Genomic DNA, 55459 nt, shown 5'->3' on the forward strand with positions numbered 1-55459 from the left:
CAATCGTAAATAACTCATCCCATTCCCATACTTGAGTTCCGATAATCGCTTTCATCTTTAATCGATAAGTTCCAGGTTCAATTGGATTATTATTTAAATCGATTGCATAATCAAAATTTGAGTTAGGTGCCATGCTCATCTCAGTTTTTTTGGAACTATATAAAACTTTATTGGAACCTTTTTTAAAGATTTGCGCATCTATACTCATATCCTTCACAATGGAGGATTCGCTATTTTGAATTGTCGCAGCAATTGTTGTACGATAATTTACTAGTTTAGGTTTAATATCAAGTAAATGTAGATCCGGCTCGACTTCCTTCGAGTTTTCCGATAATTTTATTCCAACCACATATGCGTATTCATTTTTTATTTTAATGCTCTCACTTTTAGAACTTTTTTCAGTGTCATCGATCTTTTTCTTAAAATGGGCTGCTCCTAAAATAACTCCATTATATTCATCTTTAGGCATTGTAATCGAAAAAGACACTACCTTTGATTTACCTGGTGGAATAACAACTTCTTTTTGAGGTTCTTTTATTAAGCTAGTTAATGGATACTTTAAAGATTGATCTGCATCTTTACTATTCGATTCAGAGTAATCAATCAGTCCATTATCATTAGTCGTTGCAAAAGTAACATTTGCCTGGATTGTTTCTTCTTTTTTACTATTATTAAAGACCTCGATTTTAAGATCCTGTTTTTGTCCTGGACTCATTTTTAAATCAAAATAAGATTTCAGATGATCAATTTGATTTGTTGGAATGATTGCTTTTACAGAAAAGTCGATATTATTCTCTGCTTTTACAGATAGAGGGATGAACGATAAAGTTAACAGAATAGCAGAAAAAATTAACAATAATTTTTGACGTTTAAAATCCACTTTTTTATTCCCCCTTCAGAATAGAGACTTTATATCATTTTCACTATAAGACATTTAATAAAGTTTTATCTAATAGAATTCAAAATAATATAAAGTCCAATCGATTAATAGTTATTTTTCAAATTAACTACTATAATCCCGGAGCATCTGTTAATGTCCACGTAATAGTTGCCTCATGATTACCAATCGTAGCTGAGCCTGCCGGTATCGTCAAAGTGACATTATCATTTAATGCCCCATCATTCACTTCTGGATTTGGCCCAAGCCAACGAGTTACCCATGTACCAAAACCATTACCTGGTGATGCGGAAACAACAGGTGATGCTGTACTTCCGTCTGTATTTAAAGCAATTGTTTCAGTTGGTACCGGAGACCCACTTGTACTTAAAGAAATAACTGAACCATTTTTAAATGTAATGATTGCACCAGGTAGAGAATCCGTTGTTCCATTTGTAAATTTACTTGCTTTAGCAGTTACTGACCAACCTGCCCCTGTACCACGGCGATCTGACACTTGAATAAATGGCTTTTTAGATTTAGCCGAATAGACTTCTGTTTTATTTGAAATCTCATTTACTCCGAAGTCAACTGATGAAACATAATCTAATGTTAATGAACCAGCATTCCCTGTTGGCGGATCTGTTGGATCAGTAGGACCTGATGGTTCTAATGGTTCAATTGGATTTGTAGGATCAACAGGTGTAACTGGACCTGTTCCAGCAACAAATGTTATGGATGATTTTGAATTCCCTACAGATGATACTTCCGCAAAAGTTGAGTGAGCTGCTCCAACTAATGATGACATCCCGATTACACTAACAAGCGCGACTTTTGTAAATTTCATTTCACTTTACTCCTTAAAAATTATTTTTTTGTTTCAACGATGTCATTATATCGTTGTAGTAAAGTGATTCCCATGATGTTTTTTACCTTTGATTTAGGTAAAAATAATATCTTATCTTCAATAAAATTTCACATTTAACTCTAAAAATCGCATTAAAAGGTGTTTCTCAATAGATGAAATAAACTTTCACTGAATTAAGACGGAACATTTGAAGCAATAATAGTAATAAATTGGACAAAATTTATGGAGATATTGAATGGATAAATCAACTAAACGGAAATTACAAATAATTAATATTTTAAGTAAACAGGATAAGTGGTTTAAAACAGGAGAATTAGCAAGTGAGTTATTATGTACTGAAAAAACAATTCGAAATGATTTACAGGCAATTAATTCGAACTTACCTAAAGGATGGCAAATTGAAACAATAAAAGGTAAAGGAATTTATATTAATAAACCAATTTCTTCATCAATTAATCAAATTCGTTCAATTTACGTAAAAACCTCATTGAGTTTTCAAGCCATTATACTCATACAATTTAAACAAATTAAAACTATAGTAGAATTAGCAAACGCTCTTTTTACACAACAACCTGCTGTCTATTCTATACTTGACCGAGTTGAAGAATTATTGGAAGCCTATCACCTAAAATTAAAACGTGGCCCACTTGAAATTGTAGGAAGAGAATTTGAAATTCGCCTATTATGTGCTGATATTCTTAATGCTTTATATGCTCATTCAAATCAAGAATGGCCATTAGAATCATTTACATTCCAAGATATTAAAGAAATTGTTATAGCCACTACAGAACAATTTAAATTATTCTTATATCCTTCTACAACTAAAAAGTATGTCTATTTACTTGGAACAATGTTATATAGAATAGATAAAAAAATGAAAATTGAACTAACTGATCAATCGATAAATAAAATTTTGGATTCTGTATTTTTTAAGATTTCTAATGAAATTTGTGATCAATTAGAGCATCAATATAAACATCATATATCTATGAATGAACGAATTGCTTTCTCATTATTAATCTCAACTCTTCCTTATTACAGTTTTGATAATATGGAAAAAAATGAATTTTTTTACTTATATCGAAAACAAAAAACACGATATTATAAGGAACTCCATAATTTAATCGAAATATTAGAGAAAAAGACTGGTATATCTCTAAATGAAGACGAAGAATTTCTTTACACATTTCAAGACCAATTTAAAAGGAACTCTCTAGTTTTTTACTCAATCGATATAAAGGAACCATCTTATGCAATAGACCGATATGTTCAAAATCAGTATCCTGAGTTATATAGAAATGTATCAGATGCCTTACAAATCTGGACTAAAAAATATTCCTATCCAGAAATTACAAGAGATAAGATTGCAAAAGTTGCATTAAATGTACAAGCTTCTAAAATTAATTTCTCATCTTCAAGGAAAAGAGTCTTGTTATTAACGAGTAATGGTCCAGGTGTTCATCGTTATATAGAAACGAAATTAATCACAGCTTTTGGTCATAAAATTGATTTTATTCGTCCTAAATTAGGCGAGTTTGAATCAAATAATATAAATAAATTAAAGATTGAATTTATTATTTCTGACTTCTTACTTGAAGGGGAAATCCTTCATCCAGTCATTACAATTGACCCTGTTCTTACGCAAAGAGATATTGATCAAATTTCAAATTTCTTAAATTCAAAATCTACATAAAAAAGTAAGGCACAATAAGCCTTACTTTTTTTGTATTTTCACTATCTATTCTCCAAGTGTTGTTTAATAAACTGTGCAATCTCAGCGTTCGCTTGCTTACTTATACTCGAAGCCTTGTCCATTAACTGAAAATCATGAAACATCCCTCTCCAAACTTTACATGTCACTTCTACGCCATTAGCATTTGCTTTTGCCGCATAAGCTAAAATATCATCGATTAACTCTTCCCTTGCGCCAGCATGTATTAGCATTGGAGGTAAACCTCTTAAATCACCATAAAGTGGTGAGATTAAAGGATTTTTCCGATTATTATTACCTACGTATGTATCAACAATATTGATATCATTTCCGTGATAACTTGCATGAATACTATCAAAATCTGAAGTGTATAATTGACTTTCTTTCGTTAAGTCATTCGCTGGAGAGATCCCTACAACAGCTGTTGGATAGTTTCCATTTGAAGCTTTAATTTTATTTAACAAAGCAAAGGTTAAATTACCACCAGCACTATCCCCAACGATAACAACTTTAGAATTGGGACCATAATTTTTTCCTAAATAATTATAAACTTTTTCAACATCGGTTAAAGCTGCTGGAAATGGATTTTCAGGTGAAAGTCTATACTGTATCGTTAATACCCTGTAATTGGTCTCTCTAGCTAAGATTGTTCCTAAATTCCTTGAAAATCCTAACCCACCTCTTGACCATCCCCCACCATGCACATAAAAAATAATCTTATCTCCCGGTGATCCGTCTGGTATTAACCATTCAACTTTTATCCCTTCAATAGTTTCAGCCTTAATTTTTATATTTGCTGGTGTTGGAATAATCTGTTTTTCAATTTCGATTCTTTTTTGTTCTAATGATGCCGTTCTTCCTTCTTTTGATTTTTTTATATTTAATGCTCTAAGAGCTTCTGTTACTTTGTCGGGTTTCTCATTTTGATAGATAAGGGAAGAATTACTTTCACTTTTTACAGTATTTTTTGAAGCAACTAAATAATTTCCTATTAACAAACAAATCACAAGTGAAAGAAATAAAAAAGTTTTTTTCAAATTAGCTCCCTACTTTACTGGTATTTTTTGCCTCGTAATATTAAATTTTCCATTTTCTCATTAATTACTCGGAAATAAAAAGGTGCACAGAACTTGTGCACCTTTTTAGCTTATAGACATTAAAAAGTTGGTAAATTACTTAAATTATTTGTAGGATCACCGTCGGGATAAGAACGAAGTGTTTTATGTGGATTATCTCCCCGAGTTAGACCTGTGTTCACATCTTCAATTTGTTCAAGTTCTGCCATCGCAATGGCTTGCTCAATCCCAACTATTTCACCATTTTGAAATTTTACATCTGTAATATCACCATCGCCATTTTTTCGTACTGCGACGATATGTAATTTATTTGGATCATCTTGATGTTCAGGATGTCCGATACCACGATTTTGAAACGACATACCAACACACCTCCATTTATTTGACACAAAAATAGTATGGCGGGATGAAAATATGTTTATCCTTCCAAATTCTTACAAGACTAAATCTTAAATGAAGATTTCACCTAGTAACTAGATTAAGTTTGTTAATTTTTTCACAAAATATACACAGACAAATTTGCACAAAAATTATACGATAGTTATGTAATCATTAATCCAAACAACTTTCGAAAGAAGGAAAAAATATGACTACTGTTTTAGGAATGACAAGAGAAGGCAGATTAATTCACAAAATAGGTGATGGTTATTACCGATATACAAAATTAAACAAAGACGAACTGAAAACATTAAATTTACTTGTTCGTGAAGGTATGGTGACTGTCGTAAAAAAAGGTATTGGTTATGCAGCACTTGTTAAACTGACTGATCAAGGTAAAATTATTAATAACGAGTGTTGACTTCAATTAATTAGAATATATGAATTAATATAACCACCCCTTTAATTAAAAGCTGACATAAATAAGCATACTTTTAAAGGGGTGGTTTTTTGATGAGACAACTATATTTTTTGTTTCATTCTTTGGTGAATCATTTGTTTATGCAAATGGCATAATAGAATTTATAATTGCTTGTTATTATTGAAATTTCTATAAAATAATTAAAAACGCTATCTCATTATTAAGATAACGTTTTTGACTGATTTTAACTTATTTCATTTAAAACTTGTGCCAACCCGGTAAAAAATTTTAATGACTCTGGATTAGCCATCGAACCTTGGTTGACTACTTTTTCAGGAGAAAAACCTAATAATATTTTACGTATTGGAACTTCTAATTTTTTTCCACTCAATGTTTTTGGAATTTGCTCAACTTCATAAATTTCATTAGGGACAAATCGTGGTGAAACCTTTTGCTTAATTTCTACTTTTATTTTTTCCTTTAATTCATTCGTCAAAGCAACCCCATTTTTTAGTACAACAAATAATGGCATAAATGACTGACGGCCAAGTAGTTCTAAATCGATCACTAGACCTTCCATTACTTCATCAAGTGATTCAACAACTCGATAGATTTCGCTTGTACCTAAACGCACACCATGTCTATTTATTGTTGAATCTGATCTTCCATAAATTATACAACTACCTTTTTCATCAATTTTAATCCAATCTCCATGTCTCCAAATACCTGGATAAACTTCAAAATAACTTTCAAGATAACGTTCATTATTCGAATCACCCCAGAAATAAAGCGGCATGGACGGCATAGGAGAAGTAATCACTAATTCCCCCACTTCATTAATTACTGAATTTCCCTCATCATCAAATGATTGTACATGAGCTCCTAATGAACGAGCTTGAATCTCTCCAGCATAAACAGGAAGAATCGGGGAACCTCCAACAAATGCTGTACAAACATCAGTACCTCCACTAGTTGAAACAAGCCAGATGTCATCTTTTATATTTTCATATACCCATGAAAATCCTTCCACCGATAGAGGTGAACCAGTCGAACAAATAGATTTTAATCTAGAAAAACCATTTCTTTCTTTTGGTTTTATTCCGTGCTTCTCACATACGCTTAAGAATCCTGCACTTGTACCAAAGAATGTTACACCCACTTCTTCTGCAAGGTCCCATAATACATGAAGGCTAGGATAAGAAGGACTTCCATCAAACAATAAAATCGTACTACCAGATAACAAGCCTCCAACTAATTGATTCCACATCATCCAGCCAGTAGTAGTAAACCAAAAAATGACATCATCTTGATTTATTCCTTGTTCAACTACTAATGTTTTAAGTTGCTCAACTAATATTCCACCTTGACTTTGTACAATTGGTTTAGGCAAACCTGTTGTCCCCGATGAAAATAAGATCCATAGTGGATGATCAAAAGGAACACTTTCAAAAGTAAGTTCACTGCTTCCCACTAATAATTCATTCCAAAGAATTGTTTCGTTTTCCATTTTGTATTCATCAAAATTCACATAAGGTACTAAAATTGTCTTCTTTAATGTAGGTAATTCAGACTGTAGCTCTTCAACGCTTGATAACCTATTTTGAACTTTTCCATTATAAGAATAACCATCCACCGCAAATAAAATAGTCGGTTCGATTTGTTTAAATCGGTCAATTACACTACTCGTTCCAAAATCTGGTGAACAGCTTGACCAAATTGCTCCAATGCTTGCACAAGCTAAGAAGGCAATGATTGTTTCGGGGATATTAGGCATATATGCTACAACTCGATCCCCAGGTTTTACACCTAATTCTCTTAAAGAATTTGCGACCAATCCTGTCTTTTCCTTAAGCTCTTTCCAACTTATTTCTGTTTTTGGAGTAATTTCTGATTGAAAAATTAATGCAGATTGGTCTCCTTTATCATTTCGAAATACATGTTCTGCATAATTAATTTTTGAGCCGTTAAACCATTTTGCGCCTGGCATTTTGCGCTCTTCAAGAACTTGATCGTATGGTGCATGGGAAATTACATTACAATATTTCCAAACGCTTTCCCAAAAGGACTCTAATTCATCGACAGACCATTTCCATAACTCACTTTGTGTATTGAAAAATAGATTTTTTTCATTTTTGAGCCAGTTCATAAATTGGCTAACTCCAGCTTTTTCAATTTGCTGCCTAGTTGGTTCCCATAATAGAGCACCTTCAGTAATCGCTTTCATTATTACTCCTCCTAAATTAGTAATCTATTTATTTTAAGGACATAGTAACTGCGCATAGCTCAAACCTTTTGATGAAAACTCCTTATAATCTTTCTATTATGTATTAGTTAAATCTTTTTTCTAAAAATACTTAATATTTAAAAATTAACTATTATACTATTACACACTAAATTTACTGTCAATATCGAAAATGAATCATCGTTCAACTAAAAGTACATTTTGAACTTGAGCTTTCATCTATTGTTCTAGTTAAATTAACCCAAAAAACTTCATACTATATCCTCATAGAGACACGGTTGATATTTAAATTGATTAAATGTAATATATTAAATGATAATCCTGCAGGTTATTATTTCCATTTTTACCACTATTTACCATAATTATATTATAGCTCGTATATACCCAGAAATATGGTCTGGGAGTCTCTACCTAATTCCCGATAAGAATTAGACTACGAGGTAATTTTTACTTTATTAGTAAAAAAAGCTGAATTTAATAAAGGATAACGATGTCCCTTTGAATAGTTAAACTTACTTTTAAATACTCTATTAACCTTAGAATATATAAAAGTACGTATTCTTCACCTATTTGACGGACTTTATATATGTCTACCTTTAAAATTCCAACTTTTTTGCGAACCAAGATAAAGTAGGACTTATCTCTTTAGTGGAGAATACGTCCTACTTTATCTTGGTTTTTTTACGTCATTTAAATGTTTTCTTAAATTAAAGTTTATAGAAGGGGTTTATTGATATGTATAAGGCCATGTATCATACTTTTGACCACCTAAGACTATCTGACAAGCAAACGCAAGAAGCTAATATTGCGTTCTTACATGACTTTAATGCAGTTTTAGAATCCCCCCATTTAAAAAAATTAGCAAAAAAAACACAGTTAATTCCCAACTCAGATCTATGCCATAATCGTTTGTCCCATACTATTGACGTATGCAATGTTTCAGGCTTAATCGTAGAACATCTTAACAATTATTTTCGAGAGAATAACATTACACCCATAAATAAAGATTTAGTAAAGACTATTAGTCTAGCTCATGATATTGGTCATCCACCATTTGGACATACCGGTGAACGAGCACTAGATGAAATGATGAAAAAAATGGGTGGATTTGAATCAAATGCACAGAGCGTTAAAATTTTAGTAAATAGTTCAGATGATTTTAAATACCGAACCCTTACAGCCTTAATGAAATACAAAACCAAAATTCCTTTAATTAGAGAAGAATATAACGGATTAATTAAAGGCTATTACGGGTATATGTCAGACCATTTAGAACCTTTATTTTTGACATATCAAGAAAATGTCATTGAACAATCTATCGTAGACATAGCAGATACATTATCTTATGCCCTATCAGATCTTAAAGATTTAATCATATTTTATGGAGAAAATAGATTTGCTCAATTACTTAACAGATATTTTACTGAAGGCGCAATGCTAGAGGAGACATTGCTTTTTTTCCCTGAAATAAGTAGATCGGAATTACTTTATTTCATTCCTAAAATTATGGAAGACATTAAAAATAATATACTTTGGGAAATTTCACAAAATTACCTTAAGTTAATTTGGGAACCACTACAATCTATTATTCATGATTTTATAGATACATTAGTGATCAAGATAAACTATGCACAACCAATGTATAGCAAATTGAACCTTTCATTGGAAAATGAGTTAAAACTTTTTCTATTAAATCAAATTACAAAGAAATGTTTCTTAGAAAGGCAAGTTAATAGAGAAATAGATAAAAAGATTACTCATAATATACAACTCACCTACGATTATCTTTTTAACTTAAATAGTGAGGATTCTTTGTTGAAATTAGATAAAGAAGTCTTACAAAAATTAATCAATATCTCTAACCAGATTGAGCGTTCACGTTTTGTTTGTGACGTAATGTGTCATTTAAGTGATATGGAAATTGAAGATTTTGTAAGTAAATCCAATAAAAAAATAATTGTAGTATAACAGGAGGAAATAACATGAGTATAAATGTAAAACAATCTGTCGAGCAGTTCAGTTTAAATAGTAAAGAGTATTATGAAAACAGATATGAATTATATGAAAGATTACGAAATGATGCACCTGTTTTTTGGCATGAAGAAATGCAATCCTGGTTTATAACTAGATATGAGGATGTGTCCAAGAATTTACTTGGAGATAAATTTATTTCAAGTAATGTAATTCCGAATAAAATGAGTAATCTCGCTGAAGGAGAAGATCAACATTTTAAAGATATAATCGATATCATTAAGACTTGGATGGTCTATAATGATCGACCAGTTCATTCACAATTAAAAGGTTATATGAACAGAGCCTTTTTAGTTAATGAAATCGAACTTATTGCACCTGAAATTCAGAAAATTGTTTCTACAATCGTTGATAAAGTACTTGAAAAAAACACTAGTTCATTCGACTTTGTAAAAGAGATCGCACACCCTATTCCTGCGATGGTACTTTGTAAAATGTTAGGGATTCCTGGTGAAGAAGTTGACAGATTCATTAAGTGGTCTGATGATATTGCATTATTTATGCAGGATTTCGTTGTGTCTCATGTTCCTAGTAAAGAAATTAGTGAACAAGTTAGAGGAAGTGTAAGAGAAATTTGGACATATCTTTCAGATGCGATTGCGGAAAGACGAAAAGAAAAGAAAAATGATTTATTAAGTAGATTAATCTCTGAGACTCCTGGTGAAGATGGTGAACTTACTGATGATCAATTAATTGCTCAAACAATGCACTTAATTTTCGGTGGGCATAAAATTCCTCAATTTGTATTAAGTAATACATTACATCTTCTATTTAAGAATCAAGATGTTCTCGAAATGCTTAAAAAAGATATGTCTCTTCTTCCAAAAGTATTAGATGAAACAATGAGACTTGAAGGGCCAATCCAATATATTGTTAGACATGCATCAAATGATATCGAATTACATGGGCAGCAAATCAAGAAAAATGATTCTGTTTATTTCTTCTTAGCGTCTGCTGGCCGAGACGAGCGAGTATTTGCAAATCCTGACAAAATGGATATAAGTAGAACAGGTTTCCGTCATGTAGCTTTCGGTGGAGGTTATCATACTTGTATAGCTGCAGCTTTTGCTCGTGTAGAGATCATGGAGATTCTTAAAGAAGTAATAACTCGTTTTCCAACGATCGATTCATTATATGATTTAGAAAATCCAGAGTGGACTGCAAACCCTACTTTCACTGGAATGATCCAGATGCAAATAAAAATTTAGTATTACTGGGTATTTGAATGTTGAATGATTGGAATAGAACAAAATTCTATTCCTATTTTTTCTAAGTTAGAGGTGATTAAAGATTGAATAATTGCGAGTTTCATAATACCACCATTTTAGTTGTTCATGAAATTTATGGAATTAACAAACATATAAAAGATATTTGCGACAGTTTAAATAAGTTGGGATATACAGTTGTATGTCCAAATTTATTAGGTAATATAGAGAACTATTGCTATAAAGATGAAAACAAAGCTTATAAGCATTTTGTTAATGAGATTGGGTTTGAGTTAGCTACTAATAAAATCATAACTCTTGCAAAAGAACTTCGAACTAAGTGTGCTAATTTGTATATTTTGGGGTTTAGTGTAGGTGCAACGATTGCATGGTTATGCAGTAAATATGAGGGATTATTTGATGGAGTAATTGGATTTTATGGTTCGAGGATTAGGGAATACTTAGAGGTTAGTCCAAAATGTGAGACCTTACTAATTTTCCCAACGAAAGAAAAATCATTTGATCCCGAAATTGTCGTAACTAAATTGAAAACAAAAGATATGATTCAAATCATTAAAGTAGAAGGAAGTCATGGTTTTACAGATCAATCAACTTCTAATTACGATCAGTATTCTACTGAATACTGTTTTCAAAAAATGCGTGATTTTATTATGAAACAAAATCATCAAAAAAATAAAGTTTCCGAAACGGGAGGAATCAAATGACCGGTCAAAGATGGATGTCTTTACAGTTTTTTGGGTTTTTCTTCACTTTCGGAATCTTCGTGCCTTATTGGTCTGCTTGGCTAACAACAAGTAAAGGTTTTACAGCTGATGAAGCTGGACTAATCATTGCTTTAGGATTAATAACAAGGTCAATTACAACCTTTTATATTTTTCCATTTATAAGTAGATACTTAAATTTAGCAAGATTAAATCAAGTAGTTTCCTTAACTTCTGTTGCACTATTAATCATATTAATACCGTTTAATAGTTTAATTGCAGTAGCTTTCATTACAGTTTTATTAAGCCTGGTTTATCCAATGCCTTTAGCTATGTATGAAGCTATGGCATCTATTCTTATCAGGGAAAGCAAAATAGAGTATGGAAAGAGTAGGTCTTATGGCTCGATTGGCTATATTATTTCTCTATCATTAACTGGAATTCTCATATCTTTAAAAAGCGAAAATGTAGTTATTTACCTTTTGATTATTGGATGTGTTCTACTTACTTTCATAACATCCATTAATGCTCCTTTACCTTTAAAAACAAAAATAACATCAAAGAAAGTTCCTTTGTTTAAGTTGTTTAAATCAAAAGCATTTTTATTAGTATTAACAATCTGCATCACCCTTCAAGCTGCACATGCAGCATATTATAGTTATGCTGTTCTTTTTTTGAAAAATATTGGGGTAAAAACTAGTTTTACAGGATTCATCTTAATCATTGCAGTAATATCAGAAATTGCTTTCTTCTATATATCAGACTCTCTATTTAAAAGACGATCTGTTCCAGTTTTATTAATGTTTAGTGTAAGTGCTTCCATCTTAAGATGGGTATTGATCTTTTCTTTTAACAGCATTTCAGTTTTTGTATTGTCTCAATTTTTACATTCTATTACTTTTGGGCTTACTCAATATGCCTTTGTGAAATACTTAGATGAAAACATTGAAAATAAGTACTTCCCATTTGCTCATGGAATTTATGCAGCTCTAGGTTTAAGTTTAGGTAGCGGTATTTTAACATTAGTAAGTGGTTACCTCTACTCTATATCTCCATCTTTTGCTTTTTTAGGTATGGCATTGGTCTGTATCCCCTGTTTAGGATTATGTTACTTTTTGAAATTAACATTAGGGGATCAAAATAACTTAACAGGAGAGGTAAATGAAAATGTTACTAGTAAAAGAAAAAGTGTATAGTACGATCAAGTCTGGGAAATCTGATGAAACTATTCGTACAGAAGTATTTCAAATGAATGAAGAAAAAGTGATTAAGTTGAAATTTTTGAGTTCAAATTCTCCTAGAAATCAAGGTATCGGTTTTATATCAGAAAATGGAATATCAATCAACGATGCCCCAAAACAAAAAACACTCATTATATGGAGAAGTGAAACTCAATCAGAACTTATCTTAAAATGCTCTAGTGGCTTTTTAAATGTTTTTAATATGTGGGAAGAAGAACGAATGGTGGGATTTCATGATTTTCAGTCTGGTATGAGAATCAAAAAGGAGAATGATGTCATGTTCTACAGTTGTAATGATGCTTTTGCGAATGGTGATTTTACCTCTCTAGTATTCTCGCTTCAAATTCTATAAAGCTAAATAGATTGAAAAATCCCATTGTCTATCCGATTAAAATAAACAAAAAAAGCAGAGTTGAATTTTTTCAACTCTGCTTTTTACTAAAAATCTTATACTTTCTTTTCCTTAATCCAAATCATCGTTCCCTTGTGTCTATTTTTGGAAAGAATAGGAAAAACTAAATTTAGATTCGATATAGTAAACTTTTGTTCAAACTAGAAAGTAGGTAAAAACATGACTGAAGATTTTTTTGCTGATTATGAAAAATTTGTTGTTCCACCTTTATATCAATTTAAAGGTGAGAAACGAAAATTTAATCCTAAAGACTATGCATCGTATTACATCTTAACAGTCTCATTATATGACTCTCTTATATCAAATTGGAACGATGCTGCTAAATATAAAATTGACGTCCGAAACTGTATAGATCACGTATTAAATGATTTTAATGAAAAAAAGGGTGGTAAATATCATCTTCAATTACTTGAATTTGAAAGTGATAAATCATATTTTGTCATTGCCTTGTCTATAAAAAATAAAATTGAAAAAGAAAAAATCAATGGAATTATTTCAAAGTATATTGAACAACTTGTATCAAACTCTTTTTATATTGGACAGAGTTGGTACTGGCTAATTGGTCAAAAAGGGAAAAGAGACCGAAAACTCTTCAATATTTCAATAAAGGAATACATGCACTAGCCTTATTCGGCAATATATTTTTCTTTTATCTAATAAAGGATCTTATTTAAAATATTTTTTCTAGCCAATTCCTTTCCCATTCTTACTATTTAAAGTAATATCCTCCTCTCTGAAATTTCCATTTCAAAACATGCTTTAACAAATCTACCTAATCGTTCTTTATACAGAACAGACGAATCCTTTTATTTTTTAAAGATGTTCTAATCTTCTGTATCTAATACTTCATAAGTTTCTTCAAAGATTTTACACTAAAAAAAAAGAGCCAATAAACTAATCGGCTCATTTCTAAAACTTTCCTGCTAATGTAAGTTAATTTAGTCCCTTAAACCCATACTTCTCTAATACCTTCATAGACTCATCATTTTGAAGATATTCATAGAATTGTTTAGCTTCTTTAGGTTGCTTGCTATTCTTTATCACGCCTAACGGATAAATAATTGGATCATGTGTATTTTCAGCTGCTGTTGCTACAATTTTAACTTTTGTAGATGTCAGTGCATCTGTTTTATAAACAATCCCTGCATCCACATTATTTGTTTCTACATAAGAAAGTACTTGTCTAACATCCTTACCATATACTACTTTTCCTTCAATCGCTTTCCAAACATTTAAATTTTCTAATGTTTCTTTACCATATTGTCCTGCAGGTACCGCTTCTGGTGTACCGATTGAAATTTTATCTGCTTTTGTAAGATCTTCAAAAGATTTAATTTCTTTTTTTGTATCTTTTGGTACAACTAATACCAGTTCATTCCCAACTACATCTTTACCTTGGCTCTTATCAATTAGACCATCTTGTATTAAATTATTAAATTTATCCTCTGCAGCCGAGAAGAAAAGATCTACCGGTGCTCCTTTAGAAATTTGTTGTTGTAATGCTCCAGATGCTCCAAAGTTATAGTTTATTTTCACATTAGGATTAGCCTTTTCAAAGTTTGATTTAATATCATTTAGTGCATCCTGTAAACTAGCTGCTGCTGAGATCGTCAATTCCACATTCTTTTGAGCAGTTTCTTGTTTCTGGCCTACTGGCTTTGTATCTTGTTCATTTGTTGAACAACCAGATACTGCTAGTCCTAATAACATCGTTATCGATAAAAATAAACAATAAAGTTTTTTCATTTTTCATCTGCCTTCCTTTTTAAAATATAACTAATTATATCTAATTATATTTAGTTATAACTAAATAAGAAATAAAATTTTAACTCAATGCTTTTTAAAAGGCATTGAGTTAAAATAGAGAATGGAGGGATGTAAATGACGATGGAACTTTCCTATACAATCGAAGAAGTGTCACAGTTTTTAAAAGTATCGAAATTAACCATTTATGACCTTGTCAAAAAAGGTGAATTACCTGTATTCCGTGTAGGAAGACAGATGAGAATAGCAGCAAATGACTTGGACAATTACATAAAAAACCATAAAACAAATCAGAACACCATATTGCCTGCCTCTGTTTTTGAACCTCGCAGAAGCGATCCAAAAGAATCAAATCATGTTGTTATTAGTGGCCAAGATATAGTTTTAGATATACTCGGTAAACAGATTGAGAAAAACTCAACTTATAAATCATTAAGATCGTTTACTGGAAGCTTAAACAGTCTTATTTCTATGTATAATGGAGAATGCGACATCGTTAGCCTTCACCTTTTTGACGGGGATACAGGAGAGTATAATCTACCATATCTTAAAAAAATTTTAGTGGGACATCCATTTATTTTACTCAATCTGCTATCAAGGAAAGCAGGCTTATACGTTAAAAAAGGTAACCCTTTAAAGATTACGTCTTGGAAAGATTTAGAACGTGAAGATATAAAGATTGTAAATAGAGAGAAAGGGTCAGGTGCTCGAATTCTTCTCGATGAACAACTCCGTATCAATGAGATTTCTTCTAAAAATATTAACGGATATGAGCATGAAGAGAGCAATCATTTAAGCGTGGCCTCCGCTGTCTCAACTGGGGTAGCAGATGTTGGAGTCGGAATTGAAAAAGCTGCTAAAATTGTAGGAATTGATTTTATTCCACTGATAACAGAACAATATGACCTTGTTATTTTAAAAACCTCTGAAAATGTACGACTGATCAGTATTGTCACAGAAATTTTATCTTCAAATCAGTTTCAATCAGAGGTTGATTCTTTAGGAGATTATGATACTTCCAGGACAGGGAAAATTATATATGAGACAAATTAAAAGAAGACTACTGAATTTGTAGCCTTCTTTTTTGGTGTTTATTGGCAAAGTAAGAGGCATTCTAAAAAGACCAAATCAATTATGATTTGGTCCCTACTCTACTATAAAGAGTTAAAACATGCTCACATCATACATTGTATTAACAGAAGATTTTTTATGTAAGGATTTAATTTCTTCTTCAATTTCTCGACAATTCCTTACGATTTCCTTTATAAGTGAAAAAATTTGTAAACATTCAAATGAAGGCACCACTTTAGATTCGCCGTCACACTCAATTAACTTTACGTCAAATTCAATTTCTAAACTTATGATTGATTCTTTCATTTCAGCTTCATTAATAGAAAATTTCTGTGCTGCAATCGTGAAGGAACCACTCTCTAAAACTTCACAAAGATGACTTAATTGTTCGATATTCACATAGCTTCCCCCCATACTCTACGATGTTCCCTTTTCTGTTATAGTTTTATTATATTCAGTATTGACGTGATTTATATTTTTGAAAAAAAGCATCAAGTTTGGTTTTTCTGATTGAATTATGATTTTTCACTCATTAAATCGTTTATCAATACGTATGTTATCTCCTTCCTTAAAACCAACTGACCAAATTCAAATGATTCCAACTCTAATAAAGGAAAAATTCTACAATTAAAATTGATTTCCCTTTGATTTAAACTTGGGTTATTTTTGCCTTGATTTTATTGAATTTTCCAGTTTGACACTGCTAATTACAAAAGAAATCTATGTTAAATAGGCCAATATTATATTGCTCAAATAGAAAAACCACCTATAATTGGCGGTTTTCTTAGGGATTCTCTATTCTTGAAATCTTTTTAACTATTAATATTCATTTGGGGTAATTTTGTTAAATTCTATTATTTTTTCCAATGAAACCTGATTACACACTAAATTTCTAAGCAAAATTTAATTATTAATACAGATTAAATCAATCTATAATTGCATATAAGAAATGGTAGAAAGATAGTCAATCTAATTTGCACATTCGGGGGAATAACAATGGTTTTCTTTTATCAATTCGGAATTTTAGTTGTTATTATAGGAATCGTTCTCTTCTTACTGTTTTATAAGGTCTTTATCAAAATAGGTAGATTATTTAATAATCATATTAAAAACATTAAAAAAGAAATCGGGAGAGATGAAGAGTGAACGGATTGAGAAGTCTGATTGCAGGCGGAGTTATTATAATTGGAGGTATTATTTACGCAATTGGTGGTATGTCGCATATAAGTGTTGGTAGTATTGGTATTGAGAAACATATGAGTGGAGAAATTACTGAAGTCCCCCAAGGTTTTCATTGGACTGGTTGGGGAGTTTCAGTACAAGAATATCCCACATACACACAATCATTAGTTTTATCAAGTGACAAACACGAAGGTGGTAATTCTGATCAAGAATGGTCAGTAGGTACCGGAGATCAGCAAGAACTACCTGTTAATACAAACTTAACATGGAAAATTTCAACTAAAAACGTAGCTAATCTATATCAATCAGTAGGTGGAAAAGATATTAGTTACATCAAAAATAACATCGTCAAACCTACAATGAAAAATGTTGTTAACAAAATTACTCACAAATATAGTTGGAACGACATTAAAGGTTCAAAACAAGCTGATATTACTGAAGAAATCAATACTGCACTAGATCAGGAACTTGCAAAACAAGGTATTGAAGTCGGAACTTTTGGATTTACACACGTAGGCTCTCCCGCAGGTATGGCACAGTCACAAGCACAATTAGCAACTTCTGAATTGAACGTAAAAAAGGCATTAGCTGACCAAGAAAAAGCAAAGATTGAAAATCAAACAAAAATCCTAAATGCAGAAGCAGATGCTAAAGCAAATAAAATTTTATCAGACTCACTTACTCCAGAATTATTAAAGAAAATGGAAATGGATGCACGACAAAAATGGGGTTGGGTTACTGTTCAAGGTGGGACACCTCTAGTTCAAGCAAAATAAACAAAGAACAATCTAGAAGCAATCATCAAAGTAATCATAATGTTCATGAATTTGATTTGTTAATAGAATGTTATTTTAAAGTAGATTTTCAACCTTAGCGTCAAGCCATTTTAGACATTAATTGATAATTTTATTTCTCCCAAAACTTTTTAAAAATAGAAAAATAATAAAGAAACAATCCTCTCCGCAAATAAAAACTCTTTCTAAATTTTTAGGAAGGGTTTTTATTTTCTATAATTTGACATAAAAATGATGAAGGAAAACTATAGAAGTATGATATTCTCTAGATGTAATAAAAACGATTTGAAACGGAGGTAAATATTGCGAGTTTTAGTTATTAAGTCTGGTAATATGAAAGGCTGGTACAATTGAATGTTAAATTTCTTATATCCTAGCATAATCATTTCTACTTTTTTTATCCTATTTTTTGGTTATCAATTTCTAAAAGGTTCAATAACCCTCCTAAAACTTCTTTATTGGCTAATCTTTGGCATATACTTTACATGCCTCATTAACTTCACTTTATTTCCTTTCCCCTACCAAAAATATTTAATTCAAGTAATGATAGAAGATCGGTTGGGATATAATCATAATTTTATTCCCCTTAAATCAATCGTAGATACCATCAATTATGGCTCAATCTCAATTTTTCTAAGACAAGTTGCTGGAAATGTTTTATTATTCATACCACTAGGATTTGCATTACCAATTCTATTTTTTAGAATAACAAACATTAAAACAATCTTAATAGGTTTTACTTTAAGTCTAGCAATTGAATTAATTCAAGCTACTTCTGGACTGTTCCTTGGCTATAACTATAGATCATGTGATATTGATGACTTAATACTAAATACAATTGGAACAATTATAGGACTAGTTATTTATAAAGTAAGTTCCAGGTACTTTAAAAGTTTTGAAGAGTTCATTGATAGAAACCTAACTTCGTAAACCTCCTAGATTTATAAGAATGCTTACACAAAAAATAGGGGTTGATTAGAGCAATCAACCCCTTCATCCCCCCAAAAAGGGTAATTTGTTACAAAGTAATTCTTATTTAAGCTACAATTTCTTTTTTGCTTTGAACCGCTATATTTTTAGTAAGTAAGCTAACAACGACTAAAAATACAAGATTTACAACTAAGCCAATAACACCGATATTTAAATCTTTAATATATTGAGGCAGTGCTGGGAATAATGATCCGATTGTTGTATTACTTATAGTGACATAAGTAACTGTTGCAACTCCAGTAAAAATACCAGCGAATGCACCTTGCTTCGTTACAAAGTTCTTTTTCATTAAACTAAAGACAAGTGTTGGGAACAATTGGGTAACTAGACTGTATCCCATTAAAAGCAGAGTTACTAATGTAGTTCCACCATTAAATGTGAAATAAACTGCGAATAAAGCCACCACAGGAACAAGGTATTTAGCTAAAACAGCAACCTGCTTTTCTGTAGCAGATGGTACAAACACTTTATAAATATTTTTTGATATTAAAGTTGCAGATGCCATTAGAATCATCGAGCCTGGCACGATTGCTGTCAATACCCCTGCTCCACCAATGATTCCAACAAACCACGGGTTAAAAGATTGTTTACTTAATTTTAATAAAGACAGATCGGCATCCGGACCTTGTAGTCCAGGAACTTGAAGAATTGCTGCAAATCCAACGAAAAACACAAATAGCAACACAAGTTGGTATAAAGGCATAATAATCGCATTTTTACGAAATACATTTTCACTTTTAGCTGAATAAATGGAGCCAAAAGTATGCGGCCACATATAAAATCCTAAGGCTGTTAGAAGAACCGTAGAATTAAACCAAGATACACTTAACCCCTCTTTTGGGAGACTTAGAAAACCTGGTTTAGCTTTATCAACTGCTTCAAACATCGCTTGAAATCCACCATAATAATGTAAAGGAAGATAAATTCCTAGAAATAGAACAACTCCAAGAATCATAATGTCCTTTAACGCGGCAGTCCATGCAGATCCATGGATACCAGATATCATTACATATATAGTCACTGAAATAGCACCTATCCAAATCGCAAAAGTTGGTGAAATCATTCCATAAGAAGCCTCCGAAACGATGCTTCCTAATCCTTTTAATTGTAGAACTAAGTAGGGAATTACAGCAGATACACCAACTAGTGAAACTAATACGCCAAGGGCTTTACTTTTGTATTTACTTGCGAAAAAGTCCGGTTGAGACATTAAATTATTTTCTTTAGCATATTTCCATATTTTTGGAAGCAACCAATAAGACATAATATAAGCAAGTGCACCGTAAGCAGTGATATAGTAGGTAGGACCTCCTTTTCCATAAGCCCAACCACTTCCACCTAGGAAAGTAAAGGTTGTATAGATTTCTCCAGCCATTAAGAGAAAGACGAAAATAGTACCAAATCCTCTTCCTCCAACACTCCATTGCTCAAGATTCATGTCCTTTCCTTTCCTAGCTTGTACCCCTAGAAAAATCGATACTGCAAGAAAGAGAAAAATTATAATTAATGCACTATTCATCTTATCTGTCCCCCTTATTAGCCGAATCTAATTTAAAGATAATCCACATAACTGGTGTTGAAAAAACGGTCCATAGCACAACCCAAAAAAGGAGAAAAGGCATTCCTAATACAAATGGCTCAACGTGGTTTGCCCAAGATGAAAAGCCCAGAATAGCAATAAATGGAATAAGTGCTAATAAATGATAGATTTTCAAAAATTGTTCCCCACTTTCAATTTTAAATTTATATTAGTTTAAATATTCAGAAAACAAAAGTTTAGATTAAGTAGATCCTTGTAAAATAAGGGTCTACTTAACCATATGTCTATTAATCTAAAAGCTTAAAAGTGGCATGAACAAATAAGTTTACACCAATTTCCAAAGCGTCCTCGTCTATTGTAAATCGAGCATGATGATGCGGGTAAGTAATATCCTTTTCTTTGTTTCCTGCTCCCACATAGAAGAAAGTGCCTGGTGCCTTTTGTTGGAAGGCAGAGAAATCTTCACCACCCATGTTTGGTTTCATAAGGTCGAGAGTCTTTTCATCAAACACTTCTAGAATAGTTTCTTCAATAGCCTTCGTAATATGCTCATCATTGATAACAGGTCGATATCCAAACTCATAATTAAATTTGTATTGTGCACCATGAGCATCAGTTATTCCTTTTATAATTCGTTCCATAAGTTCAGGAACCGATTTCCTAAGGTTGGCGTTGAAACTACGAACGGTTCCACAGATTTCGACTGAACCTGGGATTACGTTATGAGTTGTACCTCCAATAAACTTGGTAACAGAAACTACTAGATTATCAAGCGGATCAGTATTTCTAGAAACGATATGTTGAAGATTCGTTACAACTTGGGAAGCGATAGCAATCGAATCGATCGTGTCATGAGGAAGTGCTGCATGTCCACCCTTACCTTCAACAGTAATATAGAAAGTATCTGGAGCAGCCATGATCGGTCCATAAGCTACACCTACTGTACCTAGTTTCATAGGAGCCCAAAGATGAGCACCAATTATCATATCAACTCCCTCCATTACTCCTGCTTGTACCATTTCCTCTGCACCACCAGGATACAACTCTTCGGCGTGTTGAAACAAAAAGCGAACTTCACCTTTGATCTTATCTTTTAAACTTGTTAGAATTTTTGCTGTGCCTAGAAGCATTGCTGTATGACCATCGTGCCCACAAGCATGCATCACACCTGGATTTGTAGAGGCAAATTCAAAAGTGTTTTCTTCCTCGATGGGTAAAGCGTCCATATCCGCACGAATTGCTAGCACCTTGCCGGGCTGAGAACCAATCAGACGAGCCATAACACTCGTCTTTGTTGGACGAGATATCTCTAAATTCCCGAAAGATTGAAGTGTATCATACACATATTGAGCTGTTTTTTCTTCATGAAAAGATAACTCCGGATACTGATGGAAATGCCTTCTCCACTTAATTACTTCTTCTTTTGTTTGCTCTACTAAACTACTTAATGATATTGTTTGCATTATTGTATCTCCCTCTATTCATTATTAGATAACTGAAGTACAGTATGATAAAGTACATTAGCACCGTCTGTACAATCTTCCTTTGAACTCCATTCAGCAGGATTGTGGCTTATTCCATCTTTTGAACGGATAAAAAGCATCCCTATAGGACATAGATTTGTAAGCTGCATGCAATCGTGCCCAGCTCCACTTGGGAGAAAAAATGGTTTCACACCAATCTTTTCACTAGCCAATTTTGCAATATCTTGAATTTCACTAGAGCATAACGATGGTTTAATACGTTGCAGAACTTCAATTTCTAATCCTACACCACGTTGTTCACATAAAATTTTTGACCCTTCTAAAATTCGATTTTCAACCTCGTCACGAATTGCTTCATTAACATCGCGAAGATCCAAGGTGAATTCAACCTTCCCGGGAATAATATTGATTCCTCCAGGAAACAGCTGCAATTGACCAACTGTTCCGACCGTTGAACCTGTCTTAGCTGATTCAGTTTCAATTAGTTGAACAATCTGGGAAGCAACAACTAATGCATCGCTACGGTCATTCATTGGAGTTGTCCCAGCATGTCCTGCTTTTCCTTCTATTGTGAATTTAAGCCACAACGGACCAGCGATTCCTGTAACAATTCCTACTGATAAATTACCGTTTTCAATCACCTTTCCTTGTTCAATATGTAACTCTACATAGGCTTTTACTGATCCTATGCTTCTAGCTGACTGATCAATAGAAAGTGGATCATATCCTGCCTCGCTCATCGCTTGCGCTATAGTAATCCCTTGTTGATCCTTATTTTGAAGATGTTCTAAGTTGAGTGTTCCAGCAATTCCTCGGCTCCCAATCATTCCAAAGCTAAATCTAGCTCCTTCTTCATCTGTAAATACAATAACTTCAATTGGATGTACTGTTGTGATTCCTTGCTCATTCATCGTCTGGAGTATTTCAATCCCTGAGAGAACGCCAAGTGGTCCGTCAAAATTTCCGCCGTTATATACAGAATCAATATGTGAGCCTACCAGTACAACAGGTGCGTTTTGATTAGTCCCTTCTTTACGTCCAATAAGATTTCCCACAGTATCTTCGTAAACTTTTAATCCTGCTTCAACCATATAGGAAGTAACTAATTCTTTAGCTTTTCTCTCATTTTCTGTAAAGGACAAACGAGTAATTCCACCAGACTCTTGTTTTCCTATGGACCCTAATTCCAAAAGGCGATTCCACAATCTATCCTGATTAATCATTTTTCCTCCCATAATAAAATTTTTATTTTAGGTCTATTTATGGCTATGACCATAACTATATCACTAATCATTTAGTTTGTTAAGTAATAATATTCAGAATATTATATATAAACTGAAAAAAATTCTTAATCACTTGTCAAAGGCTAATTTTATATATATTTCTAGGCCTTCCACGCGAATAAGGTGTTTCCTCTCCAATAACCTGAGCAATTCCTTGTTCTTCTAATTCTTTTAAAATTCTACGTGCGCTTCTCGGCATGATTTGCATATACTGTGCTAGCTCGTGAGCTCCAATTTCACTCTTTCCTATTTTTTTAAGAATAGATTCTAGCTTACTAAGTGTCGAAATACTTAAAGATGTTTGTTCGCTTATTTTTTGTAGCTCTTTTGAGACATAAGAATATGTAATTTGTTCATCTCTTCCCAATGGACCCGCTATCGTTTGATTATCGAGAGCAACCATCCAACTTCCTTTTCCATACTCTCTAGCATGAAATAAAGCTCTTCCAGCATGAATTTCTGCTTCGTAAGCCGTTTTACCGATTCCAATTCCACAAGTTATGACTTCTTTCTTTAATTCTTCAAGATCTTCCAAATTCGGTATAATAGAAAATTCATTCGTTATATCCTGTAAAAGCCCTCGGGTCGTAAAAATGACATATCTACCGGGACCAGCAGATTTAAGTGATCCTTGAACTTTATTTGCGTATACAAGAAGCTTCTCTGCCATCCTAATTTCTATTTTGTAGATTTCATCAGTCGAAAAAGTATCTTTCGCCAATCCAAAATAAGAGTCGATCTCAATCATTTGAACTGCAATTTGACTTTCTTTAAAATGTAACATCTCATAAGTTCGAAGTGCTAAATTTAGCACAGACTCAATAGCTGACTTTGCAGGCAGTACACGATAAACAGGTACACCCATTTTCTCAAGTTCTATATGTGCCGATCGAAGACATGTAACTGCTGCTTTCGTTTTCCCACTTTTCCATAACTCATAGTGGTATCCTGCAAGTACATTTGCATCAACTTCCCCTTCATAATATTTCAAAAATAAATGATCAGCTTTAATTTTTGCTTCATCTAAAATACTTTTGAGCTCATCATAATGGAAGTTATCAAAGCTAATTTGCTCCATTGCAATCTGGTTATGATAGAATATTTGTAACAAAGTTTTATAGAGACTCGGTCCAGTGTGGGGAGTAAAAAACATGGGTTTTGTAATTCCACCCCAGCTTTTTGCTATTGCATAAGGGACCTTGCCTGAAAAGAGCCAAATATCAAAATCATTTGCAATAGGACTTAAAAGACCAGGTATTTCCTCTTCTCTCCAATAGATGATAGGGGTACATTCAAATTCAGGGTATTCCTTTATTACAGATTGAATAACGTCAATCGAATCATCAGATCCAAGTAAACCTAAACGGATTTTTTTCATCATTTCCTCCACTACTCTAAAATAAATAAAATTCCTAAAATGGTAATGCAGCAGGCAATCAACTTAGCTGCTGTAATTTTTTCTTTATAATAAATTCTTGCTAAAAACAAAGCAAATATTGGTGAGGTATAGGCTAAAGCTACAACAAGAGTCCCGTTGGCAATCTTTAAGGCTGCAAACAATGCGATCCATTGAGTAATCGCTAGCACACCACGAATCGAAAGGTGTATATTCAGTCCTGGATACCAAATTTTCGGACGATGTATTAAATAGATTATTAGGGCAATCCCACTCGCTCTGAAAAAGTAAAGTGTAGGAGCATTTATCCATTGATGAACGAGCAATTGTTGTGTAGGAACCATGCTGAGTCCAGCTGAAACTGCAGCTGCAACCCCTAATAAACTCCCTGGTTTTTTTATTTCTACTAATGGAGATAACATGTTTCTGCCTTTTACGTTTAGAAAATATACACCAAGCACAATAAGCAAGACCGGAATTAATATATGTATATCAAATCCGTGCAATATGCTATTTGGAATAAAAGTGAATAATGGAGTCAACGCAGTATACACCGCTAGTTGAGATACTTCTATTCGTCCTAGTGCTAAGAAAAATGATACATTAGACAATGCATCTAAAATAATCACAATGATTAATAAACCTATTGTAGAAGGTGTAACAGAAAAGGAATAATACCACGGCATTACGCAGCCTAACAAAATGGTGACCACTAGAAAAGATGTTACAATAAAGCTATTATTATCCTTCATTTGCATTGTTATTTTTTTTGCATACAACGCATTTACTGCATTCAAAAAAGAACTAATTAATGCAAGAAAAAACATACTCTTTTCCCCTCTCTCTCTAGTTCATTATCTAGCTAAATGTACAAGTATGTTTCCATAAACTTCAACTGCATACGCAATTGTTTTTTCGTTAAAGTCGAATGCACAATTATGATGGCCTGCTGCTAATTCAGTTCCAAACAATAGATAAGTAGCCATTCCACCATTCTTTTGAACCTCTTTCATCATATATGTTACATCTTCTGAAGCAAGAAAAGGCTGAGAAATAACAATTTCACTGGTTTGTTTAACTTTTGATCCTATACCATATACAAGATTCGCAAGATCAGAGTCACAGTCTGCTATAATCGAACGTCCTACTACTTCGGTATGTTGCTTAATCCCATACAACTGAGCAACTGATTGTATGATACGCTGTGATTCATTCTTCATAAATTGATCAACCTCATTGGTCGTTCCTCTTGTTTCAAATTTTAGCTTAGCATGTGCTGGAATAATGTTTCGACCTTCTCCACCCTGAATAACTCCAACATTTATTCTTGAATCCCCTAATCCATGCCGTGAGATTGCATACAACTGCAATGTAATAGTAGATGCCGCAAGTAATGCATTTCTACCTTCATGTGGTGCTAATGCTGCATGGGCCTGCACACCTTCCAGTTCTAAATCAAACTTGGTTGACGCGAAAAAATCTGTTACGCTACAGGCAAGTTGGTTCTGTTTTGTTGCCGTTACACCAATATGACCACTAAAGAAATAATTTACATCTTCTAAGATTCCCGAATCAACCATCGCTCTTGCACCACGCGCACCTTCTTCAGCAGGTTGAAATATGAGTTTAATTTTTCCTGAAAGCTTCTCTTTCATTTTTGAAATCAATTGTGCCATTCCTAACCCAATTGCAATATGGCCATCGTGTCCACAAGCATGCATATAGCCTTCTACTTTCGAACGGAAATTTTGATTCCATGGGACATGATTTGATCCTCTATCCTCAGAAATTTCCAATCCATCGATATCAAATCGGAAGGCAAGTGTTGGACCAATCCGCCCTGTATCCCAAATGCCTACTACACCAGTTAACCCGTCTTCCATTTTCTCAATCCAATACGAATTTGCCCCAAACGACACTGCCCGCTCTTTAGCTTCTTGTATCGTTTTTTCATCCGGGACACCCATTCTCGAATCAGGTACAATTATTTCCCTTCCTACTTTTACTTCAAATCCCAATTCTGATAAGAAATCTGCTATGAGAGATGAGGTTCGGAATTCCGTCCATCCTATCTCCGGAAAAGAGTGGATGTCACGCCTAATATTGATTAAACTTCCTTTTATATTATCAACCAATTCTGAGATTAATTCTTCCACGCCATTTACCTCCTTATTAAATGAGTTGAATTAAAATTTTTTTCAAATCGAGTCCAATCTACTATATTCACAGGGAATCGTTGCCACAAAGATACAAACTAATAATCCGTTACTTAATAAGGGAAGGCCCCAGACAATACCCATTAAAGTAGGTTGACGACCCCACCTCCAGGTATAAAGGGAACAGTTTTACTGAAGTAGCTGAAGCATATTAACTTAAAATGATTCCTAACCCGAACACCTCCTAATGGAATTATTAAATTAAACAAACAAACCAAAACAATACTCACCATTCACTTTTTTCATTATTTACGGCTGAATTCAGGTTACGACCATAATTATAGACTATTCTGACATTTTTGAATAGAAACCTAAAATACTATTTTATTAGATAATCAACTTAATAAGGTTTCCTACTTAAGTAAGATTAATCTATCATAGAAACGATTTCCTTTTTTTACACGAAAAAAAGGTGCCCCTTAAAAGTTTTACTTTTGGGACAACCTCTTTATTCGTACTATTCATATCGAAGAGCTTGAATTGGATCAAGCTTAGACGCTTTATTTGCAGGAAAAACACCAAATACGATTCCAACTAATAAAGAGAATACAAATGATAACAGCATAACCGGAACAGAATATGCAATTGCTGTTCCTGTTGTTATAGTGAATATTTTCGCACTTATAACGCCTATTACAACGCCTATTATTCCTCCAAGTGAACTTAATACCATTGATTCAATGAGGAATTGAAGAAGAATACTTCCACGCTTTGCTCCAATTGCTTTTCGTATACCAATTTCTTTTGTGCGTTCTGAAACCGATACAAGCATAATATTCATAATACCGATACCGCCAACAATAAGTGAGATCGCAGCACTTCCGCCTAGCATTAATGTCATCGTTTTATTAACAGATGACGCAGTTTCCATTAAATCCTCTGGACTAGAAACGCTATAGCTATCTTCATCTCCAATAATCGTAAACATCTTTTGTTCAATTCTACGTAATGTAAAATTAATCATATTTTCATTTTCTACTTTTACATAGACAGATCCAATTGAAGTAGTAGATGCCAAGCGTTGAGCTGTGCTAAGTGGAACAAAAATCGTACTATCCCCACTTGAACCTAATGAACTACCAACTGATTGAAGTACCCCAACAACTCTAAATGATGTTCCATTCACTTTAACGTATTGGCCAACTGGATTTCCAAAACCGAATAATGTTCGTGCTGTGGTTGAGCCAAGTACTGCTATTTTTGAGTGATTATCATTATCCAAGTCTGCGATAAATCGCCCTGATTGTAACTCCAAATCACGAACTTTTAAATAAGGTGAAGTTGTTCCTGTCACTGACACTTGTGCGTTCGTTTGTCCGTTTTTTACAGTTACTCTTCCAGAAACAATCGGAGCAATTGCTTCTACACCACTAACGTCCTTAAGTTGATTGGCATCATCTTCTTTAAATGTTACATCTGAGCCAGTAACACTTACTGTTAATACATTTGTACCTAAGCTTCCTATTTGATCTTGCACTTCTTTCGTTGATCCTTGACCGATCGCTACCATAACAATAACGGAGGATACACCGATAATAATACCTAGCATTGTCAGGAACGCTCTTACTTTATTTCCTTTAATGCTCTTAAGCGCCATTCTCAGTGTCTGCAAACCATTCACCTCCATTCTCGTATAACTGACCATCGTGAATTCGTACTATACGATTTGCATTTTTAGCTACTTCTAGATCATGTGTAATTAGAATAATCGTATGCCCTTGTTCGTTTAACAAATTCATAATCCCCAAAATTTCCTTACTTGTTTTACTATCAAGAGCACCAGTCGGTTCATCTGCAAGTAAAATAGGAGGGCTTCCAGCGAGGGCACGTGCAATTGCGACACGTTGCTGCTGCCCCCCTGATAATTGAGTAGGTAAATGATTCGCTCGATCTACTAATCCTACTTTTTTTAACGCCGAAAGAGCAATTTCTCTTCGTTCAGCCGTTTTCATACCTCTATAAATGAGAGGAAGTTCTACATTTTCTACCGCAGTTAACTTTGGTATAAGATTGAAATTTTGAAAAATAAATCCAATTTTTTCATTCCGTATAGTCGCTAGTTGCGAGCTCTTCATTTGCCCTACATCTTCGTTATCAATCAAATATCTCCCAGAATCTGGTCGGTCTAAGCATCCAATCATGTTCATAAATGTTGACTTCCCTGAACCTGATGGACCAATAACTGATATAAAATCACCCTTTTGGATATCAAGAGATACACTCTGTAGAGCCATTACCGTTTCACCGCCAAGTTCATACATTTTCGTCATGTTTTTAATTTGAATAATCGGCTCAAAGTTAGTCATTATTTACCTCCTTGTCCGCCACCTGTTTGAGTTCTACCTTCGAAGTTTCCTCCACTACGGTTGAATCCGCTACCTGAGAATCCGCCACCTTGGAATCCCCCACTTGGGAATCCTCCACCTTGCATCATAAATCCACCAGAATTACCTCTTGATTGAACGCTTGGTATTTCGATAGACTCTCCTTCACTTAATCCACTTGTAATTTCTACATTCGTATCATTTGAAATACCTGTTTGTACAGTAACTTTCTTAGTAGATTCTCCAGAATCATCTGTAGATGTAGGAACTAGTACATATTTTTCATTTCCATTTTTATACACTGCTTCTACTGGAACATATAGTGCGTCTGCTTTACTTTGTATTAAAATACTTGCTTCTGTTGACATACCAATTTTCAGACTTTTTGGATCATTAATTTTTACGGTTACATCAAATGTTGAAACTCCATTTGTCGATGTACCTTCATTTGATACTTTCGTTACTTTCCCATCAAATGATTGACCTTCAAAGGCACTTGCTGTTATTTTTACTGACTGTCCAACCTTTACTTTTGGAATATCTAATTCATCAACACTAATCGTTGTTTCCAAAGAACTGTAATTTGTTATATGTGCAACTGTCGCGGAACTTTGCACAGAATCTCCACTTTTAACAGAAAGAGTTGTAATTGTCCCAGATGCTGGTGCCTGTAATATACTACCATCTGTAAATTTCACAAGTGTTGCACCTTCTTTTACAACTGAGCCTTCCTTTACATATACAGTATCCGCTACTAAACTACTACCTCCAGTATTTCCCGTACCAGTATTATTTGATGAACTGCCACTATCTTCTCTTGTAATCGGTAATGTAATTCCATCTTCATCTTCCATACGCATTATTACTTTTCCTTGCGATGCTCCACTTCCGCTACTTACGTAAACCTTTGTAATTTCACCATCTTTTGGAGCCGTAACAACATCACCATTTTTAAATGTCACAAGTGTGTCACCTTTATCTACTGATTCTCCAGATGAAACACTTACACTATCCACAACAAGAATTGTATTTGCCGCAGTAACATCTTCGTCAGTATTTGCAGTTACCGAACCCGACCCAGTAACAGCTACTTCTAACTTTCCTTTTTGTGCCGTAATTGTTTGTGCTGTAGCCATCACATTTTGAGCTTGATTTGCTTGACTCTTACTATATATGAACCAACCACTTCCTCCTCCAACAGCAACAACAATAACTGAAATAATAACCCACTTTTTCAATTTTATTTTCTCCTCTCCATTATTGAGATTGATTCGATAAATTTATCACTGATTAATCTTGACTTGATTCACTTGGCTTTTGCTGAAATGAATAATATCCTTAAATCTACTGAGAGTATCCTAGTCCCATTTCCGAGAAACCAAGGCCTGTCCTTCGTTTATACTTCAAACTCACTCTAATAATGATTGTTATTACTACCAAACAGATAATAAGTAAAATTTGTATTAGAGCTTGTTTTATTTATTTTTTTACTCCTCCTAATTTAATTTGATAAGGTCATTTTGAATTATGCACCTTAAATTTTCCTTAATAAAAATCAATGCTTTTTAATGGGAAGAGAATATAAGTCATGCTCAAAGCATTTAAAACTCTTAATTTACGCACAAATAAATAACCCCCTTCTATGTTTTTGAAGGGGGGTTTACTTGTATTTTATCGATATATTTAACATCTAATTCTTTCATATAAATCTACAATAATAGGAGCGATTAAATATAATCAACTCCTTCGTACAATTTGTGTAGAGGTAAGTATGAAGGAGTTGAACATACCTCATTTTAACTTAATTAATATGAGGGGCTTTTAACTTTAGTCTGTTCTTTCTGTTCTCTCTCATTACCAACTATAACAGTGTTGATTTGTTCAGTATTTCCATTATGCATAATCGTGTGTTCAGTAGAAGGTACATTTATATTATTATTTGCTTCATAATACTGACTAGCGTCATTATAAGATAAGTTGTTTTCAACAATTCCATCAGCATTAGAACGAACATAAGAATCTACATGAACTGTAGGTGTATTTGGAATTTTATCTGGCCCATGATATGATAAGTTATTTTCAATAATTCCATCTGGTGCTGTTCTCATATGTGAGTTTACATTATGAACGCCAGTTGAAGAACCTTCCGTATGAACAACTGGCCCGTCCACTGTTCCTTCAGAAACGTGTACGGTATCAGATGCACCGTGAAATAAAGAAAAATCTGCAAAATCAAACATTTTTAGGAACGGTAAAACCAATGCTATTAGAACAATTAGCACAGCACCCATTATTTCCAAAGCTTGGCTTGAACTATATCCATGATCATAAAGAAATTTCATAAAGAAGTGAAGCAAAACAGTTGCCATGATTCCAAATATGAAAGCAATAAAAATATTAGAATGTCCATAGGTATATTGCCTACCGTAAGCGCTTGAAATCATCAAGGAAAATGAACCATATACCAATAGTCCTCCTAGAACAGCCTTCCAATTCTTAAATATATAATTTAACCTCATTACAAAAAAAATAATCATCAAGATTACTGCAATAGGAGCCAAAAAAGGAAGAACAGTTACGATTATAGCCGAAATTGCTAAAAACAATAACATTCTCCATAGTCTAGGTAATGCAGTAAAACAAAAGAAAATGGTTACACCGATTATTGGGAAAATCATAGAATAAAAAGATAGAAATGTAGATATTCCAAAAATACCAATTGCCACTTTATGTAATGTAGATGATGTATTTTCTTTGATCCATTGTTCTGTCATAATTCTCACAACCTTCTAAACTATTTCAATTACATAAATTATAATGAAATTAGTATATCAAGATTGTAATAATTGTAATAGTAAGGAAATCTTAATTTAAAATTAAGAAATTCAAAAGAAAAATTCAGTAATTTTCGGAAAACTATATTTGTTTAATAAATAATTAGCAAATATAATAGTGATTGTCCTTATTTAAGAAATTTTTATTTAGAAATAACGGGTGGATTCTATGGCACTATCCTTTCAGATTCAATAAAACAATAAAAATTTTTTTTACATATACCTATCCTCATTTACTTGCATAATGTACAATTACCGAAAAAGAATTTGAGACTTTCTAATCCATTAAGAAAACCACCTAAAAAGGTGGCTCTAAATATACTTCCGATGAATATTCTTCCCATCATAACTAAACAACACAGACTTATTCTCAATATTCGTCTCTAAATGTACCCCTCTACCCCACAACTGATGAATATAAGGCATTACCTTCTCAACATACTTCACATCAAGTTCCATATGTTCATAGGAATGCTTCAAATAAAGCTCACCATTTTTTAAGTAATCGCCCTCTTGAACAACGATATATGGGAATCCTCCATTTACTCGACTAACTACTAGTTGATCACGTACATTTTCCCATGCTTTATCAGTGACTTTATACTCCTTACCTTGTCGCTGGAATAAATACATATCTTCACGCATGACAAGATCTTTAGTTAAGTAGTTTCGTATAAATGAACTATCGGACTCTAATTCTCGTACTTCAAACATTTTTTCTCGACCGCTGCCAGGTTTAACACCTAACTCTCTCATTTCTTTGCTTGGGTTATTATATCGCTCTTCTATATCTTCAAACATTCTTAGTCCTAAGTAGTATGGATTAATACTTGTTTTAGAAGGTTGAACTACTCCTGCGTTTAGTTTTGCGTATTCGATTGCTTCATTTGAATCAAGGTTTAGTTCACGCATGATGCGTATATGCCAATAACTTGCCCAGCCTTGTTTCTCTCAAAGATCTTCTTTTTGATTAAGAATCTTCTATTCCTTATTCAACATAATGGCAGTATAGTTGAACAAGGTAAGGATTCTAACGCATATGTCAGCCAACCATGAAGCTTTGATTCCACATGGAGAATGGAAGTTTCAATCTTTCCTCCATAATAGTTCAATTAGAAATATATATTGTCAGAAATTAATTTGTAAACTCTTATACATGAAATATTTTCCTTAACTCATACTAATACAAGTATCAAATAAATTAACTAGGTAGGGAATGTATGAGTATAAAAGAACTAACCAATCTAACTTCTACTTTAAAAAAGAATATTAATATTATTCAAGGTAAACTGAATAATACTTCTGATTTAATCGTGAGAAAAATGATAGTAGGTGAATCTTCCTCAATTAATGCAGTGTTGCTTTATATTGATGGGATCGTTAATATGCAACATATTCAAGACTATATAGTAATTCCATTATTAACTATGAAAACAAATAAATTTCTTCATCAGTTGATTGAAGAAATAGCTTATCATCATATAAAGTCAGGAGATGTGACGATAAGTGATAGTATTGCACATTTAACTGAAGAATTACTAAAAGGAAAAACAGTTATCTTATTTGATAATTGTGCAAAAGGGATTTTAGCAGATACAGCTGAGTGGGAAAAAAGAGGACTTAATGAAACTATTTCAGAAAGAGTATTCTTAGGTCCTATTATTGGTTTTACAGAAAAACTTAAGACAAACGTAAATCTAATAAGAAGCAACATTAAAACGACTGATCTGTGTATAGAATCTAAACAAATTGGAACTCTTACGAAAACAGATATATCAATCCTCTATGTTAAGGGAATAGCTGAGGAAAGAATAATAGATGATGTTAGAACAAAAATTAACCAGATTAATATTAAGTATTTAATCGAATCACGAATGATTGAAGAGTCCTTAGAGGGAAATGTAAAAACCATATTTCCATTAGTCCTTACAACCGAACGCCCGGACAGTACAGTGTCGGCATTGCTTGAAGGGAGAGTAGCAATACTTGTTGATGGAACACCTCATGCAATTCTGGTTCCAGCTTTATTTATTCAATTCCTTCAAACTCCTGATGAATATTATCACAAATTTGCAAGGTTTATAGGTCGGTTTACTCGGATACTTTGCTTTCTTGTAACTATATACACGCCTGGATTGTATTTATCCATATTTAAAATTCATAATGGAGTTATAACAGAAGAAACCTTGCAAAAAGTTCTTGGAAAAGAACAAGCGGTAATACCTATTTTTTGGCAGGTAATATTTCTTTTATTTATTTTAGAATTCATTATGGATGGTTCCTTCCGATTACCCAAAAGTGCTGTTTTCGTTGTTTCATTAATTGGAACCATTTTTGTGGCTGAAACAACTATCAGTTCAAATCTAATCTACGGACTTAGTATTATAATTATGGGACTTACTTATATCACGAGTTTCCTTCTTATCTCAAGAGGGTTACTTAGTGCAATATTTGCTTCAAGAATAATATTTTTATTGTTAGGTCAATTATTTGGTTTTATTGGAATTATAGTTGGAACTACAATTATGGTGTTATATCTTGCTTCATTACGTTCTATAGGTGTTCCATATTTAGCCCCATTACTCCCATTTAATCCAAAAGAAATAAAAGATGTTCTTTTTAGAGGGAATACAAGAAAATTAATAAATAGTGAGCATTCCTATCCCTATGATCGTGTTGATAAAGGTGAATCGCGAAAATAAAATAATTTTCTTTTAATATTTGAAGTAAGAATTGTGCAAATTGGGGAACAGTACCTTTTGTTCCCTTAAATCCACAAAATGACGAAAATTAAACTATACCCTTTTTTTTACTCAACTAACGCATGCGTTAGTTCAATAAGAACCTTATAAATAATATTGGTAACAAGGACATTTTGTTAAACATAACCACTCTATAAATATTTCCCAATCGCCTATTGTTAAGGATCTATCCATTTTAAATCAAATTCATTTTAAAAAGAACTTTCTAGTAAATTCAATAAAAAGTTGCCATACAATTCTTGTTTCTAACATCAGTTAGTTAATTAGTTTTACTTTTTAAATTTACTATACTCATCAATATAAAGTGCAACATAACCACAATTTGGACACACAGCTGCTTTAGGGTTTGCAGTAGCGTTGTTAAATAATCCTTTCCCCTTTTGACTAATTTTTATTCCATACATCCCACCTTGAACGCTTACATTACAATCTTCTATCATGTCAGTTTGGCATTGATTACAAATCCTTTTCATTAAAAACACTCCTATTATTATGTAAATATGGATACTCTCTATCCTATTTATTTAAATGTGATTTATAACAATAATACATAAAAACCCTTCCAAGGACCTCTCTGTTTATTACTAATCCAAATTGTATAAGAATTCTAAATCAACAATTATTTGAATTCCAAATTTACTTTTTATTTTTTCAATAAAAAAAACAGTAACAACAAATCATATTTATTCCTATAATCTATAATGTTATTAAAATTCTTTCACATTTCAAACAATTACTTTCTACTTTTTCAGTAAGATATTATCACAAATGATCAAACCTTATACAACGTAAGAACGTTTTTGAAGGACATTAAGTACATCCTATTAGTAGGGTTAGATAAAGAAAATCCATGAATAAATCATTATATAATAATTCTATAAATCGCTAAAAAAGAGAAAACGCCAACCCATTATTAGGACCGGATTTGGCGCATTTTCAACCGTTAAGATTTTCTACGTAAACTAAAATTGAATAATATATTAATAATAAGCATTTCAGATTATTTACTTTTTTATTTTTGTAAAAACATTTACATAATTACTCTTTCCATCCTTGATAGAGGAAAGTAGCATCTTTAACTGATCGTTAGATAGATTAATATCTTTTCTAGAGGCATAATCTCTTAAAAGAGCAACATATCCTGAGATAATCGCTGTTGCTTGGGATGTCCCTGAATTACTTACAATTTTATTATCTACTGCATAACTTCTAATTTCATCACCCGGTGCATTAATAGTTGTATTCTCTGGTGCATTTGTAAAGTCAGATACTCTTTTATTTGCCGAAATAGAACCAACTGAAATTACACCTTCTTTATTTGCAGGAAACATCATATCACCAGAAGAATAATCTCCAGAAGAGGAAACTATAGTAATTCCTTTTTTAAGAGCAATATCAATTAAATTAGATAATTCTTCATTAAATTTATAACTTCCTATACTCATATTAATAATGGTACAATTCAACTCAATTGCCTTTTCAACAGCTTGAACCATAAGAGAAGGAGAAATACCCTCTTCTGAATTCATGATTTTAATAGAAATCACTTCAGCATCAGGAGAAATTCCAAGAACCTCATTTTTTTCCCCTTTTATAATTGAATACATCATTGTTCCATGACCATTTTCATCTTCATTTTTTCCAGTTAATGTAATTGAATTATTATCCTCTTTTTGGAATTTCGAAATTCCACTATCGATAAGAGCTATTTTTTGAGATTTGCCAGTCGAATATTTGTGTAATTGATTGTAATTCATATAATCCGCTTGCCAACCATAATCTTTTTTACCTAAGGTAACATTTGTATAGATAAAAAAAATTGAACCAATTATCAGAATAATAATTAACCCGATAGTAAACTTTTTTATTAATGGATACTTATCTAGATGCAAGTACTTATGTAGAAACAGACTTAATATAAATGCAATAATAAATATCGGCATTAGATAATTCATTGTTATACTTCCTTTTAGTTATTTTTTTTTACTGTTTATTCACAGTAAACACAAGTAACCAAGTAAGATTTGCCACGATACCACGACTACTCAAACTATTATAATAAGAAACTTTATTTGCTAATTGATAAGAATAAGCTGCTGTTAAACCATTAGGAATCGCTCCAACTCCTCCAAAGATAGCTCCAGCAAGTACAGCAGCTCCAGCATTTGCATTTGCAGCAGTATTTAAATCAGAAGCCCATTTATTTGCATAATAAGTACTCTTATATCTCTTTTTTCCCCACCAATATGTTACATCATATGTAGATCCGCCTTGAAGATAGAAGTTATCATCATTTGTTGGAACCATTGTACCTTCATCAAGCACTGTTAAATCGCCACTTTCAATAGACTGATTTAATGAGTCAATTCCAGTAGAAAATGCATCTAATAGTTTCTCTTCAGTAAGTTGGTCTTCTTCTCCGATAACTCCTTGTTCCCTAGAAGCTTGTTCCAACACATCAAGGTTTACTGACTTTAAGTTATCTAGAATAGCTTGTTTATCCTCAATTTTAATACCATCTTGACTAACATTAACTTCAGGAGCAATGATATCCTTAATTTCAGAAATAGTTTTGTCAAGAACTTGATTCTCAAGAGTAGTAGTAGTGGTATCACTTACTGTCGTATCAGCATAAGCACTAACTCCACTTACTGTAAATAATGTACTTGCTAAAATAGCACTAGTTAAAATTTTTTTCATAGCAAATTCTCCCTCTATTAGTATGATCACTATTACCAAAATATGGTAACACGAAATATAAACTATTAATATACTTTTTTAAAAACATATTAAAATTGCGTTAATTTTATTTAATTGGGTTGTCCTTATAGTAAATAACAATAAATGTATAATATAGGTTTACTATATAAAAATAGAGTTATATGAAAGGATTAAAAAGTTCAACATTTTAATCCTTTCTTTACATAAGATATTATTAACATTCCCCTTGAGCATTGTAAGGTGATGCTGATTTTAATAAGCTCTCAACTCCTACTGGATGATAAGGCATTAATTAGAGGATTCGTCATATATAAAAGATTATACAGCATCTAATCTCATCACAAATTTCACCTCATTTTACGTTCTTTGCCTAACTACCATTTACTCCAATAAAAAAAGAGCCACAATTGTGACTCTTGATCTTCAACTAACGCATGCGTTAGTTCAATAATTTTCAAGTTCAGTTTCCAGATCTCTGAGCAGTAGTTCATATTCTACTATAGCCATTTTATCATCTACTGGAAAAATTGCAGGTTTGATTTCATCTTTTTCCATTCCAGGTAGCCACTTATCAATAAAATCATCTAACTCAATTGCAGTCGGTTTACAATTAGCCCACTCAAGTTTTGCATAGTTTTGGGCAAATTCTTTTTTAGGAAAGAAAGGAATAATTTTATTACCCTTGTCATCAGTAGCAGTAACAAAACCATCATCATACAACGCCCAAACTTCTTCATAATCAGCAACTTTCTTTATAAAATATTCATATCTAATATTAGCTGGTAATTTAATAATCGCTTCGAATTCTTTATTATTCATAACTTCGTACTCCAAGTAAATTAATTGTTTAATTTCATTTTATCACTAATTTCCTTATTCCACTAAACAGCCATTTTGTTGAATAAAAAAAATCGACTAAACAGCCGATCTTGTGTTCAACTAATGCACCAGTTAGTTCAATAAGAAATTTATTTTAATCCCACCAAACTGAATAAACTTTGTAACCTTCAAATAATTTCGGTGCTATTTCTGGTACACCAAAAGCATATCCTTCATCCACTTCCGATGGTTCCAAATCTTTAACCCATTCTTCAACTAAAGAATTATCTGCATTAGTTAATATATAAACTCTTTCAGAAAAAGCCCAATAATCGACGTCATCCTCAATCTCCATAATTTCTACAAAGACGTCTTGGACATTGGCTTTTTCTCTTATATTTATCAGTACATCATAAAATTTTTTAATTCCTGGATGGTCTAAAAGGTTACATCCAATTGAACCTTCATCAGTATTTCCTTCAAAGAAATCTTCTAAATTAACAATAGGTGCTGCTTCAGCATTTGGATATCCTTGAGCATATATTATTTCTTCGAGTTTCTTTCGCATTTTCTTCCTCCATATATATTTTCTATATATCATATCATTTCTTATTAAACTATCCTGCCATTTTGTTGAATAAAAAAAATCGACTAAACAGCCAATCATGTTGTTCAACTAATGCACTGCGTTAGTTCAATATGGAATTATTTATTTATTAGGTCCCCACCAATAGTAACAAGATGTTTTCCATCTACTTGTTTCAAATAACCTACTAATTGATAACTTGGATCATCAATCGCTAAAGAAGTTTTATCGAGTCCTTCAAATGGCATATATACATTTAATATCCTATCTTCTCCAGGTTGAATGTCTAACTTGTTCCCCTTTGCCTCTACCTTATAATCGTTGCCTTTGTGTGCGTTTTGATTTATTTCTATTGGAAACTAAACATGTACATTTTTTTGTTTAATTACAAAATCACTACCATTAATTAATTTAAGAGTATATAGTTTTCCTTCTTTTTGAGTTTCTTCTTTTATTAGTTCAACTTTTACTTTCTTAATATCACTGGTAGAAATCTTTAATGAGTTTTACTACAACCTACAGATTGGGGAAAACACAAAAATTTAAGGCGTATAAATTTTGGAATAGTTTAACTATTAGTTATTTATACATGATATTATGAAAATGAAAGGTGGTGATATTATGGTATGGTTTATTGTAATTGTAATTGTAATAATTGGTATTATACTTAAAATGAATAGCACTTCTAGCCATAACGAAGAAAAACATTCTCCTGAAGAAATCGTAGAAATTGCAGAATTCGAACTTAAATTCAGGTCAGAATTTGCAAAAAATAAAATGTTACTAAAGAGTGGTAAGATAACAGATAGACAATCAATGGAATGGTCAAAAAATTTATTGGAAGAACACAATGAAATTCAAAGAACATACAATATAACAGAAGAAGAAATGTCTGAATACTATGAACTTGTATATTCTAAATCAAGCGTTTATCATAATTAAAATTATATTAAATCCTTAGTAAAACTAGGGATTTTTTTATAGTCCCTAAGTTCCGGACAAACTACTAGTGCAATCATTATTAAAAATATAGCTAAAAGTTTAATCCTCATATAACACCTTCCTAGCTTGTTATTTTTTTCCATTTTATCATTAATTTTTAATTATATGATTCTTAAATATAACTTTTATTCAACTTTACTGTCCAAAACCTTAATAAAAAAAGCTGCATATTTGGCAGCTCGTGATGTTCAACTAACGCATCAGTTAGTTGATTAAGAAAATATTTCCCATAAACAACAAAGGGACAGAATTAAAGGAGCAATAATACGTATTAAATTTATTGATTTACTTTTATTAAAATATTCTTTTCGGTTTTTTAAAAGATGTAATACTGACGAAATACACACTATACCGATTACGCCAAATAAAGTTTTTGCAATAAATGTATTTTTAACATTTTGTGCTATTAAAAGCATTATAAAGGCTACTATACTCATAATTAATCTCATATATTTTTTCAATTTAATTCCCCCTAGACAATTTATTTTCCATTTGTACATTTGCTTTACAAATTAATTATTAATTAAACATTATCAGAAACTAACAACCTTTTCTTAAGCAAATAATCCCAATAATTTAGATATTTCTTGTTGAACTATCCTGCCATTATGTTGAATAAGCATCATCAAAATTCTAGTCATAATTATAGAATCCTATATTTAATTAGTACTTTGAAATTTTATGAACAAAGAGGATGTGAAATCAGAATGCTATATGATCATTAAATTGACCATTCTATTTCAGAATTTGAGTTGAATAATGGCTATTAATAGAAAGCAATTCATACAAAAAAACCACCTTTTAAAGGTGGCCTCAAATATACTTTCGATGAATATTCTTCCCATCATAACTAAACAACACAGACTTATTCTCAATATTCGTCTCTAAATGAACGCCTCTACCCCACAACTGATGAATATAAGGCATTACCTTCTCAACATACTTCACATCAAGTTCCATATGTTCATAGGAATGCTTCAAATAAAGCTCACCATTTTTTAAGTAATCTCCTTCTTGAACAACGATATATGGGAATCCTCCATTTACTCGACTAACTACTAGTTGATCACGTACATTTTCCCATGCTTTATCAGTAACTTTATACTCCTTACCTTGTCGCTGGAATAGATACATATCTTCACGCATGACAAGATCTTTCGTTAAGTAATTTCGGATAAATGAACTATCAGACTCTAATTCTCGTACTTCAAACATTTTTTCTCGACCGCTGCCAGGTTGAACACCTAACTCTCTCATTTCTTTACTTGGGTTATTATATCGCTCTTCTATATCTTCAAACATTCTTAGTCCTAAGTAGTATGGATTAATACTTGTTTTAGAAGGTTGAACTACTCCTGCGTTTAGTTTTGCGTATTCTATTGCTTCATTTGAATCAAGGTTTAGTTCACGCATGATTCGGATGTGCCAATAACTTGCCCAGCCTTCATTCATAATCTTCGTTTCAAGCTGTGGCCAGAAATAAAGCATTTCTTCTCGTAACATTGTCAGGATATCACGTTGCCATTCTTCTAGTTCTCTGGAGTATTCTTCGATAAATAAAAGGATATCTTTTTCGGGTTGTGGTGGAAATTGTTTACGTTTAATTGGGATAAGATTTGAATCATTTTTCTTTTCTTTACTTTGGTCCATATTCCATAAATCATCGTATGGTGTAACTCTTTTTTTCTCTTTCATTGGGAAATCACTTTCTAAATCATAAGCTAGTTTTGGTCGCATTAATGATGGATCAATATGCTCTTGAATTGAGAGTACTGCATCTAGGAAATTTTCTACTTCTTGTTTTCCGTATATATGTTCATAGTGTTTAATTCGTTCAGCAGTAGCTGCCATACTTTCAACCATATCTCTCTTCGTGTTAGAGAAACGAATATTATTTTTAAAAAAGTCACAATGAGCTAAAACGTGTGCAACGATTAATTTATTTTGAACGAGAGAGTTTGTATCTAATAAAAATGCATAACATGGATCAGAGTTGATTACCAATTCATAAATTTTGCTTAACCCTAAATCGTAATGAAGCTTCATTTTATAAAACTGTTTACCAAAGCTCCAGTGGGAGAATCTTGTAGGCATACCGTAAGCGCCAAATGTATAAATGATATCTGCAGGACAGATTTCATAGCGCATTGGGTAAAAGTCTAGCCCAAATCCTCTCGCAATCTCTGTAATTTCGTCAATAGCATATTCCAACGCTCTATAATCACTCGCCTTCATCACACTCTCCTCCTGTCTCTTCTTATATTATTCTATGAACTGAAAATTGAATTAATGTAAAAATAGTCATATCTCTATTATATTCATATGCCTAATTCGAAGTTTTTTGAAATCATAAACACAAAAAAAAACGTATGAAAAAAATTCATACGGTAGTTAATTTTATTTGTACAATGCGTTTGATATAACTTCTTTTTTGAATACTTTTATTTTTGATTAAGAAAAGTCAAATTGAAGTTTAGAGTACATAGTTTCTCCAGTATTACTTATTGCTAATTATTTTAATTTTATTATCCCTGTTTCTTATAAAAGTATACCTTAAGTGTTGGAAAAGATTTTATCTGTAATCCTAAGCGAAGAATTCGGTTTAATTTCAGTAGTCACAATTAAATTCCAGAAATCTCAATTTTACTCCGGGATCACAATTAAATTCCGGGAATCGCAATCAAACTCCAAGACAGATGCAAAAATAACAGTAATCAATATATTTTTGACCCATTTCATCCTACTTTGTGTTCCATTTAACTAAATTGAAGCCATTTATTTAATAATTTAATCAAAGCAATAAAGTATTTCTAAAATACGAAAAATCACACTATTTTTCTTGTTTCCCCTATCGTTCCTGCACTTAACCATCCTTTTTTTACCTAACCTCTACCGTAACCTTTTGTTAAATTCTCTCATGGCTAATTAATTTTTTTCGCCATAAACTATGTGTACCCTCTAAAAAGGAGGTTCACAATGCAAGTACAATCCGATTATGATTTAGCATTGTATTACACTTATTGTTGTCAATGGGATAAGCTCCTCGTGTTAATGGTAAATACGAAAGACGACCTTTTTTCAAAGCGTATCGAACATTTTCTACATGCCTTTAAATACGAGAGGGACTTAGCGGTCATTGATGAAAAACTAAAAGGTATGTTCCAACATATTGAGCATGCTACTAGGGAAGAAGCTGCCGAGGAACAATCTTTTATTTCATCATTAGAGCTTTAACTAAAATAAATGAAAAGAGCGACTAAATAGTCGCTCTTTTTTAGACTAATACTTCAATTTTTTCCATAAATGCTTGTTGTAAACTATCCAATTTTTGGATGCTATTTTCACGAGATTGTCCAACAATTCCAAAGTAGAACTTGATTTTTGGTTCAGTTCCAGATGGACGTAAGCATACCCATGAGCCGTCCTCAAGATGATACTTTAATACATTTGATTTAGGTAGTAGAATTTGTTCTTTTTCTCCTGATTCTAAAGTCGTTTTCTCTTGAAGTTTATAGTCTTCAACAGTAACAACTTTTAGGCCATTAATATCCATTGGTGGATTTTGACGGTAATTTGTTAAAATCGATTGGATTTTTTCTGTACCCTCAATTCCTTTTAAAGTTAATGATTTTAATCCTTCTAAGTAATAGCCATATTGCTTATATAGGCTATTAAGACCTTCATATAGAGTCATACCTTTTGTTTTATAATAAGTAGCAATTTCTGCAGCAAGTATTGTTGCTTGAATTGCGTCTTTATCACGAACAAATGGTTTAATTAAATAGCCATAGCTTTCTTCATAGCCGAATAAGAATGAGTATTCGTTTGTTTGCTCATATTCTTTAATTTTTTCACCAATAAACTTAAATCCAGTAAGTGTATCGATTGTTTTAACACCGAATTTCGATGCAATTACTTGACCAAATTCAGATGTAACGATTGTTTTAAGTAATAGGGCATTTGAAGGTACATCTTGTTGGCTTAATAAATAATGAAGCATTAATGCTCCTGTTTGATTTCCAGTTAAGACTACATATTCGCCGTTTTCATTCTTTGTAGCGATTCCTAATCGGTCAGCATCAGGGTCAGTTGCAATTAAAACATCTGCATCAATCTCTTTACCGTAACGAATTGCATATTCAAACGCTGCGTGTTCTTCAGGGTTCGGTGATTTTACAGTTGTAAAATTCGGATCTGCTTTTGCTTGTTCTTCAACAATTGTTACATTTTCAAAGCCAACTGCTTTTAATGACATCGTTGCAGGTAGTAATGCTGTGCCATGTAATGGAGTAAAGACAATTTTTAAATCCTTACCATGTTCTTGAACTAAATCGTTGTTAACAACAACCGTTTTAAGTTGCTCTACATATAATTTGTCCATTTCTTCATCTAATCTATGTATTAAGCCTTTTTCAACTAATTCTTGTTCAGAAGATACTTCAATTTCTAACTCATTTTCAAATGAATTAACGTATTCAATTACTTGATCAGCAGCAGCTGGAGGTAATTGACCACCGTCATCACCATAAACTTTAAATCCATTATATTCAGGTGGATTATGACTAGCTGTAATGACAATTCCCCCGAAGCAGTTTAACTCACGTACTGCAAATGATAATTCTGGTGTAGGACGTAATTCATTAAACACATACGCTTTAATACCATGTGTTGCAAGTGTTTTTGCTGCTTCCATTGCAAACTCGGGACTTTTATGACGAGAATCGAAAGCAATTGCAACTCCACGGTTTTTTGCTTCTTCTCCAAAGCTTTCAATATATTTTGCAAATCCAGCAGATGCTTTACGGATTGTGTAAATATTCATACGATTCGTTCCTGGTCCAATTTCTCCGCGCATTCCACCAGTACCAAATTCTAAATTTTGATAGAAACTTTCCTTAAGTATAAGCTGATTATTCTCAAGATTAATTAGTTGTTCTCTTAGTTCTTGATCTAATGTCGGTGATTGAATCCATTTTTTATAAGTTGTTTCCCAATTCATATAATTCTCCTCCTATACTTAATCAGAGTTTTGATTCGATAAAAGTCTTCCTAACTCCTTCTATCTTACAAAAGTTTACAATATTCTCACGAAAAATTCTACAATGGTACTACTTTATATCTGAATGAGATTGCAAAGTATGTAGAAAATAAAACGAAAGGAGGGCGAGTTCATGCCAGAAATTAGATGTAGTGTTGCAAATTGTAATTTTTGGGGGCAGGGTAACTTTTGCCAAGCAGACTCAATTCTTGTTCAAACAGAAGCATATGAATACTCAAATGACTTTGATTTAACGATTCAAAATGCAGTCTTAGACGGTGAAATAACTACTTCTGCAGTACATAGTGGTGAAACTTGCTGTCACACGTTTCGACCTAAATATTAATGAAATGGTGCCATTTACATTTAATCGTATATGGCACCATTTTATTAGTTTATCCGTTCACAATAACTCCACCATTAACATGAATGATTTGTCCTGTAATAAAGGAAGCTTCATTGCTGGCTAAATAAAGATATGCCGGTGCGAGCTCTACTGGTTGTCCAGCTCGTTTCATTGGAGTTGTACTACCAAACTTTGCTACTTCTTGTTCGTCAAAACTTGCTGGAATCAATGGTGTCCAAATTGGCCCGGGAGCTACACCATTAACACGAATACCCTTTTGAGCAAGATTTGTAGAAAGTGAACGAGTGAATGTAACAATCGCTCCTTTCGTCGCAGAGTAATCTAATAATTGATCATGTCCTTTATAAGCAGTTATTGACGCAGTATTTATAATAGAATCTCCTTGCTTCATATGTGGAAGGCAAGCTTTTGATAAAAAGAACATTGAAAAAATATTCGTTTCAAATGTTCTTTTTAATTGCTCCTCCGTAATGTCTTCCAAATTCTTTTGAGGATACTGAACAGCAGCATTGTTCACTAAAATGTTAATTTTCCCGAAGGTTTGAATTGCATTCTGAACGATTTGTTTACAAACTTCCTCTGTTCTAATGTCACATCTCATTATTTCACAATTTCCACCAAAACCATTTATAAATTTCTTTGTATCTTGCGCATCAACATCCTCATCTAAATACGGAATAAAAACTGATGCCCCTTCTTTTGCAAAAAGTATAGCAACTGCTCTTCCAATTCCACTATCTCCACCAGTAATAATGGCTACTTTTTCCTTTAATTTACCACTTGGTGTGTAGTTTGGATCATCTGATATAGGTATTGGCGTCATTTCCTTTTCGATACCTGGTTGCTTATTTTGATGTTGCGGATTAAATTTAGTCGGAAACTGTTTCTGATTCATTTACTACATCCTCCTTTTAAATAATTCAGATTTAGCATACCCAAATCATACTTTTAGGAATACTAAACATAATTTAATTCGTTAAAAGAGGTTAATCTAATAAAAAAGCTTGCACTTTTACAATAAAGCGAATATTATTAATAACTGTTGGGTTTATCATTCGTATTTTACAAGGAGAACTATTATGTTTAAATTAAAAGAGGCTAACACTTCGTTTAAAACAGAAATTATAGCTGGTTTTACCACTTTTTTAACAATGGCTTATATAATAATTGTTAATCCTATTATATTATCTGCGGCTGGAGTTCCTTTTGACCAAGCATTTACTGCAACAATCATTGCAACACTAGTTGGGACATTATTTATGGCATTGTTCGGAAACTACCCAATTGCGATTGCTCCCGGAATGGGAATGAATGCATACTTTGCTTATTCAGTTGTTTCAAAAGCACATGGTATTTCATATCAATTAGCTTTCTCAGCTGTATTTATTACAGGTATTTTATTCGTTATTCTTTCTTTAACTAAATTTAGAACGCATTTAATAGAAGCAATTCCAAATACATTAAAACATGCAATTAGTGTTGGAATTGGATTGTTTATCGCTTTTATAGGTTTACGTCTTTCAGGTATAATCGTTGCTAACAAAGATAATCTTGTAGGATTAGGCGATCTCCATTCTCCTGGTGTAGTTCTTACTTTAGTCGGAATTGCAATTACGGTTATCTTATTTGCCTTAAATATAAATGGAGCTTTATTCTTCGGAATGGTTTCAACAGCAATTATCGCGGGCTTTGCTGGAAAATTACACATTAAAGGAAATATTTTCTCTTTACCTAAATTACCTGAGCATATCATTGTTGCTAATCCAATAACAGCAGCTTCAGATGTCATTCATTATGGACTATATTCGGTTGTCTTTTCATTCTTATTAGTTACAATTTTTGATACGACAGGTACATTCCTAGGTGTAGCTTCACAAGCTGGTTTATTAAATAAGAAGGATGAAAAACGTACTGGTCGTGCGATGCTTTCAGATTCATTCGGTACAACAATTGGAGCTATGTTTGGTACTTCACCTACAACAGCTTATATCGAATCTACAGCAGGTGTTGCAGCTGGGGGTAGAACAGGTTTAACGGCACTTGTTGTTGCATTACTTTTCGTTTTTGCAGCATTCTTTAGCCCACTTGTTAATTCAATTTCTGATGTAGCAGCAATTACATCACCATCATTAATCGTAGTAGGTTGCTTAATGATGGGTAGTGTTCGTCATATTGAATGGGATAACTTTGAAGAAGCATTCCCTGCATTTCTAGTTATTATCACAATGCCACTTACATCAAGTATTGCTACTGGTATTGCTCTTGGGTTTATTACCTACCCATTATTAAAAGTCGTTAAAGGGAAAGCAAAAAATGTTAAACCAGTTATTTATATATTTGGAATATTATTCTTAATCCAATTGGTTTTCTTCCCACATTAATAATTAATATTTTAAAGCACATAATCTTTAAAAAGATTAATGTGCTTTTTTATTTTTTATTTAGGTACTAGCCTTTCCTTGATGGGACATCTTTGCATACTTTGTTATGTAGATTATTCAAGGAGGTGTTCTACGATGTGGAACAACCAAGATCAAGTCAACATGAACTCAAGTAGTTGTAGACGAAATAACTGTGATTGTGACGATTGCAGAAGAAGACGTTGCGATTGTGATGATTGCCATCGAGATCGTTGTGATTGTCATAATCATGATTGTCACTGCAGATGCAGATGCTGTTGCCATAGAAGAAAAAGTAATTGTGGCTGTATGAATCCGTGTTTAGGTGTCGATATGGTAATGTTTGAAATGATGATGAAAAACATGATGAACAATAATAACAAAAATAACAATAAGGATTAATCTATTTTCTCCCTCCCCCCAAAAAACAACCTGAATTTAACAGGTTGATCAAACTGATGACAAACGCTCGCTTTCTTAGTTGTTTCGCTTTTATAACATGCTTCGTACTTTGAAAGACAAGCGTTTTCATTAAGTCTAAATAGTTTAATTTTCAACATATTAAAACGACCTGATTAACAGGTCGTTTTTTCGTATGATATGAATTCTAAAATTTGTTCACGAAGTCGCTTAGCATCCTCATAACCTTCTTTATATAGCTCTAATAAACGCCCTTTATTTCGTTCGATACGTCCAACTTTTAACTTTTGTACAGGACGAATGACTAATATATTGCCAGCTTTTTCTTGCTCCTCAATATATTCTAATTGCTTATTATAAACTTCATATCTATTTAGTACGGCCTGAACAAGTCCTGGATAATCTTTATACTTTTTTTGCAAATACCAAGTTCCTTTTGAAGGTTTCTTACGATAACCTGCATTTCTAGTTAAAACAACTATATTTTTACGATTGCCATCCGCTTCAGATTTACCGATCGGAATCGGATCTGCAATGCCACCATCCATCAAGAAATGATCATTAAACCTAATGATTGGAGCCATTAACGGTAAAGAACTTGATGCCCGAATTATATTTAACATATCTGTTGATTCTACAATTTGATCTTTATCAAAATAGACAGGTTCTCCTGTAATACAATCAGTCGTACCAACTACAAATTTTTGCTCAGCATTATAAAAAGAATCAAAATCAAATGGATCTAACTCATTAGGAATAATATCAAATAATAAGTCCATGCCAAAAAGCTGCTTATTACGAATTAAATTTTTAAAAGAAATATAATCTGGATGCTGTAAAAATTCCGTATTTACTCGTTTATTACGACCATGTTGTTTTGATAGATAAGAAGTTCCCATACAAGCACCCGCAGAAACACCTATCACATAAGGAATTTCTATATTTTGTTCTAGAAAATAATCAAGAACACCGGCAGTATAAATCCCTCTCATTCCTCCACCCTCGAGAACTAAGCCCATTCCATTCATTTTCACAGCCCCCCTTTTTCATTTACTTTAAGACAATCTATTTAAATATTTTATTATATGACATGAGGAAATGGAAGAAATTAGAGTTGAGTGAGGGACAAGGAGTTCAAATCTTAGTTAGCTTGATTTAACCTTTAAGGTGATATTAAATTCCTCGAAGCTGCAATTAAAAATCAGGAATCGCAATTATAATAAGTAAATTCTCCGCTCATCCAACAATTTTTGCTTAAACTAATTCGTTTCCACCCATTCCTTTTCAATTTTACAAATAATTGGTCGGTTTCCTTAAAGAATGCCATATTTCACTTCTCAAACAAAGAAAACAGACCTCCTATAGGTCTGTCCTCTGTACTTCCTGTCTTCCTACCTATTCTTTGCTTTTCCCGGTTCGAGCATTTCTTTAACACCTTCAACACTTTTCAAAGAAGTAGTATGATATGTTCCATTTGCCCAATCTTCCATTTGGTCACTATACCAATTGCTTCCGAGGTTTCCGGATTGTCCTGGTCCGACTATGTTTACTGATTTACTTAAATTTGCAAAGTCTACAACAGTTCTCCATGATGCACCATGGTCTACAATTCCTTGGTCATCATATCCTGCTGCCTTAACTGTAGTTGCGCTGCCTCCTACTGGGATTGGATCTCTTGCATTAAAGAAATAGCTTAAGATTTTAATACTGGATAACGGGTGTTCGAAAGCAACTTTATGGTGATCACCCCAATTCCACTTAGCTGCATTTTCACCGTCAGTTTTGCTAATATTTTTAATTGTTGTTTTGAAGGTTTTTAATAAAAGTTTATCAATTCCGCCTTGTTCATCAACCCAGATTACTTTTTTCCCATTTAAGCTGTCACGTAGCAATTGATCGACAACGACTTTGCGGTCTCCAAATAAATCCATCATATCGTTTGAGATTTGTTGATCGAACAATGCTTTATTTATTTCAGTCATCCACATTTGGAATATGAGAGGAGAAGCTTCATCTTTATCATCTATAAAATTCCATTTTTCAAGTTCCTTTAAAGCTGATTTTTCAACAGATGATAATTGATCTATGTTTTGTTTTATGGACTTAATAAACTTCGGTGCATGTTCCTTCGCCTGTAAGTTCATTTCGTCCATTTGTAGCTTTTGCATATCTTTAACAGTCAATTCGTCATTCTTTTTTAATACTTCCTGAATGCGTAATTGACGGTAAGGCTGTGCCCATGAATTTGAAATATGGTATGGATATGAATCATCCACTACTTTATTATTTGCAGATGAAATAAATCCTTCCTTTGGGTTAACGATTGTTGGTAGTTCATCATATGGAATGTATCCTTTCCAACCGTAATCACTAGTCCAACCTGGCACTGGCATTAGCCCATCACCTTTTTTACGGATTGGAATTTTCCCATTCGCTCGGTAGGCAATTGTTCCGTCATCCGATGCAAATACGAAATTTTGGGCAGGAGCTTCAAATAAAGCTAATCCTTCTTTAAACGAATTCCAATCCTTTGCAACGTCAAACTTTAAAACGGCTTCTAGCTCCGTTGTTGGTTGTAGTGCTGTCCATTGTAAAGAGAATACAGTATCTTTTCCAGCATCGCTCGCAAATTCCGAAATCACTGGACCATGTCTCGTAATCATAACAGGTAAAACCTTATTCTTTTTACCTTTAATTTTGATAGTTTCATTTGTAACCTGTGCCTTTTCCCATTGACCATCATATAAAAATTCGTCTGGCTTATTTGGATTTCGTTTTTCAATATATAAATCTTGTACATCCGGGCCTACGTTTGTTACTCCCCAGGCAATATGTTCATTATGACCAACGATGATTCCCGGCACCCCTGCAAAAATTACACCACTTACATTCATATCACCAGATTTTAATTGAGTTTCATACCAAATTGCCGGTGTCGCTAATCCTAAATGAGGATCATCTGCTAATAACGGTTTACCGGACTTGGTTTTAGAACCACTAACAACCCAATCATTACTTCCATTCCAAACAGGTGGAATAATTGCGCTTGCAAAGCTCTTTTCTACGTCTATTTTTGAAGTATTACTTGGAATTATATATGGATCTATATCATTATTAGCAGGGAATAGCTCCAAAGCCTTATCCTTTGGAAATTTATTCATAGCGTAATAACGAAATGCTTGTTCGTTCCAGTGGCCGCCTAAATCAAATGCCATATATTTACCAATTACTAGTGAGTCAATTGCCGTCCATTTAGTTGGTTTATATTGTAAAATTTTAAATTCAACTGGTAGTTTATTTTCTTTCATTGCGTATTTTATGTACGCATTTACTCCTTCTGCATACCAATTTAAAACATTTTGTCCATTTTTATCGTATTTGCTGTAAGAAGCTTCAGCAGCTCTTCTTAAACCAAGCGTTCGAAAATATGAGTCGCGCTCCACTGTAGCATCACCAATCATTTCACTTAATTGTCCGGACGCTTGTCTCCTGCTTAAATCCATTTGAAATAATCGATCTTGTGCAGTTACAAAGCCTTGCGCAACATACAAGTCATGCAAACTCTTTGCACTAATATGAGGTACTCCTTTATCGTCCCTAACTACCTCTACTTTATGATTTAACGTACTGATCGTTAAATTTCCTTTAATGCTTGGTAATGATTTTTTTGTTAAGTACAGGCCGGTTCCCGCAACGATTAAGACGATAACGATTAAGATAGTTGATGTAACTTTAATCCACTTTGGAAAGCGCTTCCGAATTTTTGACATCTCAATAGGCGCACTCATTTTTCTCCCTCCTGCTTAAACTGCATATAAAACATATACTGTATATTAATTCTGCAAGTCTTATTGCATTCCTTCTTATGACGAATGGGGTATAATACTATTTATTAACATTAAAGGAGTGTATAGATATGTCATTAAATTCTTGGTTCGAAAAGGGCATGACTTTTCAAGAATATGTAGAAGCAATGAATGTAAATAAAGAAGAACTTCTAAAAATCTATAATGAAGTTACGATTCCTGAAAGTACACACACAAAGCTTGAACAATTGAAGAATCGTCATTGGAAGGTTGTTACTTTAACTGCAGATTGGTGTGGAGATGCATTACTTAATGTCCCAGTTATTCAGAAAATGATGGAAATAGCTAATATAGATACTAGATTCCTAATTCGAGATGAAAACCTAGAATTAATGGATCAATATTTAACAAATGGTAAATCTCGTTCTATTCCGATTTTTGTTTTCATGGATGAAAAAGGGAATGAAGTAAATGTATGGGGTCCACGTTCTGCGGAGATTGAAGAAATTGTAGTTGAAATGAAAAAAGAGCTTCCAGATAAAGATAATCCAAATTTCCAAGAAAAACAAACTGCTGTTTTTAAAGCGATTCGAACAAACTTCGTTGAAGACAAAAAATACTGGAATTCAGTTATTAATAGTGTAGAAGAGAAATTATTCTCATAAGAAAAAGTATGGGTTATTTAGTTGAAAGAATTTTTCAATTAAATAGCCTTTTTATTTATGAGCTTAACAAAAAATTATTTCGTAGAATTCTATTAGATTTTCACAATAAAAATAACTAACTAATCCACTCATTGCGATGAATGGACCAAAAGGAATAGGATTTCGCCGCTTTAATTTTCCGGACAATATTACGACTAACCCGTAAATACTGCCTAAAAAACATGCAAGCATAAATGTAATAAGAGTTAGTTTCCAACCTAAAATTATTCCTAGCACACTAAATAACTTTATGTCTCCTCCTCCCATTCCACCTTTGGTAATCACATTAATTAGAAGCAAAACCACGAATGCTCCTAACGCTCCTACTATACTACTCCACCAAGGATCCAATGGAATTAAGATTCGTTCAAAACTAAAAATAAATAAAAAGATTAGTAGAATACGATTAGGGATAATCATATAGTTCACATCCGAAACAACAATAATGATTAATAAAGATATGATTGAAAGAGCAATTATCAAATCTTTATGAAAACCAGTTTCATAGATGGATAAAACAAATAACATACCTGTTATTATTTCAATTAATAGATATAGTTTGGAAATTAGAATCCCGCAACTTCGACATTTCCCTCTTTGGAGTAAAAAAGAAAATATTGGTATTAATTCTATAGAACTCAATTTATGTCCACAATTTGAACACGAGGAACCCGGTGAAATAATCGATTTCCCAATTGGAACTCTTAATCCAACAACATTAAAAAAAGAACCAAATACTAGACCTAATACAAAAAAAGTAAAGTAGATTATTGCTATGATTACCAGCTCCTTTAAAGTCATGCAACTAGTTTAGTTAAGGGTCATTATATCATTGGAACATAATCTACTTATTTATTAAAAAAGAAAACTTTATGAAAAGATAAAGAAAACTCGCCGATTGGCGAGCTTAAGGCGAAGACAGAGGCGTAGTTGCACTTATACTTAATTCCTAATATTTGCAACTACGTCGAATACCCTTCGTCGCTTCAAATTTATACTTTCTTAATGTGCAAAAAAAAAGCAATCTACCATTCTTAAGAAAAGTAAATCGCATTTATTATTATGTTTATTTAATTTATTTAATTACACTACCTGAGCCAGCGAATTTCGGTTTCCAATATGAATTAGAAAGACTTACAACAGCTACTCCCTTACTTGAAGTCGCTGAAATAAAATTATTATTTCCCATGAAAATTCCTACATGGCTAATACCTTTTTTGTATGTATTTTTGAAGAAAACTAAATCTCCAGGAACAGGCTTTTTAACAATTGAGCTAACAGTATACATTGAAGATGCAGTTCGAGGTAATGTAGTACCTACTTTTTTGTATACATACCCTACGTAACCTGAGCAGTCAAAACCTTTAGTACTTGTACCACCAAAACGATATGGCACTCCAGTATATTGTTTAGCGATTTTTGTTACCTGATTTTTCTTTGAGTATGGGTTATATGTAGATGCTGCTTGTGATTTAGTCGTAAAAAACACCATGCTCAGTAAGCATACGAAAGCTATAAGGACTTGCTTTTTCATCTCTTTCTCCCCCTTCATTGATAAACTAAGTCTAACAAAATACGATTTTGAAAGCCATTACAAGAGTGTTACAAATTGTCGAAGTGTTTGTAATACTATAAAACTGTGTAGATTTTTGCCGGAAAGATGTAATAAAAAAAGACTATCATTCGACAGCCACTTTGCAGAGTATTGAAATATACGAGCATTAAATGAACCTTATTAATAAAGTTAGGACTTCGAAAATATAGCGGTGTTCTTAGTTAATCTAACGGTGAGATTGATTGATATAAAGTTCAGATCGTTGTTTGAACAATAGATGAGAAGATTTATTTTTATTTTTTATGATCTTACTGGATTATGTTTAGGTTTGGTTGTTTCTCAGTCTAATTTAACGTTACTTCTTCTATTTTTTGACTATATTATACTATTAGCCCATGTTTCGTAGCCCTATTTGCAGTTTTCATAGTTTTTATTGCAGTAATGACTTTTTTATTTGCAGATTCGTCAGATTTAATTGCAGTTTCAGATTTTTTATTTGCACTTCCACAGATTTGCCCCATGAAAAGCGAGCACCCTGTAGTGGAAATCAATATCCACTACTTACATATCAAAGTTCGATCCAACAATTTAATTGACAATTTCTTTTTTCAACACTCTGAAAATACAAACATTAAATGAATTTCTATGAAAAAAAGTCTATTTATTATTGTTTTATCTGTCATCTTATTGATACTAAACAAGTGATTTTTGTTGATATATATATGTTGTAACTAACTTGCAAAAATTAAAATATCCTCTTTTTTGACGATCAATATTTGTAAAGATGTGTAAGTTGTCATCGTAAGAAACAATTTGATTAATAAAGGGTAATTCATTCGTTCATATGACTATTCTATTGTTTTTTGAAAACGAACATTAAGTGAACATTATTGATGATTAATTTATCATTTTTGGATGATCTTTTAATGGTTTTAAATGTTAATATGTTTGAGCAATTTTATAATTCTAACAAACACTAGTAATGTTTTTTTCAGAAGTTAAAAATATCATGAGCTAATTTTAGAAAAACAAGTTCAATAGATTAGTTTATAAATTAGTGTTCGATATTAATTGACCTACAAACTGATTAATAAAGAACTGTTATTTTACTCTAAGTAAAGGCTATTTGATTAGGTATTTATTATATACTTTTTTTGATGAATAAGTTGATTGGAACAAAAAGGATGCTCGACTCCTATGGGAAATGCGGGAAGGCTG

At 32.7% G+C, this 55459-nt stretch carries 50 protein-coding genes, 1 pseudogene and 1 riboswitch (1 of these 52 running past the window's edge); of the genes and pseudogenes, 17 read left to right on the forward strand and 34 right to left on the reverse strand.

Features of this window, described 5'->3' with window-relative positions:
• Positions 1-880 carry the 5' portion of a DUF916 and DUF3324 domain-containing protein gene (locus EP747_RS13385; protein WP_129690629.1) on the reverse strand. Its footprint begins 161 nt before the window's first position, so the window shows 880 of its 1041 coding nt (coding positions 1-880); it begins with the start codon at positions 878-880; the stop codon falls past the left edge of the window.
• A gap of 130 nt (positions 881-1010) precedes the next feature.
• Positions 1011-1724 (reverse strand): WxL domain-containing protein, encoded by a 714-nt coding sequence (locus EP747_RS13390; RefSeq protein WP_129690630.1) that lies wholly within the window; start codon positions 1722-1724, stop codon positions 1011-1013.
• 256 nt (positions 1725-1980) lie between these two features.
• On the opposite strand from EP747_RS13390, the gene EP747_RS13395 reads away from it, so the two are divergent.
• The gene (locus EP747_RS13395) at positions 1981-3438 is read left to right on the forward strand and encodes a BglG family transcription antiterminator (protein WP_129690631.1); all 1458 of its coding nucleotides are present in this window, start codon (positions 1981-1983) and stop codon (positions 3436-3438) included.
• A 41-nt stretch (positions 3439-3479) separates the two neighbouring features.
• On the opposite strand, the gene EP747_RS13400 is transcribed toward EP747_RS13395, so the two are convergent.
• The gene (locus EP747_RS13400; RefSeq protein WP_129690632.1) at positions 3480-4493 is read right to left on the reverse strand and encodes an alpha/beta hydrolase; all 1014 of its coding nucleotides are present in this window, start codon (positions 4491-4493) and stop codon (positions 3480-3482) included.
• 119 nt (positions 4494-4612) lie between these two features.
• Positions 4613-4894 (reverse strand): DUF3892 domain-containing protein, encoded by a 282-nt coding sequence (locus tag EP747_RS13405; protein ID WP_069032911.1) that lies wholly within the window; start codon positions 4892-4894, stop codon positions 4613-4615.
• Positions 4895-5118: 224 nt separating this feature from the next.
• On the opposite strand from EP747_RS13405, the gene EP747_RS13410 reads away from it, so the two are divergent.
• Positions 5119-5331: a hypothetical protein gene (locus tag EP747_RS13410; protein WP_129690633.1), complete on the forward strand. Its 213-nt coding sequence runs from the start codon at positions 5119-5121 to the stop codon at positions 5329-5331.
• A 244-nt stretch (positions 5332-5575) separates the two neighbouring features.
• On the opposite strand, the gene EP747_RS13415 is transcribed toward EP747_RS13410, so the two are convergent.
• Positions 5576-7555: an acetoacetate--CoA ligase gene (locus tag EP747_RS13415; protein WP_129690634.1), complete on the reverse strand. Its 1980-nt coding sequence runs from the start codon at positions 7553-7555 to the stop codon at positions 5576-5578.
• Positions 7556-7927: 372 nt separating this feature from the next.
• Positions 7928-8029: riboswitch (purine riboswitch) on the forward strand.
• A gap of 279 nt (positions 8030-8308) precedes the next feature.
• Between EP747_RS13415 and EP747_RS13420 the strand changes: the two genes are divergently transcribed.
• From EP747_RS13420 to EP747_RS13445, 6 genes are all read left to right on the forward strand, one after another.
• The gene (locus EP747_RS13420) at positions 8309-9541 is read left to right on the forward strand and encodes an HD domain-containing protein (RefSeq protein WP_129690635.1); all 1233 of its coding nucleotides are present in this window, start codon (positions 8309-8311) and stop codon (positions 9539-9541) included.
• 14 nt (positions 9542-9555) lie between these two features.
• Positions 9556-10812: a cytochrome P450 gene (locus tag EP747_RS13425; RefSeq protein ID WP_129690636.1), complete on the forward strand. Its 1257-nt coding sequence runs from the start codon at positions 9556-9558 to the stop codon at positions 10810-10812.
• Positions 10813-10895: 83 nt separating this feature from the next.
• Positions 10896-11534 carry a dienelactone hydrolase family protein gene (locus EP747_RS13430; RefSeq protein WP_129690637.1) on the forward strand — a complete coding sequence of 213 codons (639 nt, stop codon included), beginning with the start codon at positions 10896-10898 and terminating at the stop codon, positions 11532-11534.
• Complete coding sequence (locus EP747_RS13435; protein ID WP_129690638.1) at positions 11531-12727, forward strand: MFS transporter; 1197 nt, start codon at positions 11531-11533, stop codon at positions 12725-12727. The genes EP747_RS13430 and EP747_RS13435 overlap by 4 nt, the downstream gene beginning before the upstream one ends.
• Positions 12693-13124: a hypothetical protein gene (locus tag EP747_RS13440; RefSeq protein WP_129690639.1), complete on the forward strand. Its 432-nt coding sequence runs from the start codon at positions 12693-12695 to the stop codon at positions 13122-13124. Before EP747_RS13435 ends, EP747_RS13440 begins: the two co-directional genes overlap by 35 nt.
• Positions 13125-13343: 219 nt before the next feature.
• Positions 13344-13808 carry a hypothetical protein gene (locus tag EP747_RS13445; protein WP_129690640.1) on the forward strand — a complete coding sequence of 155 codons (465 nt, stop codon included), beginning with the start codon at positions 13344-13346 and terminating at the stop codon, positions 13806-13808.
• A gap of 309 nt (positions 13809-14117) precedes the next feature.
• Here EP747_RS13445 and modA read toward each other — a convergent pair whose 3' ends face one another.
• Complete coding sequence (modA, locus tag EP747_RS13450; protein WP_129690641.1) at positions 14118-14930, reverse strand: molybdate ABC transporter substrate-binding protein; 813 nt, start codon at positions 14928-14930, stop codon at positions 14118-14120.
• Between the two features lie 135 nt (positions 14931-15065).
• On the opposite strand from modA, the gene EP747_RS13455 reads away from it, so the two are divergent.
• Positions 15066-16001, forward strand: a complete 936-nt coding sequence (locus EP747_RS13455; RefSeq protein ID WP_129690642.1) for a substrate-binding domain-containing protein — start codon at positions 15066-15068, stop codon at positions 15999-16001.
• 111 nt (positions 16002-16112) lie between these two features.
• Here EP747_RS13455 and EP747_RS13460 read toward each other — a convergent pair whose 3' ends face one another.
• Positions 16113-16418 carry a LysR family transcriptional regulator gene (locus EP747_RS13460; RefSeq protein WP_165347039.1) on the reverse strand — a complete coding sequence of 102 codons (306 nt, stop codon included), beginning with the start codon at positions 16416-16418 and terminating at the stop codon, positions 16113-16115.
• Between the two features lie 743 nt (positions 16419-17161).
• Here EP747_RS13460 and EP747_RS13465 point away from each other — a divergent pair.
• Positions 17162-17977, forward strand: a complete 816-nt coding sequence (locus EP747_RS13465; RefSeq protein WP_129690644.1) for an SPFH domain-containing protein — start codon at positions 17162-17164, stop codon at positions 17975-17977.
• Between the two features lie 372 nt (positions 17978-18349).
• Positions 18350-18925 (forward strand): VanZ family protein, encoded by a 576-nt coding sequence (locus EP747_RS13470; protein WP_129690645.1) that lies wholly within the window; start codon positions 18350-18352, stop codon positions 18923-18925.
• A 106-nt stretch (positions 18926-19031) separates the two neighbouring features.
• Here the strand turns inward: EP747_RS13470 and EP747_RS13475 are convergent, their stop codons facing one another.
• The 12 genes and pseudogenes from EP747_RS13475 to EP747_RS13530 form a co-directional block, all read right to left on the reverse strand.
• A complete protein-coding gene (locus tag EP747_RS13475) occupies positions 19032-20504 on the reverse strand; it encodes a sodium:solute symporter family protein (protein ID WP_129690646.1) in 1473 nt (490 codons plus the stop codon).
• A 1-nt stretch (position 20505) separates the two neighbouring features.
• The gene (locus tag EP747_RS13480; RefSeq protein ID WP_056471596.1) at positions 20506-20700 is read right to left on the reverse strand and encodes a DUF3311 domain-containing protein; all 195 of its coding nucleotides are present in this window, start codon (positions 20698-20700) and stop codon (positions 20506-20508) included.
• A gap of 112 nt (positions 20701-20812) precedes the next feature.
• Positions 20813-21988 carry a M20 family metallopeptidase gene (locus EP747_RS13485; RefSeq protein ID WP_129690647.1) on the reverse strand — a complete coding sequence of 392 codons (1176 nt, stop codon included), beginning with the start codon at positions 21986-21988 and terminating at the stop codon, positions 20813-20815.
• A gap of 14 nt (positions 21989-22002) precedes the next feature.
• Positions 22003-23232, reverse strand: coding sequence for a Zn-dependent hydrolase (locus EP747_RS13490; protein ID WP_129690648.1), 1230 nt, complete (start codon positions 23230-23232; stop codon positions 22003-22005).
• Between the two features lie 136 nt (positions 23233-23368).
• On the reverse strand, positions 23369-24670 hold the full coding sequence (locus EP747_RS13495) for an ArsR family transcriptional regulator (RefSeq protein WP_129690649.1): 1302 nt from the start codon (positions 24668-24670) through the stop codon (positions 23369-23371).
• 11 nt (positions 24671-24681) lie between these two features.
• A complete protein-coding gene (locus tag EP747_RS13500; RefSeq protein WP_129690650.1) occupies positions 24682-25515 on the reverse strand; it encodes a DMT family transporter in 834 nt (277 codons plus the stop codon).
• 27 nt (positions 25516-25542) lie between these two features.
• Positions 25543-26844, reverse strand: coding sequence for an amidohydrolase (locus EP747_RS13505; RefSeq protein ID WP_129690651.1), 1302 nt, complete (start codon positions 26842-26844; stop codon positions 25543-25545).
• Positions 26845-27361: 517 nt separating this feature from the next.
• Positions 27362-28525, reverse strand: a complete 1164-nt coding sequence (locus tag EP747_RS13510) for an ABC transporter permease (protein ID WP_328590728.1) — start codon at positions 28523-28525, stop codon at positions 27362-27364.
• A complete protein-coding gene (locus EP747_RS13515) occupies positions 28491-29210 on the reverse strand; it encodes an ABC transporter ATP-binding protein (protein ID WP_129690652.1) in 720 nt (239 codons plus the stop codon). Before EP747_RS13515 ends, EP747_RS13510 begins: the two co-directional genes overlap by 35 nt.
• Entirely contained in the window at positions 29210-30466 is a 1257-nt protein-coding gene (locus EP747_RS13520; RefSeq protein WP_129690653.1) for an efflux RND transporter periplasmic adaptor subunit, read from the reverse strand. The genes EP747_RS13515 and EP747_RS13520 overlap by 1 nt, the downstream gene beginning before the upstream one ends.
• Before the next feature lie 567 nt (positions 30467-31033).
• Positions 31034-32002, reverse strand: a complete 969-nt coding sequence (locus EP747_RS13525) for a hypothetical protein (protein ID WP_129690654.1) — start codon at positions 32000-32002, stop codon at positions 31034-31036.
• 372 nt (positions 32003-32374) lie between these two features.
• Positions 32375-33007: pseudogene (locus EP747_RS13530) on the reverse strand (SpoVR family protein); the annotation flags it as partial.
• A 275-nt stretch (positions 33008-33282) separates the two neighbouring features.
• Between EP747_RS13530 and EP747_RS13535 the strand changes: the two are divergent.
• Positions 33283-34764, forward strand: a complete 1482-nt coding sequence (locus tag EP747_RS13535; RefSeq protein ID WP_129690655.1) for a spore germination protein — start codon at positions 33283-33285, stop codon at positions 34762-34764.
• Positions 34765-35093: 329 nt separating this feature from the next.
• On the opposite strand, the gene EP747_RS13540 is transcribed toward EP747_RS13535, so the two are convergent.
• The 6 genes from EP747_RS13540 to EP747_RS25100 form a co-directional block, all read right to left on the reverse strand.
• Positions 35094-35297 carry a nucleic acid-binding protein gene (locus EP747_RS13540; protein WP_129690656.1) on the reverse strand — a complete coding sequence of 68 codons (204 nt, stop codon included), beginning with the start codon at positions 35295-35297 and terminating at the stop codon, positions 35094-35096.
• A gap of 531 nt (positions 35298-35828) precedes the next feature.
• The gene (locus EP747_RS13545; protein ID WP_129690657.1) at positions 35829-36779 is read right to left on the reverse strand and encodes a S8 family peptidase; all 951 of its coding nucleotides are present in this window, start codon (positions 36777-36779) and stop codon (positions 35829-35831) included.
• Between the two features lie 28 nt (positions 36780-36807).
• Positions 36808-37524, reverse strand: coding sequence for a hypothetical protein (locus EP747_RS13550; RefSeq protein WP_129690658.1), 717 nt, complete (start codon positions 37522-37524; stop codon positions 36808-36810).
• A gap of 465 nt (positions 37525-37989) precedes the next feature.
• Positions 37990-38364 carry a DUF2750 domain-containing protein gene (locus tag EP747_RS13555; protein WP_129690659.1) on the reverse strand — a complete coding sequence of 125 codons (375 nt, stop codon included), beginning with the start codon at positions 38362-38364 and terminating at the stop codon, positions 37990-37992.
• 154 nt (positions 38365-38518) lie between these two features.
• Positions 38519-38932 carry a hypothetical protein gene (locus EP747_RS13560; RefSeq protein WP_129690660.1) on the reverse strand — a complete coding sequence of 138 codons (414 nt, stop codon included), beginning with the start codon at positions 38930-38932 and terminating at the stop codon, positions 38519-38521.
• A 137-nt stretch (positions 38933-39069) separates the two neighbouring features.
• Positions 39070-39198 carry a hypothetical protein gene (locus EP747_RS25100; protein ID WP_268895638.1) on the reverse strand — a complete coding sequence of 43 codons (129 nt, stop codon included), beginning with the start codon at positions 39196-39198 and terminating at the stop codon, positions 39070-39072.
• A gap of 373 nt (positions 39199-39571) precedes the next feature.
• Between EP747_RS25100 and EP747_RS13565 the strand changes: the two genes are divergently transcribed.
• Positions 39572-39892: a hypothetical protein gene (locus EP747_RS13565; protein ID WP_129690661.1), complete on the forward strand. Its 321-nt coding sequence runs from the start codon at positions 39572-39574 to the stop codon at positions 39890-39892.
• 272 nt (positions 39893-40164) lie between these two features.
• Here the strand turns inward: EP747_RS13565 and EP747_RS13570 are convergent, their stop codons facing one another.
• Together EP747_RS13570 and EP747_RS13575 are read right to left on the reverse strand one after the other, a co-directional pair.
• Positions 40165-40413 carry a hypothetical protein gene (locus EP747_RS13570; RefSeq protein ID WP_129690662.1) on the reverse strand — a complete coding sequence of 83 codons (249 nt, stop codon included), beginning with the start codon at positions 40411-40413 and terminating at the stop codon, positions 40165-40167.
• A 352-nt stretch (positions 40414-40765) separates the two neighbouring features.
• Positions 40766-42187: a SpoVR family protein gene (locus tag EP747_RS13575; protein ID WP_129690663.1), complete on the reverse strand. Its 1422-nt coding sequence runs from the start codon at positions 42185-42187 to the stop codon at positions 40766-40768.
• Positions 42188-42928: 741 nt separating this feature from the next.
• On the opposite strand from EP747_RS13575, the gene EP747_RS13580 reads away from it, so the two are divergent.
• Positions 42929-43186, forward strand: a complete 258-nt coding sequence (locus EP747_RS13580; protein WP_129690664.1) for a YhdB family protein — start codon at positions 42929-42931, stop codon at positions 43184-43186.
• Between the two features lie 40 nt (positions 43187-43226).
• Here EP747_RS13580 and EP747_RS13585 read toward each other — a convergent pair whose 3' ends face one another.
• Positions 43227-44951 (reverse strand): phospho-sugar mutase, encoded by a 1725-nt coding sequence (locus EP747_RS13585; RefSeq protein WP_129690665.1) that lies wholly within the window; start codon positions 44949-44951, stop codon positions 43227-43229.
• 172 nt (positions 44952-45123) lie between these two features.
• On the opposite strand from EP747_RS13585, the gene EP747_RS13590 reads away from it, so the two are divergent.
• A complete protein-coding gene (locus tag EP747_RS13590; RefSeq protein ID WP_056471273.1) occupies positions 45124-45336 on the forward strand; it encodes a DUF1540 domain-containing protein in 213 nt (70 codons plus the stop codon).
• A 49-nt stretch (positions 45337-45385) separates the two neighbouring features.
• Here EP747_RS13590 and EP747_RS13595 read toward each other — a convergent pair whose 3' ends face one another.
• On the reverse strand, positions 45386-46252 hold the full coding sequence (locus EP747_RS13595; protein WP_129690666.1) for an SDR family oxidoreductase: 867 nt from the start codon (positions 46250-46252) through the stop codon (positions 45386-45388).
• Positions 46253-46436: 184 nt separating this feature from the next.
• Here EP747_RS13595 and EP747_RS13600 point away from each other — a divergent pair, with 184 nt between their 5' ends.
• Positions 46437-47738 (forward strand): NCS2 family permease, encoded by a 1302-nt coding sequence (locus tag EP747_RS13600; RefSeq protein ID WP_129690667.1) that lies wholly within the window; start codon positions 46437-46439, stop codon positions 47736-47738.
• Between the two features lie 593 nt (positions 47739-48331).
• Here the strand turns inward: EP747_RS13600 and EP747_RS13605 are convergent.
• Together EP747_RS13605 and EP747_RS13610 are read right to left on the reverse strand one after the other, a co-directional pair.
• Complete coding sequence (locus EP747_RS13605; protein ID WP_129690668.1) at positions 48332-49204, reverse strand: patatin-like phospholipase family protein; 873 nt, start codon at positions 49202-49204, stop codon at positions 48332-48334.
• Positions 49205-49567: 363 nt separating this feature from the next.
• The gene (locus EP747_RS13610; protein ID WP_129690669.1) at positions 49568-51964 is read right to left on the reverse strand and encodes a penicillin acylase family protein; all 2397 of its coding nucleotides are present in this window, start codon (positions 51962-51964) and stop codon (positions 49568-49570) included.
• Positions 51965-52092: 128 nt separating this feature from the next.
• On the opposite strand from EP747_RS13610, the gene EP747_RS13615 reads away from it, so the two are divergent.
• Positions 52093-52647, forward strand: a complete 555-nt coding sequence (locus EP747_RS13615; RefSeq protein WP_129690670.1) for a thioredoxin family protein — start codon at positions 52093-52095, stop codon at positions 52645-52647.
• 63 nt (positions 52648-52710) lie between these two features.
• On the opposite strand, the gene EP747_RS13620 is transcribed toward EP747_RS13615, so the two are convergent.
• The 3 genes from EP747_RS13620 to EP747_RS24255 form a co-directional block, all read right to left on the reverse strand.
• On the reverse strand, positions 52711-53487 hold the full coding sequence (locus tag EP747_RS13620; protein WP_129690671.1) for a prepilin peptidase: 777 nt from the start codon (positions 53485-53487) through the stop codon (positions 52711-52713).
• A gap of 274 nt (positions 53488-53761) precedes the next feature.
• Entirely contained in the window at positions 53762-54220 is a 459-nt protein-coding gene (locus EP747_RS13625) for a C40 family peptidase (RefSeq protein WP_098231151.1), read from the reverse strand.
• Between the two features lie 401 nt (positions 54221-54621).
• On the reverse strand, positions 54622-54762 hold the full coding sequence (locus tag EP747_RS24255; protein WP_165347041.1) for a hypothetical protein: 141 nt from the start codon (positions 54760-54762) through the stop codon (positions 54622-54624).
• Between the last annotated feature and the right edge of the window lie 697 nt (positions 54763-55459).

It is taken from the genome of Gottfriedia acidiceleris (genome assembly GCF_004138285.1).
In the GTDB taxonomy this organism is placed as follows: domain Bacteria; phylum Bacillota; class Bacilli; order Bacillales; family Bacillaceae_G; genus Gottfriedia; species Gottfriedia acidiceleris_A.

Excerpts from the sequence above, each read along its gene's own strand:
- EP747_RS13620 (WP_129690671.1), bottom strand. The coding sequence starts at position 53,487 with ATGACTTTAAAGGAGCTGGTAATCATAGCAATAATCTACTTTACTTTT.
- EP747_RS13435 (WP_129690638.1), top strand. The coding sequence starts at position 11,531 with ATGACCGGTCAAAGATGGATGTCTTTACAGTTTTTTGGGTTTTTCTTC.
- EP747_RS13515 (WP_129690652.1), bottom strand. The coding sequence starts at position 29,210 with ATGACTAACTTTGAGCCGATTATTCAAATTAAAAACATGACGAAAATG.
- EP747_RS13395 (WP_129690631.1), top strand. The coding sequence starts at position 1,981 with ATGGATAAATCAACTAAACGGAAATTACAAATAATTAATATTTTAAGT.
- EP747_RS13565 (WP_129690661.1), top strand. The coding sequence starts at position 39,572 with ATGGTATGGTTTATTGTAATTGTAATTGTAATAATTGGTATTATACTT.
- EP747_RS13600 (WP_129690667.1), top strand. The coding sequence starts at position 46,437 with ATGTTTAAATTAAAAGAGGCTAACACTTCGTTTAAAACAGAAATTATA.
- EP747_RS13575 (WP_129690663.1), bottom strand. The coding sequence starts at position 42,187 with ATGAAGGCGAGTGATTATAGAGCGTTGGAATATGCTATTGACGAAATT.
- EP747_RS13445 (WP_129690640.1), top strand. The coding sequence starts at position 13,344 with ATGACTGAAGATTTTTTTGCTGATTATGAAAAATTTGTTGTTCCACCT.
- EP747_RS13390 (WP_129690630.1), bottom strand. The coding sequence starts at position 1,724 with ATGAAATTTACAAAAGTCGCGCTTGTTAGTGTAATCGGGATGTCATCA.
- EP747_RS13540 (WP_129690656.1), bottom strand. The coding sequence starts at position 35,297 with ATGAAAAGGATTTGTAATCAATGCCAAACTGACATGATAGAAGATTGT.
- EP747_RS24255 (WP_165347041.1), bottom strand. The coding sequence starts at position 54,762 with ATGGGGCAAATCTGTGGAAGTGCAAATAAAAAATCTGAAACTGCAATT.
- EP747_RS13550 (WP_129690658.1), bottom strand. The coding sequence starts at position 37,524 with ATGAAAAAAATTTTAACTAGTGCTATTTTAGCAAGTACATTATTTACA.
- EP747_RS13545 (WP_129690657.1), bottom strand. The coding sequence starts at position 36,779 with ATGAATTATCTAATGCCGATATTTATTATTGCATTTATATTAAGTCTG.
- EP747_RS13440 (WP_129690639.1), top strand. The coding sequence starts at position 12,693 with ATGAAAATGTTACTAGTAAAAGAAAAAGTGTATAGTACGATCAAGTCT.
- EP747_RS13470 (WP_129690645.1), top strand. The coding sequence starts at position 18,350 with ATGTTAAATTTCTTATATCCTAGCATAATCATTTCTACTTTTTTTATC.
- EP747_RS13615 (WP_129690670.1), top strand. The coding sequence starts at position 52,093 with ATGTCATTAAATTCTTGGTTCGAAAAGGGCATGACTTTTCAAGAATAT.
- EP747_RS13405 (WP_069032911.1), bottom strand. The coding sequence starts at position 4,894 with ATGTCGTTTCAAAATCGTGGTATCGGACATCCTGAACATCAAGATGAT.
- EP747_RS13455 (WP_129690642.1), top strand. The coding sequence starts at position 15,066 with ATGACGATGGAACTTTCCTATACAATCGAAGAAGTGTCACAGTTTTTA.
- EP747_RS13525 (WP_129690654.1), bottom strand. The coding sequence starts at position 32,002 with ATGACAGAACAATGGATCAAAGAAAATACATCATCTACATTACATAAA.
- EP747_RS13415 (WP_129690634.1), bottom strand. The coding sequence starts at position 7,555 with ATGAAAGCGATTACTGAAGGTGCTCTATTATGGGAACCAACTAGGCAG.
- EP747_RS13560 (WP_129690660.1), bottom strand. The coding sequence starts at position 38,932 with ATGCGAAAGAAACTCGAAGAAATAATATATGCTCAAGGATATCCAAAT.
- EP747_RS13495 (WP_129690649.1), bottom strand. The coding sequence starts at position 24,670 with ATGAAAAAAATCCGTTTAGGTTTACTTGGATCTGATGATTCGATTGAC.
- modA (WP_129690641.1), bottom strand. The coding sequence starts at position 14,930 with ATGAAAAAACTTTATTGTTTATTTTTATCGATAACGATGTTATTAGGA.
- EP747_RS13425 (WP_129690636.1), top strand. The coding sequence starts at position 9,556 with ATGAGTATAAATGTAAAACAATCTGTCGAGCAGTTCAGTTTAAATAGT.
- EP747_RS13490 (WP_129690648.1), bottom strand. The coding sequence starts at position 23,232 with ATGATTAATCAGGATAGATTGTGGAATCGCCTTTTGGAATTAGGGTCC.
- EP747_RS13410 (WP_129690633.1), top strand. The coding sequence starts at position 5,119 with ATGACTACTGTTTTAGGAATGACAAGAGAAGGCAGATTAATTCACAAA.
- EP747_RS13585 (WP_129690665.1), bottom strand. The coding sequence starts at position 44,951 with ATGAATTGGGAAACAACTTATAAAAAATGGATTCAATCACCGACATTA.
- EP747_RS13555 (WP_129690659.1), bottom strand. The coding sequence starts at position 38,364 with ATGAATAATAAAGAATTCGAAGCGATTATTAAATTACCAGCTAATATT.
- EP747_RS13610 (WP_129690669.1), bottom strand. The coding sequence starts at position 51,964 with ATGAGTGCGCCTATTGAGATGTCAAAAATTCGGAAGCGCTTTCCAAAG.
- EP747_RS13535 (WP_129690655.1), top strand. The coding sequence starts at position 33,283 with ATGAGTATAAAAGAACTAACCAATCTAACTTCTACTTTAAAAAAGAAT.
- EP747_RS13595 (WP_129690666.1), bottom strand. The coding sequence starts at position 46,252 with ATGAATCAGAAACAGTTTCCGACTAAATTTAATCCGCAACATCAAAAT.
- EP747_RS13485 (WP_129690647.1), bottom strand. The coding sequence starts at position 21,988 with ATGCAAACAATATCATTAAGTAGTTTAGTAGAGCAAACAAAAGAAGAA.
- EP747_RS13580 (WP_129690664.1), top strand. The coding sequence starts at position 42,929 with ATGCAAGTACAATCCGATTATGATTTAGCATTGTATTACACTTATTGT.
- EP747_RS13475 (WP_129690646.1), bottom strand. The coding sequence starts at position 20,504 with ATGAATAGTGCATTAATTATAATTTTTCTCTTTCTTGCAGTATCGATT.
- EP747_RS25100 (WP_268895638.1), bottom strand. The coding sequence starts at position 39,198 with ATGCCATTTGAAGGACTCGATAAAACTTCTTTAGCGATTGATGATCCA.
- EP747_RS13625 (WP_098231151.1), bottom strand. The coding sequence starts at position 54,220 with ATGAAAAAGCAAGTCCTTATAGCTTTCGTATGCTTACTGAGCATGGTG.
- EP747_RS13500 (WP_129690650.1), bottom strand. The coding sequence starts at position 25,515 with ATGTTTTTTCTTGCATTAATTAGTTCTTTTTTGAATGCAGTAAATGCG.
- EP747_RS13605 (WP_129690668.1), bottom strand. The coding sequence starts at position 49,204 with ATGAATGGAATGGGCTTAGTTCTCGAGGGTGGAGGAATGAGAGGGATT.
- EP747_RS13590 (WP_056471273.1), top strand. The coding sequence starts at position 45,124 with ATGCCAGAAATTAGATGTAGTGTTGCAAATTGTAATTTTTGGGGGCAG.
- EP747_RS13420 (WP_129690635.1), top strand. The coding sequence starts at position 8,309 with ATGTATAAGGCCATGTATCATACTTTTGACCACCTAAGACTATCTGAC.